Annotated in this window: 51 protein-coding genes and 6 pseudogenes (1 of these 57 only partly in view); 34 read left to right on the forward strand and 23 right to left on the reverse strand. The window is 69.7% G+C overall.

Annotated elements, in window-relative coordinates:
• Positions 1-60: 60 nt before the first annotated feature.
• Entirely contained in the window at positions 61-942 is an 882-nt protein-coding gene (locus tag ACFXKG_RS29165) for a universal stress protein (protein WP_384845419.1), read from the reverse strand.
• A 184-nt stretch (positions 943-1126) separates the two neighbouring features.
• Positions 1127-2656: an AAA family ATPase gene (locus ACFXKG_RS29170; protein WP_384845421.1), complete on the reverse strand. Its 1530-nt coding sequence runs from the start codon at positions 2654-2656 to the stop codon at positions 1127-1129.
• Between the two features lie 241 nt (positions 2657-2897).
• Between ACFXKG_RS29170 and ACFXKG_RS29175 the strand changes: the two genes are divergently transcribed.
• On the forward strand, positions 2898-3596 hold the full coding sequence (locus ACFXKG_RS29175) for a helix-turn-helix domain-containing protein (RefSeq protein WP_384845423.1): 699 nt from the start codon (positions 2898-2900) through the stop codon (positions 3594-3596).
• 210 nt (positions 3597-3806) lie between these two features.
• Here ACFXKG_RS29175 and ACFXKG_RS29180 read toward each other — a convergent pair whose 3' ends face one another.
• Positions 3807-4670: a 3-hydroxybutyryl-CoA dehydrogenase gene (locus tag ACFXKG_RS29180; RefSeq protein WP_384845425.1), complete on the reverse strand. Its 864-nt coding sequence runs from the start codon at positions 4668-4670 to the stop codon at positions 3807-3809.
• Between the two features lie 172 nt (positions 4671-4842).
• On the reverse strand, positions 4843-5574 hold the full coding sequence (locus ACFXKG_RS29185) for a TetR family transcriptional regulator (protein WP_384845427.1): 732 nt from the start codon (positions 5572-5574) through the stop codon (positions 4843-4845).
• A gap of 251 nt (positions 5575-5825) precedes the next feature.
• On the opposite strand from ACFXKG_RS29185, the pseudogene ACFXKG_RS29190 reads away from it, so the two are divergent.
• Together ACFXKG_RS29190 and ACFXKG_RS29195 are read left to right on the forward strand one after the other, a co-directional pair.
• Positions 5826-6732, forward strand: a pseudogene (locus ACFXKG_RS29190) (electron transfer flavoprotein subunit alpha/FixB family protein); the annotation flags it as partial.
• 112 nt (positions 6733-6844) lie between these two features.
• On the forward strand, positions 6845-7090 hold the full coding sequence (locus ACFXKG_RS29195) for a hypothetical protein (RefSeq protein WP_384845429.1): 246 nt from the start codon (positions 6845-6847) through the stop codon (positions 7088-7090).
• 346 nt (positions 7091-7436) lie between these two features.
• Here ACFXKG_RS29195 and ACFXKG_RS29200 read toward each other — a convergent pair whose 3' ends face one another.
• Positions 7437-8069, reverse strand: a complete 633-nt coding sequence (locus ACFXKG_RS29200; RefSeq protein ID WP_384845431.1) for a TetR/AcrR family transcriptional regulator — start codon at positions 8067-8069, stop codon at positions 7437-7439.
• Positions 8070-8164: 95 nt separating this feature from the next.
• Here ACFXKG_RS29200 and ACFXKG_RS29205 point away from each other — a divergent pair, with 95 nt between their 5' ends.
• Positions 8165-8527 (forward strand): SDR family NAD(P)-dependent oxidoreductase, encoded by a 363-nt coding sequence (locus tag ACFXKG_RS29205; RefSeq protein ID WP_384845433.1) that lies wholly within the window; start codon positions 8165-8167, stop codon positions 8525-8527.
• On the forward strand, positions 8524-9366 hold the full coding sequence (locus ACFXKG_RS29210) for an SDR family oxidoreductase (RefSeq protein ID WP_384845435.1): 843 nt from the start codon (positions 8524-8526) through the stop codon (positions 9364-9366). The genes ACFXKG_RS29205 and ACFXKG_RS29210 overlap by 4 nt, the downstream gene beginning before the upstream one ends.
• A gap of 106 nt (positions 9367-9472) precedes the next feature.
• Here ACFXKG_RS29210 and ACFXKG_RS29215 read toward each other — a convergent pair whose 3' ends face one another.
• Together ACFXKG_RS29215 and ACFXKG_RS29220 are read right to left on the reverse strand one after the other, a co-directional pair.
• Positions 9473-10060, reverse strand: a complete 588-nt coding sequence (locus ACFXKG_RS29215) for an HD domain-containing protein (protein WP_384845437.1) — start codon at positions 10058-10060, stop codon at positions 9473-9475.
• Positions 10061-10155: 95 nt separating this feature from the next.
• Positions 10156-11073 carry a helix-turn-helix domain-containing protein gene (locus tag ACFXKG_RS29220; protein WP_384845439.1) on the reverse strand — a complete coding sequence of 306 codons (918 nt, stop codon included), beginning with the start codon at positions 11071-11073 and terminating at the stop codon, positions 10156-10158.
• Positions 11074-11213: 140 nt separating this feature from the next.
• On the opposite strand from ACFXKG_RS29220, the gene ACFXKG_RS29225 reads away from it, so the two are divergent.
• Positions 11214-11432 carry a hypothetical protein gene (locus ACFXKG_RS29225; protein ID WP_384845441.1) on the forward strand — a complete coding sequence of 73 codons (219 nt, stop codon included), beginning with the start codon at positions 11214-11216 and terminating at the stop codon, positions 11430-11432.
• 44 nt (positions 11433-11476) lie between these two features.
• On the forward strand, positions 11477-12127 hold the full coding sequence (locus tag ACFXKG_RS29230) for an NAD(P)-dependent oxidoreductase (RefSeq protein WP_384845443.1): 651 nt from the start codon (positions 11477-11479) through the stop codon (positions 12125-12127).
• Positions 12128-12239: 112 nt separating this feature from the next.
• Here the strand turns inward: ACFXKG_RS29230 and ACFXKG_RS29235 are convergent, their stop codons facing one another.
• From ACFXKG_RS29235 to ACFXKG_RS29250, 4 genes are all read right to left on the reverse strand, one after another.
• Positions 12240-13913 carry an FAD-dependent oxidoreductase gene (locus tag ACFXKG_RS29235; RefSeq protein ID WP_384845445.1) on the reverse strand — a complete coding sequence of 558 codons (1674 nt, stop codon included), beginning with the start codon at positions 13911-13913 and terminating at the stop codon, positions 12240-12242.
• 134 nt (positions 13914-14047) lie between these two features.
• Complete coding sequence (locus ACFXKG_RS29240) at positions 14048-14923, reverse strand: NmrA family NAD(P)-binding protein (protein WP_384845447.1); 876 nt, start codon at positions 14921-14923, stop codon at positions 14048-14050.
• A gap of 202 nt (positions 14924-15125) precedes the next feature.
• Positions 15126-15728: a carbonic anhydrase gene (locus tag ACFXKG_RS29245; RefSeq protein WP_384845449.1), complete on the reverse strand. Its 603-nt coding sequence runs from the start codon at positions 15726-15728 to the stop codon at positions 15126-15128.
• Between the two features lie 94 nt (positions 15729-15822).
• Positions 15823-16488 carry an HD domain-containing protein gene (locus ACFXKG_RS29250; RefSeq protein WP_384845451.1) on the reverse strand — a complete coding sequence of 222 codons (666 nt, stop codon included), beginning with the start codon at positions 16486-16488 and terminating at the stop codon, positions 15823-15825.
• Between the two features lie 73 nt (positions 16489-16561).
• Here ACFXKG_RS29250 and ACFXKG_RS29255 point away from each other — a divergent pair, with 73 nt between their 5' ends.
• Complete coding sequence (locus ACFXKG_RS29255; protein ID WP_384845453.1) at positions 16562-17518, forward strand: GlxA family transcriptional regulator; 957 nt, start codon at positions 16562-16564, stop codon at positions 17516-17518.
• 31 nt (positions 17519-17549) lie between these two features.
• Here ACFXKG_RS29255 and ACFXKG_RS29260 read toward each other — a convergent pair whose 3' ends face one another.
• Together ACFXKG_RS29260 and ACFXKG_RS29265 are read right to left on the reverse strand one after the other, a co-directional pair.
• Entirely contained in the window at positions 17550-18395 is an 846-nt protein-coding gene (locus ACFXKG_RS29260) for an alpha/beta hydrolase (RefSeq protein ID WP_384845455.1), read from the reverse strand.
• 142 nt (positions 18396-18537) lie between these two features.
• Positions 18538-19683 (reverse strand): DUF5937 family protein, encoded by a 1146-nt coding sequence (locus ACFXKG_RS29265; protein WP_384845457.1) that lies wholly within the window; start codon positions 19681-19683, stop codon positions 18538-18540.
• Between the two features lie 391 nt (positions 19684-20074).
• Here ACFXKG_RS29265 and ACFXKG_RS29270 point away from each other — a divergent pair, with 391 nt between their 5' ends.
• Genes ACFXKG_RS29270 through ACFXKG_RS29280 form a run of 3 tightly spaced genes read left to right on the forward strand, consistent with a single transcriptional unit; the run spans position 20075 to position 23167 of the window.
• On the forward strand, positions 20075-21088 hold the full coding sequence (locus ACFXKG_RS29270; protein ID WP_384845459.1) for a Bug family tripartite tricarboxylate transporter substrate binding protein: 1014 nt from the start codon (positions 20075-20077) through the stop codon (positions 21086-21088).
• Positions 21085-21624: a tripartite tricarboxylate transporter TctB family protein gene (locus ACFXKG_RS29275; RefSeq protein ID WP_384845461.1), complete on the forward strand. Its 540-nt coding sequence runs from the start codon at positions 21085-21087 to the stop codon at positions 21622-21624. The genes ACFXKG_RS29270 and ACFXKG_RS29275 overlap by 4 nt, the downstream gene beginning before the upstream one ends.
• Before the next feature lies 1 nt (position 21625).
• Positions 21626-23167, forward strand: a complete 1542-nt coding sequence (locus ACFXKG_RS29280; protein WP_384845463.1) for a tripartite tricarboxylate transporter permease — start codon at positions 21626-21628, stop codon at positions 23165-23167.
• On the opposite strand, the gene ACFXKG_RS29285 is transcribed toward ACFXKG_RS29280, so the two are convergent.
• A complete protein-coding gene (locus ACFXKG_RS29285) occupies positions 23160-24563 on the reverse strand; it encodes a 2-oxoadipate dioxygenase/decarboxylase family protein (protein ID WP_384845465.1) in 1404 nt (467 codons plus the stop codon). The genes ACFXKG_RS29280 and ACFXKG_RS29285 overlap by 8 nt on opposite strands.
• A 176-nt stretch (positions 24564-24739) precedes the next feature.
• Between ACFXKG_RS29285 and ACFXKG_RS29290 the strand changes: the two genes are divergently transcribed.
• A complete protein-coding gene (locus ACFXKG_RS29290) occupies positions 24740-26215 on the forward strand; it encodes a glycoside hydrolase family 76 protein (RefSeq protein ID WP_384845467.1) in 1476 nt (491 codons plus the stop codon).
• Positions 26216-26299: 84 nt separating this feature from the next.
• On the opposite strand, the gene ACFXKG_RS29295 is transcribed toward ACFXKG_RS29290, so the two are convergent.
• Positions 26300-26998, reverse strand: coding sequence for a TetR/AcrR family transcriptional regulator (locus tag ACFXKG_RS29295; protein WP_384845469.1), 699 nt, complete (start codon positions 26996-26998; stop codon positions 26300-26302).
• Positions 26999-27143: 145 nt separating this feature from the next.
• Here ACFXKG_RS29295 and ACFXKG_RS29300 point away from each other — a divergent pair, with 145 nt between their 5' ends.
• The 4 genes and pseudogenes from ACFXKG_RS29300 to ACFXKG_RS29315 all read left to right on the forward strand — a co-directional run.
• Positions 27144-27821, forward strand: coding sequence for an SDR family NAD(P)-dependent oxidoreductase (locus ACFXKG_RS29300; protein ID WP_384845471.1), 678 nt, complete (start codon positions 27144-27146; stop codon positions 27819-27821).
• Between the two features lie 47 nt (positions 27822-27868).
• Positions 27869-28024 (forward strand): hypothetical protein, encoded by a 156-nt coding sequence (locus ACFXKG_RS29305; RefSeq protein WP_384845473.1) that lies wholly within the window; start codon positions 27869-27871, stop codon positions 28022-28024.
• A 209-nt stretch (positions 28025-28233) separates the two neighbouring features.
• The gene (locus ACFXKG_RS29310) at positions 28234-28890 is read left to right on the forward strand and encodes a hypothetical protein (protein WP_384845475.1); all 657 of its coding nucleotides are present in this window, start codon (positions 28234-28236) and stop codon (positions 28888-28890) included.
• A 530-nt stretch (positions 28891-29420) separates the two neighbouring features.
• A pseudogene (locus ACFXKG_RS29315) lies at positions 29421-29597 on the forward strand (catechol 1,2-dioxygenase); the annotation flags it as partial.
• 168 nt (positions 29598-29765) lie between these two features.
• Here the strand turns inward: ACFXKG_RS29315 and ACFXKG_RS29320 are convergent.
• A pseudogene (locus tag ACFXKG_RS29320) lies at positions 29766-30661 on the reverse strand (helix-turn-helix domain-containing protein).
• Between the two features lie 234 nt (positions 30662-30895).
• Here ACFXKG_RS29320 and ACFXKG_RS29325 point away from each other — a divergent pair.
• From ACFXKG_RS29325 to ACFXKG_RS29340, 4 genes and pseudogenes are all read left to right on the forward strand, one after another.
• The gene (locus ACFXKG_RS29325; RefSeq protein ID WP_384845477.1) at positions 30896-31561 is read left to right on the forward strand and encodes an SDR family NAD(P)-dependent oxidoreductase; all 666 of its coding nucleotides are present in this window, start codon (positions 30896-30898) and stop codon (positions 31559-31561) included.
• Between the two features lie 11 nt (positions 31562-31572).
• Entirely contained in the window at positions 31573-31821 is a 249-nt protein-coding gene (locus ACFXKG_RS29330; RefSeq protein ID WP_384845479.1) for a hypothetical protein, read from the forward strand.
• A pseudogene (locus ACFXKG_RS29335) lies at positions 31818-31964 on the forward strand (cyclophilin-like fold protein); the annotation flags it as partial. The gene ACFXKG_RS29330 and the pseudogene ACFXKG_RS29335, both read left to right, overlap by 4 nt.
• Positions 31965-32187: 223 nt before the next feature.
• Positions 32188-32898 (forward strand): MFS transporter, encoded by a 711-nt coding sequence (locus ACFXKG_RS29340; RefSeq protein WP_384845481.1) that lies wholly within the window; start codon positions 32188-32190, stop codon positions 32896-32898.
• Between the two features lie 48 nt (positions 32899-32946).
• On the opposite strand, the gene dgoD is transcribed toward ACFXKG_RS29340, so the two are convergent.
• The 6 genes from dgoD to ACFXKG_RS29370 all read right to left on the reverse strand — a co-directional run bounded on the left by dgoD (position 32947) and on the right by ACFXKG_RS29370 (position 38796).
• Positions 32947-34098: a galactonate dehydratase gene (gene dgoD, locus ACFXKG_RS29345; protein WP_384845483.1), complete on the reverse strand. Its 1152-nt coding sequence runs from the start codon at positions 34096-34098 to the stop codon at positions 32947-32949.
• On the reverse strand, positions 34095-34727 hold the full coding sequence (locus tag ACFXKG_RS29350; RefSeq protein ID WP_384845485.1) for a bifunctional 4-hydroxy-2-oxoglutarate aldolase/2-dehydro-3-deoxy-phosphogluconate aldolase: 633 nt from the start codon (positions 34725-34727) through the stop codon (positions 34095-34097). Before ACFXKG_RS29350 ends, dgoD begins: the two co-directional genes overlap by 4 nt.
• Before the next feature lie 23 nt (positions 34728-34750).
• Positions 34751-35494 (reverse strand): IclR family transcriptional regulator, encoded by a 744-nt coding sequence (locus ACFXKG_RS29355; protein WP_384845487.1) that lies wholly within the window; start codon positions 35492-35494, stop codon positions 34751-34753.
• A complete protein-coding gene (locus ACFXKG_RS29360) occupies positions 35491-36435 on the reverse strand; it encodes a sugar kinase (RefSeq protein WP_384845489.1) in 945 nt (314 codons plus the stop codon). Before ACFXKG_RS29360 ends, ACFXKG_RS29355 begins: the two co-directional genes overlap by 4 nt.
• 5 nt (positions 36436-36440) lie before the next feature.
• Complete coding sequence (locus tag ACFXKG_RS29365) at positions 36441-37823, reverse strand: MFS transporter (RefSeq protein WP_384845491.1); 1383 nt, start codon at positions 37821-37823, stop codon at positions 36441-36443.
• Positions 37824-38085: 262 nt separating this feature from the next.
• On the reverse strand, positions 38086-38796 hold the full coding sequence (locus ACFXKG_RS29370; protein ID WP_384845532.1) for a FadR/GntR family transcriptional regulator: 711 nt from the start codon (positions 38794-38796) through the stop codon (positions 38086-38088).
• 95 nt (positions 38797-38891) lie between these two features.
• On the opposite strand from ACFXKG_RS29370, the gene ACFXKG_RS29375 reads away from it, so the two are divergent.
• Positions 38892-40931, forward strand: coding sequence for a beta-galactosidase (locus ACFXKG_RS29375; protein ID WP_384845493.1), 2040 nt, complete (start codon positions 38892-38894; stop codon positions 40929-40931).
• Between the two features lie 360 nt (positions 40932-41291).
• Here ACFXKG_RS29375 and ACFXKG_RS29380 read toward each other — a convergent pair whose 3' ends face one another.
• Complete coding sequence (locus ACFXKG_RS29380; RefSeq protein ID WP_384845495.1) at positions 41292-42266, reverse strand: LacI family DNA-binding transcriptional regulator; 975 nt, start codon at positions 42264-42266, stop codon at positions 41292-41294.
• 351 nt (positions 42267-42617) lie between these two features.
• Between ACFXKG_RS29380 and ACFXKG_RS29385 the strand changes: the two genes are divergently transcribed.
• From ACFXKG_RS29385 to ACFXKG_RS29445, 13 genes and pseudogenes are all read left to right on the forward strand, one after another.
• Entirely contained in the window at positions 42618-43673 is a 1056-nt protein-coding gene (locus tag ACFXKG_RS29385; RefSeq protein ID WP_384845497.1) for a Gfo/Idh/MocA family oxidoreductase, read from the forward strand.
• Positions 43670-44497, forward strand: coding sequence for a TIM barrel protein (locus tag ACFXKG_RS29390; protein ID WP_384845499.1), 828 nt, complete (start codon positions 43670-43672; stop codon positions 44495-44497). Before ACFXKG_RS29385 ends, ACFXKG_RS29390 begins: the two co-directional genes overlap by 4 nt.
• A 531-nt stretch (positions 44498-45028) precedes the next feature.
• Positions 45029-47335, forward strand: a complete 2307-nt coding sequence (locus ACFXKG_RS29395; protein WP_384845501.1) for a heavy metal translocating P-type ATPase — start codon at positions 45029-45031, stop codon at positions 47333-47335.
• Entirely contained in the window at positions 47332-47868 is a 537-nt protein-coding gene (locus tag ACFXKG_RS29400; protein ID WP_384845503.1) for a copper chaperone PCu(A)C, read from the forward strand. The genes ACFXKG_RS29395 and ACFXKG_RS29400 overlap by 4 nt, the downstream gene beginning before the upstream one ends.
• Positions 47869-48522: 654 nt before the next feature.
• On the forward strand, positions 48523-49173 hold the full coding sequence (locus ACFXKG_RS29405) for a hypothetical protein (RefSeq protein ID WP_384845534.1): 651 nt from the start codon (positions 48523-48525) through the stop codon (positions 49171-49173).
• A gap of 138 nt (positions 49174-49311) precedes the next feature.
• Positions 49312-49905 carry a sigma-70 family RNA polymerase sigma factor gene (locus ACFXKG_RS29410; RefSeq protein ID WP_384845505.1) on the forward strand — a complete coding sequence of 198 codons (594 nt, stop codon included), beginning with the start codon at positions 49312-49314 and terminating at the stop codon, positions 49903-49905.
• Positions 49906-50094: 189 nt separating this feature from the next.
• A complete protein-coding gene (locus tag ACFXKG_RS29415; RefSeq protein ID WP_384845507.1) occupies positions 50095-50847 on the forward strand; it encodes an aspartyl/asparaginyl beta-hydroxylase domain-containing protein in 753 nt (250 codons plus the stop codon).
• Between the two features lie 67 nt (positions 50848-50914).
• The gene (locus ACFXKG_RS29420) at positions 50915-52321 is read left to right on the forward strand and encodes an MFS transporter (protein ID WP_384845509.1); all 1407 of its coding nucleotides are present in this window, start codon (positions 50915-50917) and stop codon (positions 52319-52321) included.
• 107 nt (positions 52322-52428) lie between these two features.
• Positions 52429-53053, forward strand: a pseudogene (locus ACFXKG_RS29425) (3-oxoacyl-[acyl-carrier-protein] synthase III C-terminal domain-containing protein).
• A gap of 23 nt (positions 53054-53076) precedes the next feature.
• Positions 53077-53286, forward strand: a pseudogene (locus tag ACFXKG_RS29430) (acyl carrier protein); the annotation flags it as partial.
• A gap of 64 nt (positions 53287-53350) precedes the next feature.
• Positions 53351-54241: a TauD/TfdA dioxygenase family protein gene (locus ACFXKG_RS29435; protein WP_384845511.1), complete on the forward strand. Its 891-nt coding sequence runs from the start codon at positions 53351-53353 to the stop codon at positions 54239-54241.
• Complete coding sequence (locus ACFXKG_RS29440) at positions 54238-54783, forward strand: FcoT family thioesterase (RefSeq protein ID WP_384845513.1); 546 nt, start codon at positions 54238-54240, stop codon at positions 54781-54783. The genes ACFXKG_RS29435 and ACFXKG_RS29440 overlap by 4 nt, the downstream gene beginning before the upstream one ends.
• A 102-nt stretch (positions 54784-54885) precedes the next feature.
• On the forward strand, positions 54886-55906 hold the 5' portion of the coding sequence (locus tag ACFXKG_RS29445) for a fatty acid--CoA ligase (RefSeq protein WP_384845515.1). Its footprint extends 560 nt past the window's final position; 1021 of the gene's 1581 nt are visible here — the first part of the coding sequence; its start codon is at positions 54886-54888; its stop codon lies off the right edge, out of view.

The raw sequence follows: 55906 nt of genomic DNA on the forward strand, positions 1-55906 counted from the left end.
GTTTCGTGCTCGTCGTTTCGTGCTCGTCGTTTCGTGCTCGTCATGTGATGTCAGGCGACGTCAGGCGCGCGGGATCACCGCGACCGGGCAGGGCGCGTGGTGCAGGACGGCGTGTGTGACCCGCCCCAGTGGGGAGCCGATACGGTGTGCGGGCCTGCGGGCACCCATCACCAGCAGGTCCGCCGCGGCATCGGCGGCCGCCTCGACCAGGGCCCCGGCGACCGAGGTGGCCCGGACGGTCTCCACCATGACCTCCAGGTCCGGGAACTCCTTCAGGACCGGTTCGACCATGTGCGACGTGGCCTCGCCCTCCGCCTCGGCCATACCGCTGAGATCGTCGACCATCGTCGCCATGGAACCCACGTTCTGGAGGAACAACCAGACGCTGACCACTCGGAGCGAGGCATGACGCAGCCGCGCGGTCCGCGCGGCGAACGTCAGGGCGTCCCGGTCGCCGTCGTCCCGGACCGCGACCGCCACGACCCCACCCGTGTCTTCCGTGACGTGGCGCACCACGATCACCGGGCCTTTCGCCCGCGCGGCGGTACGCAGTCCGACCGAACCCATGAGCAGGGCGGTGAACCCGCCCAGCCCCCGGGAGCCCACCACCACGGTGCCGTCCTCCCCCGCCGCCTCCAGCAGGCTCTCCGCCGGCTCGTCACGGCTCAGGACGGTGGAGACGGGAAGGTCCGCGTACTCACGCGCCACCCGCGCCGCCGCGGCGTCGAGCGTCTCCCGAGCCTTGCCGAGGACGGTGTGGGTGTCGTCGGAGTGTTCGACGCCGATCGCGTGAACGATGGTCAGTGGCCTCCTCCGTGAGGCCGCCTCGCCGGCGGCCCAGAGCACCGCCGTGGTGGCGTGGTCGGATCCGTCGGTGCCGGCCACCACCGGCCCGAGTGCTCGCGTACCGAACGTGCCGTTGTCGCTTGTGCTGCCGTCCATGGCCGACCTCCTCCTGGTCCGGTGCTCTTCCGGTCCGATGCCCGCCGAGGAGCACGAGGAGCGGTCTCCTCTCCGTGGCCCTTCCCACGCTGTCAAGGCAGGTGCGGACGCGGCGAGGGCCAACGGGGGTGCTTCGGGGGCCGAAGGGGCCCAGGAGCCGGGGCGGGGCCGGTGTGCGGACCGCTCAGTCGGGCGCCATGTACGGCCGCCGGAAGACGCTCGTCCGTTCGGCGCCGTCGGGCCGTACCGCCGCGACCGCCCGCCCGACCGCGGCGTCCAGGGGCCCGCTGGTGTCCAGCGTGACGGCCTCCGGCCACGGTTCCGCCGCCGCCTCCATGGCCTCGCCCACATCGGGGCCGGCGTCGGACGGGCCCGGCGGGCGGGCCGCGAGCCGGTGCGCGGCGACCTCACGCGGGACCTCGCAGCGCAGTGGAACAAGCTCGGCACCGTGGCGCCGGGCCGCCTCGGCCGCGGCCCTCCGCCACTCCCCCGCGTTCCAGGTCGCGTCGAGCACGACGGATTCCCCGGCGGAGAGCAGTGCCGAGGCACGGTCGATCAGCTCGCCGTACGTACGCCGCGTCCACTCAGGGGTGTAGACGCCCCTCTCGTACTCGGCGGGCGCGGGCCGCTCCGGCGGGAGGCCCGCCAGTTCCTTGCGCAGCCGGTCGCTGCTCAGAAGGGTGAGGCCGAGCCGGTCGGCGAGCGCCCCGGCCAGGGTCGACTTGCCGCTGGCGGGCAGGCCGCCGACCAGGACGAGCCGTACCGCCGAGGTCCGCAGGTGGCGCACCGTGATGTCGGCGAACCGTTCCGCCTCCGACCGCGCGGTGGGCACGCCCTGCACTTCTCTGAACAAGGAGACCTTGGCGCGGACGAAAGCGCGGTAGGCGACGTAGTGGTGACGCAGGGACGGTGGCGCGTGGTCACCCGAGTACTCGCTGTACCGGGCGAGGAAGTACGCGGCGGCCTGCGGCGCCCCCAGCCGTTCCAGGTCCATGGTGAGGAAGGCGGCGTCGTCGAGACCGTCGACGTAGCGCAGTGTGTCGTCGAACTCCAGGCAGTCCAGGACACGGGGACCGTCGTCGAGACAGAAGATGTCCTCGGCCTGCAGGTCGCCGTGGCCGTCGACCACCCGCTCCTCACGGACACGAGTGTCGAAGACGTCCTTCCGGCCGGCCAGATAGCGGCGTACGAGATGCGCTATCTCACCGATGTGCGACAGGGGAGGCCGCCCGTCCAGGGCATGGATCTGTTCGAAGCTCGCCTCCCAGCGGGCGAGCAGGGCATCCCGGGTTCCCTCGTGGGAGATCACGGCGCTCCGCGGGGAATCGGCGTGGCATGCGGCGAGCACCCGGGCGGTCCGCCGCAGCGCCTCATCGACCGGTGCGCCGACGGCGACCAGATGCGCGAGTCCGCGCTCGGCCGGCATCCGGCGCATCACCACCACCGGCTCGGGCGGGCCGCCCCACGGCAGGCTGACCTCGGCGACTCCGTCGTACACGTCGGGGGCGAAGCGCCGGTTGAGCACGACCTCCCGCTCACACGCCGCGCGCCGGGCACGGGGGCTGCGGAAATCGAGGAAGCCGAGGTCGACGGGTTTCTTCACCTTGTAGGCGTGGTGTCCGACGAACACCACGACCGCGGTGTGTGTCTCGGCCACCGCGGCGGTCCGCGAGATGTCCGCGCCGCTCGGCCATTCTCCGGAATTCGATGACATCACCGGCTCCTCCGTACAGCGACCGGCCCCACGCCGAGGCCGGGGTCCCAGCCTCTACATGGTGCGCGGCCACGGCCCCGGTCGTGTAGGGCCGAGTAGTCCTTCCACGGACCCGTGGGGCCGGTCAGCCCTGTGCGGGGAACCGTCCGGCCCACGCGCCGGACCCGGTCCGGCGCACAGTGTGGCAGTGACAAGTGACAGCAGGGGGCTCGTTCCCGAACCCGAAGGATGTGCGTTCACCATGCCGGATCACAGGCGAGGGGAATCGCGCGGGCGGACCGTCCACGCATCCCGCAGCGACCTGGGCAGGCGTGTCACGGCTCGCCGGGAACAGCTGGGACTGAGCCGGGAGGAGGTGGCCGCGCGAGCGGGATCCGTTCCCGGCTACATCGAGTTCGTCGAGGAACGGCAGTCGACCCCGGGCATCGGATTCCTGCTGCGGCTCGCCGACGCCCTGGAGACCACGGTCGACACACTGACCGGAAGCACGACGGAACTGCCCCCGGGCACGGGGCCGGCCGCCTACCATCCGGCGCTGACGACTCTCAGCACCGAGGAATGCCGTGAGCTGCTGTCCACCCACGGGGTCGGCAGAGTGGCGGTCTCCACGTGGGACGGCCCGGCCGTCGTTCCCGTCAACTACGTCGTCGCCGGCGACGACGTCGCGTACCGCACCGCTCCCGGAACAGCGGCGGCCGAGGCCGTCGGCCAGGAGGTCGCCTTCGAGACCGATCACATCGACGACGCGATGAGCAGGGGCTGGAGCGTCAACGTCGTCGGGACCGCGCGGGCCGTCACCGGTGACAACGACGTGCGGCGTCTGGACCGGCACGCACACACCACGCCGTGGGCGGGCAGCGGGCGCCGGCTGTGGGTGTCGATCGCCCCCACCCGCACGACGGGGCGCCGTATCGACATCCAGTCTTCGGCGGGCGGTTGACCCCGACGGGACGTGCCCGGGCGATCCGGACTTCACCGGTACCGCTCGGACGCCCGGGCGGCGGATGTCACGGCCGCTGTGGAGGCGGGAGGCAACCTGATCGAGATCGTCCTCTCCGACGGGTAACCGGGACGGCAGGGTCGACGGGGGCGAACAGCGGTGACGGACGGCACCGGTGACCGCGCGGAACCCGCGATCCGCGTCGAGCGGTCACTCGTCGTAGCGGTGGAAGCCCCGGCCCGTCTTCCGGCCCAGCGTGCCCGCGGCGACCATACGGCGCAGCAGCGGGGGCGGGGCGTGCAGCGGCTCCTTGAACTCCTCGTACATCGACTCCGCGACGGACTGCGCGGTGTCCAGGCCGATGAGGTCGAGCAGCCGCAAGGGCCCCATGGGGTGGGCGCAGCCGAGGACCATGCCCGCGTCGATGTCCTCGGCGGAGGCGAAGCCGGACTCGAGCATCCGGACGGCGGACATCAGGTAGGGAACCAGAAGGGCGTTGACGACGAATCCGGACCGGTCCTGGGCCCGGATCGCGGTCTTGCCCAACCGTGTGGTGACGAACTCGGTGACGTGGTCGACGACATGGCCGGAGGTGAGCTGTGTGGGAACGATTTCGACGAGCTTCTGCACCGGGACCGGGTTGAAGAAGTGCATGCCGATGACACGGTCCGGCCGGTCGGTGCACGCCGCGAGATCCATGACGGGGATGGAGGAGGTGTTGGACGCGATGATCGCGTCCGGGGACCGGAGCACCTTACCGAGCGTCGCGAGGGTGGCGGTCTTCACCTCGAATCGTTCGGCCACGGCCTCTATGACCAGGTGGCGGTCGGCGAAGTCCCCCAGATCGGCGGAGAAGGTCAGCCGTGACAGCGCCGCGTCCCGGTCCTCCTCGGACAGCTTGCCGCTGCGGACGCCACGGTCGAGGGAGGCGACGACGCGACGACGGCCGGCCATCGCCGCCTCGGGGCTGACCTCGCCGACGAGGACGTCGAGACCCGCGCGAGCGCAGATCTCGGCGATTCCGGAACCCATCAGCCCGCAGCCGACGACCCCTACTGTGACGATCTCACCCATGCGAAAAGCCTCTTCTCACCGAGGTAACGGCTGGACCGGTCGACGCCGTCCGGGCCCGCCGCTCAGCGCCGCGGAGGAACGACGAACAGGCATCCTGGCCAGAGTATGGCACCAAGTGCCACAGGTAAAGGAACTGAGTTCCCTCCAGGAAGGGGGCGACATGGGGCGTGATTCAGGCTTCGTCGAGGGTGGCCTCGACGCCCCGGACCACGCGCCACATCGGCGTTCCGCGTTTCGCGATGAGCACCACCACGTCGTCCGTCGCGCCCTCCCCCTCTCCGGGAGCCTCCGCCCCCGAGCCCCAGGTGCTCCGCACATACTCCAGGGCGTGGTCCACGCGGGCCGTGACATCCCCCTGACCGCCGGAGCGAAGCCAGGAACGGAGCGCGTTGTTGTGGGCCGCGACGACGGCGGCGGCGATCACGTCCGCCCGCAGGGTTCCGCCGGACCAGCCGGTGAACCTCCGGCGCAGGTAGTCGGCGAGGGCGCGTTCATATCGCCAGACCACGGACAACTCATGGTGACGAAGCCCGGGCACGCTCCTGGTCAGCCGGTAACGCTGCACGGAGAAAGACGGATTGGCCGCGTACATCCGCATGACCAGGCGCGCGGCGTCACAGACACGCGCCACCGGCTCCTCCTCGCCGCTGCCGTGGCGCAGGAAGTCCGTCATCTCCGCGAGGCATCCCTCATGGTCGGGGAAGACCACGTCCTCCTTCGACGGGAAGTAGCGGAAGAAGGACCGCCGTCCCACCCCGGCGAGCTTGACGATGTCGTCGACCGTGGTCTGCTCGAACCCGCGCTCCCGGAACAGCTCGAACGCCGCATCGACAAGGGCGCCCCTCATCGAGGGCTTCGCAGCGCCGTCGCCGGATCCCGGACCGTGTCCCTGTACCGCGTTCATACCGGGAACCTAACACCGGAGGAAGCCCGGCCACGGCCTGATCACGGCGTCGGCGCCTCCTGCGCGGGCGGGGCACGCAGATCTCGACCCATGACACTGAGTGTGCATACTCTAGGGTACTGAGTACCTCGATCGAGTCGGATATCGAGGGCACTCTCCAGGTCCAGCGGACCACAAGGGCACGCGATCCGCCGCGAGTTGCCCGCGTCGGGCCGCGTACGCCAAGGACACTCCCCGCCTCGGCGAGTGATCGCCGCGAAGGGACGCCAGTGAGCTTGCGCATCGTTCTCGGTCCGGGTGCCGCGGCCGCCGCCCCGGTGCTGGCCGAGCACGGCGCGGTGAAGGTACTCACCGCGGACGCGCCGGAGTTCGCCGACTACCTCGTGGTCCCCCACGTCGACGCGCTCCAGGCCGCGTACGACGCGGTCTCCCCCCGTCGCCGTCCTCGTGTCCTCCTCCGCGGAGGGCAAGGAGATCGCCGCGCGGCTGGCGGTACGGACCGGCTCCGGCATCATCACCGACGCCGTCGACCTCCACCTCGGCGACGACGGGCCGGTCGCGACCCAGTCCGTGTTCGCCGGTGCCTTCACGACCACGTCACGGGTCCGCAAGGGCGCTCCGCTCATCACGGTCAAGCCCAACGCGGTCCCGGTCGAACGGGCTTCGGCGGCCGGCGTGGTCGAGTGGCTCACGGTGACCTTCTCCGAACAGGCCACCGGCACGAAGATCACCGCCCGCACCCGCCGCGAGCCGAGCGGGCGTCCCGAGCTGACCGAGGCAGCGATCGTGGTCTCCGGCGGCCGCGGCGTGGGCGGAGCGGAGCACTTCCCCGTCATCGAATCCCTGGCCGACGCCTTGGGCGCGGCGGTCGGTGCCTCCCGCGCGGCGGTGGACGCGGGCTGGTACCCGCACACCGCGCAGGTCGGCCAGACCGGCAGAACCGTCTCCCCGCAGCTGTACATCGCCGCGGGCATCTCCGGCGCGATCCAGCACCGGGCCGGCATGCAGACATCGAAGACCATCGTGGCCGTCAACAAGGACGCCGAGGCACCGATCTTCGACCTGGTCGATTACGGCGTGGTCGGCGACCTCTTCGAGGTCGTCCCCCGGCTCACCGAAGAGATCACCACCCGCCGCACCGGAGATCCTCGCCTTTGATCAAGCCCTCCGCGCCGACGGGCGCGAGGCAGGACGGTGGCGAGAAGCACCGGCCACCCCGGGACAGGAAAGGGCCGGGCGGCCCCTCGTCAGGCGGTGGCCGGGGTGACCGGTGCTTCTCGGCACCGCCGTCCTCGCCCTGCTCGTCGCCCTCGACGGTGACGGCACCACCAGCTACATGATCATCTGTTCCGCGTTCCTGCCCATCTACCGGCACCTGGGCATGAACCCCCTCATCGTCGCCACCATCGCGACGATGGCACTGGGCACCCTCTCCGGCACCACCCCCTGGGGCGGCGCCGCCACTCGCGGCATCAGCGTCCTGCACCTGAACGCACCGAGTGCTTCGTCCACATGATCGGCCCGATGGTGCTGACCTCGCCGGCCATCATCACCGTCGCCTACTGGCTCGGCCTGTGCGAACGCCACAAGATCGACGCCGAGAAGCTCGCCGCGTACAAACTGGAGATCGCCGATCCCCTGGTGCTGTTCATGGTCGCGTTCGTCATCGCCCTGCTCGTCAACATCCGCGGCATCGGCGACCAGCAGGAACTCATCAAGCGGCAGACGGCCAACGCCGTCCCCGTGATGATCCTCGTCCTCGCCGCCGGCGTCGGCCGACGCCGTCATCACCGGAGCCATCTCCGTCACCTGAAACCGGCCGCGGACCACCCCTGTGGAGCGGGCGGTGCCGGCTCAGCCGCTCAGCCGCTCGGCCGAGTCGGGCCCGTGGCCGGTGGCCAGCTTCGCAGGGCCATGTCGGCCACCTGCTGGAGGTCGTCGCGCGTGGCGCCGCCGACGGCTTGGACGGCAATGCCGTTTGCCACGGTCATGAGGTAACGGGCGAGCAGTTCGGGGTCGGTTCCGGGCGGCAGATCGCCTTCCTCGACGGCTTGCCGGAGCCGGTCGCGGAGGAGGGAGGTGTGCTCGTTGCGCCAGGCGATGAGGTCGTCGCGGGCGTTGCGCCCCGGCTCGCCGGCGGCGAGGGACCCTTGGACGCCGAGGCATCCGGTGGGGCCGCCGGGGCGGGTGGTGGCCCGGACGGAGCCGTTCAGGAACGCGGTGGCCACCTGGCGGGCGGTCGGCTCCCGCAAGGCGCGCGCTCCGTACGAGGCGGGGCCCTCCGTGTAGCGCTCCAGGGCCTTGCGGAACAGGTCCTCCTTGTTACCGAAGGCCGCGTACATGCTGGTCCGGGTGATGCCCATGGCGTTGGTCAGGTCGGTGAGGCTGGCTCCGTCGTAACCCCGTTCCCAGAAGACCCGCATGGCGCGTTCAAGGGCCTGGTCGGTGTCGAAGCCTCTTGGTCGGCCGATCGGCGCCTTCTGTCGTGTCTCCATGCAAGGGATCGTACCTCTTTTGTACTGGCTGGTGCGGAAGGCGCTACAGCCCCCTTCGGTATCGATCGGTACATATATTTGTGGAGGTCATGCGCATGGGACAGCTTGAGGGGATGACCGCAGTCGTCACCGGCGGCAGCACCGGGATCGGCCTGGCGACCGCGAGGCGACTTGCGGCCGAGGGCGCGCACGTGTTCATCACCGGCCGGCGCGAAACCGAGCTACGGAAGGCCGTCGCCACCATCGGCAACGCCACCGCGGTGTCCGGTGACGTCAGCGTCGCGGCCGACGTGGACCGCCTGTACCAGCGCGTGCGGGAGCACGGGCAGGGCCTGGACGTGCTGTTCGCCAACGCGGGCATCAATCACATCGCGAGGTTGGACGAACTCACCGAGGACATCCATGACGCGGTCTTCGACAGAAGGCCCTCCCGCTGCTCAACGACGGTGCCTCGGTGATCCTCACCGCCTCCACCGCCGCCGAAGGCGGCGGGGCGGGTATGAGCGCCTACGGAGCGTCGAAGGCGGCCGTGCGGGCTTACGCCCGCGCCTGGGCCGACGAGCTCGGCAGCCGGGGCGTCCGGGTCAACGCGATCCCGCCGGGCCCGGTGGACACCCCGATGTGGGACGCGGCTTTCGGCGATCGCGCCAGGGAGAAGATGGAGGCCCTCGCGGCCGGCGCGGCCCTGCTCCTGCAGGGCCTGACCGCGCACCACTTCGCCACCGTCTCCCACCCGGTACGGCCGGGAGACGTCGCGCTCGTGCACGCCGCCGCCGGCGGGGTCGGGATGATGCTCACCCAGATCGTCAAGGCCCGTGGCGGCACCGTGATCGGCCTGGTGTCACGACCGGAGAAGGCCGGATACGCCACCGACGCGGGCGCCGACCACGTCCTGGTCTCCTCCGGTGACGCGTTCGTCGAACCGGTGCGCGAGCTGACCGGCGGCGAAGGTGTGCACGTGGTCTTCGACGGTGCGGGCGCGACCACGTTCGCCGCTTCGCTCCAAGTACTGCGCACGCACGGCACGATGGTGTTCTACGGGCCGCTGATCGGTGACGTACCGACCATCGCGCTGAACGACATCCCCCGCAGCACCCGCCTCACCTACCCCGTGACCGGGGACCATGTCCGTACCCCCGAGGAACTCGCGGCGCGCGCGGCCGAGTTGTTCGCGCTCGTCGAAAGGGGCGAGCCGGTCGTCCGGATCGGCGGCCGCTATCCGCTGGCGGAGGCGGCAAGGGCCCACGCGGACATCGAGTCGCGTACGACCACCGGGAAACTGCTGCTCATCCCGTGACGGACGACCGGTGACACCACCCGCGCGATCGGCCGGGCCGGAGTGTCGGCCACGCTCCGACCCGGCTGCCACCTCCCGCCGCACCGCGGCTAAGCGCGCTCGGAGGTCACTCTCCGGCCTGCTGCCGACGCAGCAACTCGGCCGCGATCGAGTACGGAGGTGCCGCGGCCCGGGAGCGGACGGCGTGCTCGACGATCGCGTTCTGGACGAAGTGGTCGTCGGCGGGTCGGGGGTATGTGGCGTAGATCGGCCGGAGCACCGCGGCATTGAGGTCGGTGAAGTAGCCGGCGTCGGTGAAGACACCTTTGTGGGTCAGGTAGGTCAGCAGTCCGCGCCGGTCGGCGATACCCAGGGAGGAGTGCAGGGCGATCGCTTCCCATACCCGGTCGACGTCCGCCGCCGCGACGCCGTGCTCGGTCAGCACGGATGCCGCCAGATCGGCGCCTTCCACTTCGAACCGGGCTTGGCCGGCCGCGAGGGTGCCCAGTCCCAGATCGTGCAGCACGCAGGCGGCGAAGAGCAGATCCTCGTTGTACGCCGCGTCGTTCAGGCAGCCTTCCCGCTCGGCCAGCAGACGGGCGAACAGGAAGCTGCGGATGCTGTGGTCGGCGATCGGTGTGCTCTCCGACTTCTGTACGAGGGCGAGGCTCGCGTCGGCAAGCGGACCCGTGGGCAGGGCGAATATGTCGTTCATGCCCCGACCGTACGAGGACGGTGCGTGAACGAGAAGTGGCCCGAGTGCCGCGCATCGCCAGGATCGGGTCATGGCATCGACGCAGGCAGGCGGCTTCAACTGGCGGGCCGGGCCGGGCGGTACCGGCCGCGGAAGGCGGCCGGTGTGGTGCCGGTGCGCTGGACGAAGTATTTGACGAAGTTGCTGGTGTCGAGGAAGCCGAGGCGGACCCCGATGTTCGCGACGGGTTCGTCGCCGTGGGCGAGGAGGCGTTCGGCCTCCAGTACGACGCGACGGTCGATGAACCCCTTGGCGCCGACGCCTGCCGCGGCGTACGCGGCCCGGGTCAGGGTGCGCGGCGCGTATCCGAGGACGCGTGCGTAGTGTCCGACGTCGCGGGCCCGGGTGAAGTCGGTTTCGACGGCGGCACGGAAGCGCTGGAAGGTTTTCGTGTGCTCGGCGGGCAGGGTGCCGACGGGTGCGGTCCCGTGGGTCAGGCGCAGCAGGAGCACGGCGAGCAGCCGCTGGAGGATGGCAGCACGGGTGGGGGGCGGCATGTGGGTGGTGCCGTATTCGTGGGCGAGGTGGTCGAGGGCGCGGTGCAGGGCGGGGGCGTCCTCGCCGGTGATCTGCCACAGGGTGCGTCCGAAGGGGTCGTCGAGGCGGACGTCGGTGGCGGTGACGGGGTCGAGGACGTCGGGCCGGAACAGCACCAGGGTGCCGGTCGCCGCGCCGAGGTCGCCGAAGCGCTGTACCTGGCCGGGGCGGACCCACAGCCAGGTGCTGTCGGTGACGGCGTAGTCGGCGAAGTCGACCATGTGCCGGAGCAGCCCCTGTTCCACCGTGAGAAGCAGGTGGAAGTCCGGGCGCTGTGCGCGGCCGGCTCCCTCGGCGTCCCGTGCGCCGACCGCTCCGCCGAGGCGGTGCATGCGGCGGCGCAGTTCGGCGATCGGCATCACCTCGACCCCGACCGTGCCGGGCGCGGGCGGGACGTACGGGATCTCCGGGATCGCTTCGTGTCCGTTTTTCACCACGCCGAGACCTCACCGTGCCTGGGCGGAACCTTTCGCGGCTTCTACGTTTGAAGTCGGTGGGGAGCATATGCGGCGGCAAGGACGTCGCAGCTCCCGGCCCCTACCGATGACTGACTTCTACCCGTGTCAGGAGGCCCCGTATGACCGACCTCACCCGTCTGACGAACGCGTTCGACGCCTGCTGCGGCTGGTGCTGCGGCTCGGGGCCGGCGCTGCGGGAGTTCGCCGACCGCAACGCGGACCGTATCGAGCCGCGGGTGTTGTCCGGCGGCCTCTTCTCCGGCCCGCGTGCCCTGCCCGTGGCGGCGTACCCGCGCATCCCGGCCGCCGACCGGCGCATCGCCACCGCTACCGCCTGAACGCCCACCGAACCACCACCACAGATCACGAAGGAAACACCGTCATGACGAACATCGCTGTCTTCGGAGCCAACGGCACCATCGGCTCCGCCATCGTCCGCGAGGCCCTCGACCGTGGCCACACCGTCACCGCCGTCGTCCGTGACCGCGCCAAGGTCACCGAACGCCACGCGAATCTCACCGTCACCACCGGCGACATCCTCGACAGCCGGTCGGTCGCCGCTGCGGCGAAGGGCCAGGACGTCGTCGTCAGCGCTGTCGGCGGCGGTGACGGCCCCGGTCACATCGCCACCATCAAGCCCGCCGCCGTCGCCCTCGTCGAAGGACTGCGGCCCCTCCGCGGGCAGGGACCCCGCCTGGTCACCGTCGGCGGCGCCGGCTCTCTGCGCACTCCCGACGGCAAGCAGGTGTGGGACGCCCCGGGCCTGCCCGACTTCCTGCTGCAGATCATGCACGCCCACGGCGACGCCCTCGACTACTACCGGACCGTCACGGACGTCGACTGGACCAACATCAGCCCCGCGGCCATGATCGAGCCCGGCGCGCGCACCGGCGGCTACCGCACCTCACTCGACGACCTCGTCGCCGACGACGACGGCAACAGCACCATCTCCGTGGAGGACTACGCGGTCGCCCTCCTCGACGAGATCGAGCGGCCGGGCCACCGCCGGCAGCGCTTCGCCGTCGGCTACTGACCGACAGGCGCAGCGGAGTGCCGAGCGCGGGGGGCTCGGCACCCCGCTGCTCGGCGACCGACCGTGGCACAACAGTGCTGCGCGTCGGCGGCCGGGCACGGCCGGTGGAACGCTACAACCGCGCACCGACCACCTGATGGACCGAGGATATGGCGCTCGCCCCTTCCCCGACCGCGGCGGCGACGCGCTTGGTGGACCCGTACCGCACGTCCCCGACCGCGAAGATGCCCGGCATGCTGGTCTCAAAGGGGAGTGGATCGCGCCCGAGAATCTTCCACTGCGGCCCCAGATCCTCGTCAGGGATGTGGCTTCCCGTGTATATGAATCCTTTCCCGTCGGTAGAACAGCAGCCGTTCAGCCAGCCGGAAGCCGGGTACGCACCGATAAAACAGAACAGCCCGTGGCACGGCACAACGGCTTCTTCGTCAGTCGAGGAGTTCGTCAGCCGTATCGCTTCAAGAGAAGTCCCGCCCTGAAGCCCTGTGACTTCCGTCGACGTATGCACCGAAATCCGAGGGTGGACAGAGATTCTATTCACCAGATAGGAGGACATGCGAGCGGAAAGATCTTCCCCACGGACCACCAGATTCACCATGCACCCTCGACCCGCCAGGAAAACAGCAGCCTGGCCGGCCGAGTTGGCACCGCCCACGACGGCCACTTCCTTTCGGGCACATGAGCGCGCCTCCATCTCGGTCGCCGCATAGTAGATGCCGGCATGCTCGAACTCCTTCCACCGGTCGACGGGGAGCGACCTGTACCGCGCCCCCGTGGCGATAATGGCGGCCCTGGTGGGAATCTCCGTACCGTCGGAGAGGAGAACGGTGAGCCGATCGGCTCCTGTCCCGAGAGCTACGACCGTGCTGGGGCTGTAGATATTGGCGCCGAATTTCAGCACCTGCACCGATGCGAGCCGGGTCAGCTCCGCCCCGCTGAGTCCGTGGGGAAATCCGAGGTAGTTTTCGATGCGCGAGCTGGCCGCCGCCTGGCCGCCGGGGCCGACCGCGTCCAGCATGACGGTCGCGAGTCCTTCGGAGGAACCGTTGACGGTGGCCGCCAGCCCCGCGGGGCCACCTCCGACGACCACGAGATCCACATCCGGGCTCCGCCCCTTGCGATAAGAGAGGCCAAGGCTTCTGGCGAGTTCGGCCGGAGTGGCCCTCAGCAATTTCTCGCCGGGCAGAAGCACAGCCGGCAGGTCGTCGACGGAGAGCGCCGACACATCCATCAGAAATTTCGCCTCAGGGGTGTCGATGTCCAGCCAGGAGTGAGGCAGTTCGAGGCGTGCGACGTATGTGCGCAGCGACATCGAATCCGCAGAGAAGGAGCTTCCGATAATTTCGATGGTCTGGGCTGCCGCATATTTCAGGATGTGACGCCGAGCCCTGAAAGCCGTCAATATGATGTCCGCGATGTCCGCCTCGGTCGCCATGAGGCGGCGAAAATTCTCCGTGGAGAGTCGGTAGATTCGACTGTTCCGAACGGCCCGCGCGGACAGATACACAGTCTGCCCCGTCAGCAGACCGAGTTCACCCAGGAACGCACCCGGGCCGAAGGTCGCGATCACCTCTTCGGGCGCGTCGGCCGTCGCCTCGCGCACCACCTCCACCTCGCCGTCGGCGATGACGACAAGGTCGTATGTCTCGTCGCCGATGCGGTGTATCACGTGACCGACGGTGACGTCTTCGACCACTCCAAGGTCGAACAAATAATCCAGCTGTCGCCGGCTGAGGGTCGGGTATGCCAGGTCCTCGGAGATTCCGGGACCTGTTTCTGCACTGCTCATCGTGTCCCCCGGTAACCGTCCGGTTCGGGAACCCGGTCGCGTACCCCATGCACCAGCGTATGACCCGAGGCCCTCACGCGCCCGTCCGAGTAGCCCCCTTGCCTGATGTGGACGGTGGACCGCGGGGCGGTCGTTCAGGCGGTGGGCAGTTCGAAGGCCGCGCGGTTCTGGGCGATGAAGCCCTCGACATCGAGGGGGTCGCTGCCGCCGATCGTCTTCACCAGGTCGTTGGTGCCGGCGAAGACTCCGTTGCGGTAGTCGACGGCCACGGCGAGCAGGTGCTGGATCAGGTGGTCCGGCGCGCCGCGCCCGCGCAGGATGGCGGCGAATTCGTCGAGGTCGATGGGCACGTAGGTGACGTCACGACCCAGCGCCCGCGACATCTTCTCGGCGATCTCGTAGTGGTTGAGCTCCTCGGCTCCGTACAGCGGGTAGATCTGGCCGGCGTGCGGGGCGGGGTCCTCCAGGATGGCCGCGATCACCTTCGCCTGGTCGCTTTCGGCGATGGGGGCGTGGCGTCCGTCGGCGAACGGCAGGCGCAGTTCGCCGGTTCCGTCGGCCCAGGTGTCGATCAGCCACTGGGCGAAGAAGGTCGGGCGGATGTGGGTGACGGGGACCGGGAAGTGGTCCAGGACGCGTTCGGCGACCCAGTGCTGGCGCGCCGCGTTGCTGGCGGTTCTACGGCGGGCGGAGACCTGCGACATGTTCACGATCGCCTGGACCCCGTTCTCCTCCGCCGCCTGGGCCACGTTCGCGGTGGCGTCCATCAGGCCGGGGCGGATCGGATAGGTGAAGTACAGGGCGTCGATCCCCTTGGTCGCCAGGGCAAGGGAGTCCAGGTCGAGGACGTCGCCTTCCACGACGTCCGCGCCGAGGGCGGCGAGCCGCTCGGCGCGGGCGTCGCGGCGGCGCACGAGTGCGCGGACGCGGTGCCCGCGCTGGAGCACGAGTTCGGCGGTGTGGCCACCGGTCTTGCCGGTCGCCCCGATCACGAGCAGGTTGCGTTCCATGATGGTGGCTCCGTTCCAGGTGAGCTTCGTTCGCGGTGAGCTTCGTTCCGGGTGAGCTCCGTTCGGTGAGAGGGAGCTGGCGGGAACTCCACTGTCACTCCATCGCGTGGGCGTCGCACGAGATGAGTGAGAGGCGGTGCGACGCCCGGTCCAGCGGGAGGCTGTGGCCGCGGGCCCGACGCGCGGGCCCGCGGCCCCGTGATCAGGCTGTGCCGACCACCTCGGCCGGGACGTCGCGAACGACCTCGGTCAGCTCGCCGGAACCGATGTCGTAGAAGAGGCCGTAAATCTCGATGTGTTTCGGGGTGCCCGGGCTGTTGCGAATCAGGCTTACGTCGTAATTGAGTGACTTTTCGTAGTCGGCGATGGAGATGCCGTCCCAGTCGTACAACGACGAGATGTCGGTGTGATGCTCATGCTTCCACGCAGCGGTGATTCCCTCCGCCGTGAAGGAAGTGGCGCCGCAGAAGGAGTGGTGTACGACGGCCACCCGCTCGATTCCGAAGAGGTGCTGGGAGACCGTGATCGAGCGAAGAGCGTCCGTCGCGCGTCCACCCCCGACGATGAGGGGGAACACCGTCGCCGTAGAACCTGCCTTCCTGCCTGCCTCGTCGAGAACAAGGTCACCCGGGTAGACCTCGTCACCGAAGTGATCGGCGACGGCTTGCGCGGCGTCGGCCGCGCGGGGGTCGAAGCAGTAGACGGCGATCGTCCTGACGGGAATCGAACTGGTGATGATCTCCCGAGCCGCCGCTTCGTTGTAGCCCGGCTGCCCTCGGAAAGTGAACTCGGCAAAATTTGACATGTTTGACTCCGATCTCGCGGAACAGTCCCGGCTTTTCCTGTAGAAGCCCGGGACACTCGACATATGAGTGGGTGCCTCGGTGAGGGCTTCTCGCCTACTCTCCCCACGGTCCCTTGGCTATGCCGCGCTCCATGGTGGTGACTCCGTCCGCTTCCCGCTCACGCGCCAGATGGAAGGCGAGGGCATAGGGGGGCGCGGCGGTCTCGGAGCGGGCTCCGTGCGCGAGGACTTCGTCGGCGAAATGGCGGACCCACCCGAGCCGTGGGTAGGCGGCATGGATCTGCCGCTGTTCCTTGGCCACCAGGTCGAAATGTTTGCCGAAGTCGATCCAGACGCCTTCGTACGTGAGGTAGGTCAGCAGTCCCATTCGTTCGGGGATCTGAGGAGTGCTGTGCAGGGCGATCGCCTCCCAGACCCGGTCGACGTCCCGGGCCGGAACTCCGAGATCGGTCAGTACCGCAGCGGCGAGATCAGCGCCTTCCATCTCGAACCGGAGCCGGCCGGGTGCGTCGGGGCCTGTTCCCAGGTCGTGCATCACATGGGCGGCGAAGAGGAGTTCCTCGTCGTAGTCCGCGTCGTTCAGAACGCCTTTGTGGGCGGCGAACAGACGGGCCCAATAGAAACCACGAATGCTGTGGTTGAGCACGGACGGGTGCACCGCGGCACGTGCCGCGGCGAGGCTTGCCTCGACCAGCGGCCCAGCGGGAAGAACGAGTACCTCGTTCTGGGGCCCTTCCGGGAGGGCGGGGGTTTTGGCCATGACTCGACCCTAGGAGAGCGGCTCCCCCGTCAAAAGTGGCACGGATGCCATACAGCGCTACAATCGTGCCACTATGACCAACAGACACTCCGTCGCGGTGCTCGTACTGCCCGGTGCGCTCCCGCTCGAGTTCGGTACCGCGACGCAGATCTTCGCGATGGACCCCCACTACGACCTGACCGTGTGCGGTGACACCGACACCGGCCTGGTGCCAGGGTGTGGCTTCGCGATCACCGTCGCGGCCGGCCTCGAAGCACTCGACGACGCCGGCACCGTGATCATTCCGGGTTACGACGACATCGACGCGGCCCTGTCGACCGAGCTTCTGGCCGCACTGCGAGCGGCTCACGCCCGAGGCGCCCGGCTCGTCTCCATCTGCACCGCGGCCTTCGCCCTCGCCGCGGCCGGGCTGCTCGACGGGCGCCCCGCGACCACCCACTGGCGGCACTCCGAGCAGTTGCGTCAGCGCTACCCACACGTCGATGTCCTGCCGAATCAGCTCTACGTCGACGACGGCGACATCCTCACGTCCGCCGGCGTGACCGCGGGAATCGACTTGTGCCTGCACCTGATCCGCACCGACCGCGGCGCCGCCGCGGCGAATACCCACGCACGCGATCTCGTCGCGCCGCCACGGCGACGGGGAGGCCAAGCACAGTTCATCGACCGCTTCCGCCCCGAAGCGAGCGGAGAGGAACTCGCGCCGCTGCGGGAGTGGATGCTCGACAGCCTCGCGGAGCCCCTGACCATCGGCCGCCTGGCGGAACGCGCCAACATGTCACGGCGGACACTGATCCGGCGCTTCCGCGAGGAGACCGGCACCCCGCCCATGACCTGGCTCACCGACGCACGCATCGACCGAGCACGCGAACTGCTGGAGGCGACCACCGTGCCCATCGAGCAGATCGGCCGCCTGACCGGTCTCGGCGCTCCCGCTTCCCTGCGGGCCACATTCCATCGGCACCTCGGCACCTCCCCTCAGGAGTACCGGACCCTGTTCCGTCACCAGGACGAGACCGCGGACGCGTGACCGTCGGAACGCCGGTGCGGGACGCCCGGTTTCAGGATCCCGACGACGGTGTACGGGCGGACAGCACACCGGCGGCGAACGCGCGGACCGCGTCCAGTACGCCCATGCCGTGGTGCGCGACGCCCGGCACGATGTCGAGGGTGACGCCGATCCCCAGCGCGGTGTAGTTGTCGCGCAGGGCCGTGATCCGCTCGACGCGGGTCCGGCCCACGGCGTCGGCGCCGTCCATCCAGTTGGAGTCGCCCGGGTTGTTGATCTCCCAGGTCTCGGTGTCCTCGGAGCCGACCACCATGTGCACCGGCACCTTGCGGATCTCCTCCAGCCGTACCGGCGTGCCGAAACGCTCCTCGAAGCCCGCCGTGCCCAGCCACCACTCGCGCTCCGGGTCGATCAGGGTGACACGGCCGGGCGCGCCGATCGACACACCGCTGAGCCGCTCCGGGTGGAGGTACAGGAAGCGGTGCGCGAACTGTCCGCCGCCCGAGAAGCCGTGCAGTGTGAACCGGTCGGTGTCGATCGTGAAGCGCGTCCCCGCCTCCTCGACGATGGCCAGCAACTCCTCGTCGTAGCGGATGCCGCCGTACTCGATGAACTTGAAATTGTGCAGGTCGTCCGGGTCCCCGATGCCCGCGGGGAACAGCGGGGCGAGCACCACGCAGCCGTACCGTTCGGAGAAGTCCGCCATAGCGTCCCGGTACTGGACGGCGGTACGGCCGGTGCCGTGCTGCATCACCAGCAGCGGGAGCGGGGTGTCGGTGGTCTCGTGCACGGAGGGCACGTGCAAGCAGTAGGAGAACCGCTGGTCGTGCTGTGAGGCGAAGACGGTGGTGGAGCCGGTGCGGTAGAACGCCTTGGTGCTCTTGATGCGCGGTGTCACATTTCCTCCTGCGGTGCCCCGCCGCCTGACACGGGGTGGTGTCCGCCACGATCACGCCGGAGCGGGCGTCCGCTCAAGGTGATTGCCGCGCGTGCGTCAATGGTGGAGGAGCGCTGCCGCGCCGGGCGGTGCGCGGTGGGCGTCAGCGGTGCAGGGCGCCGAGCAGGTCGACGCCGAGGGTCCGGACCGCCTCCTCGTCCAGCTGGTAATGCACCCGGGCGCCCTGCCGGTGCGTGTGCACCATGCCGGCCTCCCGGAGCCTGCGCAGGTGCCGGGACATCTGCGGCGGCGTCATGTCGAACTGGTGGGCCAGTTCGGTGGTCGTCACGGACTGCCGCAGGAGCGCGCGGCACAGCCGGACGCGGATGGGATCGTCCAGCGCCCGGACCCTGCGGAGCACCTCGTCCATGCCGGGCGGTTCCCCGTCCCCCTCGCCGCGCACCGGGTACTGCACCACCACCGGATATCCGGGGTAGTGCTTGATGGCCAGATGAGGGTTGGTGTGGAGCGAGGGCACCAACAGGCACTGCGCGTCCGTCAGGCTCACCCGCGCGTTGTACAGCTTCTCGAAGACGACCCGCGGCGGGTCGTCCTCAAGGCGCGCGGTGGGGAAGTCCGCCAGGATCCGGCCTCCGCGGAGCCGGCGCTCGTGGGTGCGTACGCGCACGTCCGACGTGAGCACACCGCGCAGCCGGATCCACTCCGCCTCGAAGAGCTCCTCGGCCGCGGCGGACAGGAAGGCCGTGAGGTCGGCCCGGAACGCGGCGGGGTCGGCGAGCAGCCGCACCCCCAGCGCGAACCGGCGTTCGGACAGTTGCCGCAGTCGGCCGAGGAAGTCCTCCGGGGACCAGGAGCGACTACGGAGGTGCCGCGCGCTCCCGGAACCGGAGCGCGGTCCAAGGCGTGGTCCGAAGTGCGGCGCCCTGTCGGGCTCTTCCGGCTGGTGGCTGTTCTTTCCGATCAGCGCCTGCTCGGTCATCGCCGTGAACACCCCTTCGGCCAACCCTCCGATGTCGGCCAGCTCCTCCTCCAGGGTGCGTTCCGGCCCCGGTGCGAGGGGAAGCAGATAGCGGGCCCGGAACGCCCCCCACAGCGGTGCCCACTGCGCGGCCCGCGCCAGCAGCCCCTCGTCCGCGCCCTGCCGCACCGCGCCGACCCAGCGGCGGCTGGCCGGGTGATGCCGAGGTCCGTCCAGCGCGTGCAGGCAGGCGCACAACTCGGCTATCGGGGACAGCCGGGTGCTGATGCGCTCCTCCGGGGAGCTTCCCAGGTCGATCACTACGGGCATGGGTCGACCGTCGGTGATTGACGCCTTCCTGTCAATCGTCTTGTGGTCACGACGCACGGGGCGCAAGCTCCGGACTCATCTCCCCGCCACGTCACATCTCCCCCCGCTTTCCGGCCGCCCGGCCCCACGGTCCCCGCGCTCGATTCCGTGATCCTACGATTCCCCCGTCCCGCGCCCGCCATTGAGATCCCACGCCCCCTGAACCTGCGACCCCTGAACCCACGCCCCGTGAACCCGCGACTCTCTGAACCCGCGCCCTCTTGGTCCCGCGCCCCCTGAACCTGCGACTTCCTGCTCCCGCGACTTCCTGACCCTGCGGTTTCCTGACCCTGCGACTCCCCTGATCCTGCGACTCCCCTGATCCTGCGACTCCCTGCGACGGAGCGTTCCCATGCCCCCTTTCCTCCGGAACGGTCCGCGCGTCGCTCTGACCGTCACCTTGTTGGCCACGGTGAGCAGCGCGTGCACCATCGGCTCCCCCGACGACTCGACCGCGGCCGCCGGCTATCCCTCCCGTGGCCTTTCGATCCTCGCCCCCGGCAGTGTCGGCGGCGGCTGGGACGCGCGGGCCCGCGGCATCGGCGCCGCGCTCACCGACTGCGAGATCATCGACAAGGAGGTCACGGTCACCAACAAGCCCGGCGCGGGCGGAGCCATCGGACTCGCCCGGATGGTCGGCCGCGGCGGCGATCCCTACCAGCTGATGACCATGGACACGGTCACGATGTCCGGGGGCGCGGTCCAGAACGACTCCCCTGTCCGGCTCTCCTCCCTCACCCCGATCGCCGGGCTGACCATCAGTCCCAGTGCGATCGTGGTGCCCGTCAACTCCCCGTTCCGCGACCTGAAGTCCGTGCTGGCGGCGATGAAGCGGAACCCGAAGGGCATGTCCTGGGTGGGCGGTTCGCTGGGCGGCCCCGATCACATCACGGTCGCCTCGCTCGCCAAGGCCGAGAACATCCCCACCGGCGAGATCACGTACGTACCGACCGGCGGTGGCGGCGAGGTGCTCAACCTGCTGCTCAGCGGGGCCTCCAAGGCCGGCATGTCGACACTGACGGAGATCCGGCCGCAGATCGAGGCCGGCAAGCTCCGGGTCCTCGCGATCAGTGGCAAGGAGTCCCCGAAGGGGATGGACGCCCCTACCCTGACGCAGCTCGGGTACGGCGAGGCCAGCACCGAAAGCATCGGCGGTGTGATGGCCCCGCCCGGACTCAGCGACGACGAACAGCAGGCCGTCGTACGGATGGTGGACCGGATGCGGCGCACGTCGTGCTGGAAGCAGACCTTGGAGCAGAACGACTGGAAGGCGGTGTGGCTGCCGGGCGACACGTTCGGGGCCGTCATCGACCGGCAGCAGAAACAGGTCACACAGGTGCTGAAGGAAGTGGGGCTGACCTCATGAGCACACAGCAGGAGGCGTCCCCCGAGCTCCCCGAGGTCCCCGAGGCCCCCGAGGCCCCCGGGACGTTCTGGGGCCCGCGTGTCGCGGCGCTGCTCTTTCTCGCGGCGGGAGTGATCGTGCTGGGCTGGGCGTTCGCCGTCCCCGAGCGGGCCACCGACCAGGATGTGGGCCCCCGGGCCTTCCCCCTGCTGGTCGGCGCCGGGCTGTGCGTATCGGCCGCGATCTCCGTGACGCAGGCCTTCCGCGGCGCCGACCGGGAACAGAACGAGCAGGCCCAGGAGGAGGCCCGGCTCACCGACTGGCGTCCGGTCGCCGTCCTGCTCGCGCTGCTGGTCGGCTACCTCTTCGCGCTCAGCCCCCTCGGCTACTGGCAGTCCACGGCGGTGCTGTTCACCCTGGTCGCCCGCGTCCTGGGCAGCGCCAAGCCGTTGCGCGACGCGCTGGTGGGGCTCGTGCTGGCGCTGGCCGTGTACTTCCTCTTCGACCGTCTGCTGGGCATCCATCTGCCGCCCGGCATCATCCGATTGGCGTTCTGACATGGATGTGCTCACCAACCTCGGAGACGGGTTCGCCAGCGCGTTCAGCCCGATGCATCTGCTGCTGGCCTTCGTCGGCTGCACGCTCGGCTCGCTCGTCGGCGTACTCCCCGGCCTCGGACCCGCCACCACCGTCGCGCTGCTGCTCCCGCTGACGTACGTCTTCGACCCGGTCGGCGCGCTGGTGCTGTTCGCCGGGATCTACTACGGAGGGATGTACGGCGGCTCGACCACCGCCATCCTGCTGAACGTCCCCGGCGAGACCGCCTCGGTGCCCACCACCCTCGAAGGCCATCCCATGGCCCGCTCCGGCCGGGCCGGCGCCGCGCTGGCGACCGCCGCCATCGGCTCCTTCGTGGCCGGCACGGTCTCCACGGTCGCGATCACCTTCATCGGTCCGGCCATGTCGCGGGTCGCCGAGCGCGTCCAGCCCGCCGAGTACTTCGCCGTGATGGTCCTCGCCTTCGCCACCGTCACCGCGGTCGTCGCCGACGCCCCGGCCCGCGGGCTGTGCAGCCTCTTCCTGGGGCTCGCGATCGGACTCGTCGGCATCGACAGTCTGACCGGCCAGGTCCGCTACGCCTTCGGTGTGCCGGAACTGTACGACGGCGTCCAGGTGGTGGCCGTCGCCGTCGGGCTCTTCGCGATCGGCGAGGGCCTGTACACCGCCGCCCGCATACGACGCGCGCCCCAGGAGGAGATGCTCCCCGTGGGCGGCCGCATAGGCATGAGCCGCGAGGACTGGCGGCGCTCCTGGAAGCCCTGGCTGCGCGGTACGGCCATCGGCCTGCCCATCGGCTCGCTGCCCGCGGGCGGCGCGGAGATCCCCACCTTCCTCAGCTACAACCTGGAGCGCCGGCTCTCCCGCCACAAGAAGCAGTTCGGCAAAGGCGCGATCGAGGGTGTGGCGGGCCCCGAGGCCGCCAACAACGCGGCGTTCTCCGGTGTGCTGATGCCGCTGCTCACCCTCGGCATCCCCACCTCGGCGACGGCCAGTGTGCTGCTGATCGCCTTCCAGATGTACGACGTCCAGCCCGGGCCGCAGTTGTTCCAGACGCAGTCCGCGCTGGTGTGGACACTGATCGCCAGTCTCTACATCGGCAATGTGATGCTGCTCGTGCTCAACCTCCCGTTGATCCCGCTGTGGGTGAAGCTGCTGAGACTGCCCCGGCCGCTGCTCACCGCGGGCATCATCGTCTTCGCCACGCTGGGCGTGTACGGGCTGTCGCAGAACGCCGTCGACCTCGGCATCGCCGTGGTCTTCGGCATCCTGGGTTTCCTCATGCGCCGCACCGGCTACCCCGTGGCCCCGCTGATCCTCGGCGCGGTCCTCGGCCCCATGACCGAAACCCAGTTCCGCCGCGCACTCACCTTCAGCGAGGGTGACTGGACGGTGTTCTTCACCCGCCCCCTGTCCGCGGCCATCCTGTTCCTGGCCCTGGCGGCTCTGGTCGGCCCGGTGGCCGTACGTGCCCTGCGCGGCCGGCCTGGTCGTAAGGAAGGCGCGTCCGACCACCGGCCGGAGCCGACCTCGGTCACGTAGCCCGTGGCTCTCCCGCGCCGTCGAGTTCCAGGACATGGGCGGCCTGTGCGAGCGAGTCGTTCTGCTGTTGCTCGTAAAGGGCGAACGGGTCGAGGACCTGGCGGCCGATGGCACCGGACAGCCACTCGCTGTCGTAGTCGGTGCCCGCGTGCTGGTCGTTCCGTACACCGTCGCCGGTGAGGTTGGACTGGAAGATACCGGCCGCGGAGCGGGGCAGAAAGTCCTCGTAGACGATGGGGTCGGCCCGCAGCCAGCCCTGCTCCACCAACGCGCCGACGCCGGCGGGCGGCCGGCTTCCGTCCCGCGGCCGGCCGGGCGTCACGTGGTAGGTGAAGTAGGCCAACCGCCGGGCGGCGAGCTGCCGTTCGGTGGAGGGCACGTGTTCCGTCCACAGGGCGCGGGCGAGTTCGCCCCGGTCGGCCGTGGGATGGGCCGCCGCCTGCTGGTCGACGAGGGTGAGCAGCCGGTCGTAGAGGGCACGGCCTTCGCGGGTGAGGGCGATGCCGCGCGCCTCGACCTCACCGAACCGCACCCGCAGCGCCCCGGTGAACACACTGCCGTCCGGGGCACGCTGGGCCCGGGGCTCGGCGAGAGCGCGGAAGGACGTCTGGCGCAGCAGCAGGTCGGGACCGTCCCAGCGCGGCGGTCCCTGGATGGTGTCGATCATCTCGATGCCGCGTTCCTTCATGCGCCGGTAGAGCTCGTCGATGTCCAGGACGCGCGGGGTGAGATGGTTGACATGGGTGCTGCGGACGCCGCCGATGTCCGCGGCGACGGCGGAGACCCGCTCCAGGGTCTCGTACCAGGCCTTGTCGACCGGCTCCGAGGACAGCTCGAAGGCCCGCACGGCCAGGTGGAGAAAGCGCTCGGCCTCCGCCTCGGGCAGTTCCCCTTCGGCTTCGGCCCGGTCGGAGAGAGCGAGCAGCTCCGGCGGGAACAGCTCACGGCCGGCGAGGAAGGTCTCCAGGCCGGCGCGCAGACGGGCATCGAAGAACCGCGGGTCGTCGGGGGTGAGCATGGAGGTGAAGACGCGGAACGGGTTCCGCGCCAGCTCGTCACGGGCGATGGGGCGAAAGGCGGTGGAGACGACCGGGACCGCCCCGACAGGGGCCTCGCGCAGGTCGTAGAAGCCGACCGGGTGCATGCCCAGGGCTCCGAAGACCCGCGCGACCTGCCGCATTTCCCGTGGAGTGCCGACGCGGATCGCGCCATGCCGCTCGGCGGTCACGCGGCTGATGGACCCCAGCCGCTCGGCTCCGGCACCCTGGGCGCGCAGCACCTCCTCGTTGACCTCGCGGGAGACATCGACAAGCGTGGTGTAGGCGGGGACCTCCCGCCCGTACATCTCGGAGAGCCGCGCGGCGAACGCGGCACGCAACTGCCACTGGCTGGTCATCGAGAACGCTGCCTTCCCGTTGGTGGGCGTTACCCCCAAGGCTTCCCTCTTGGAGCAACGTACAAGAGGTGGCGCGACCGGGGACGGAGGACTTCCGCGACGCATTGACGCGGGCACATCATTGCCCTACGTTCTGGGAGCTCTCTCAGCCACCCCCGCCGATCCCGGAGCCGCCCATGTGGACAACGTTGTCGGTCCGGCTGCGTCATCTCGTGGCGCCGCTCGCCGTGGCACTCCTCGCCGCTCTGACCCCACAAGCCGTAGCCCCGGCCGCGGCCGCGGCCGCCGCTCCGGCCGCGGCCATCTGCAACAAGTACTGCGACGCCCGCGACCCCGCGCTCTCGCCGCAGGACCGTACCCCCGTCTCCACCACGCTCTTCTCCCGCTCGATCGTCCTCCACTTCGACGACCAGGACGCGATGGGCTGGGCCTCGACGGACAACGGCAGCCCCGGCGACGAGGTCTGGCTCGACCGGTCCTTCGACGGCGGGCGCACCTGGAGCTCCGGCAGCCGCCTCGGCGCCACCACGGTGCCCGCCGGACAGCGCGGCCGGCGCACCCTCATGTACAACGTGGACGACTGGAACACCAACGGGGTCGGCGCCCTGCGCGCCTGCGGCAAGGCCGGCGACCGTACGGACATCGCCTGCACACCCTGGGCGCGTACGACCTGGAACGCGTGGGACCGCCGGACCGCCGCGGCCACGGCGCAGATGCAGTTCTACAACAACGGCACCGGACTGTTCGACACCACCGGCTGGTGGAACTCGGCCAACGCGCTCACCGCGGTCATCGACAACATCCGCGTCTCGGGAATGCCCAGCTACAGCTACGCCATCGCCAACACCTACAACCGCCAACTGAACGCGCACGGGGGCCAGTTCCGTAACGACTACATCGACGACACCGGGTGGTGGGGGCTGGCCTGGATCGCCGCGTACGACGCGACCGGTGACAGCCGCTATCTGAACACCGCACGCGCGGACGCCGATCACATGGCCTCCTACTGGGACGGTGTCTGCGGCGGCGGTGTGTGGTGGAGCACCGCGAAGACCTACAAGAACGCCATCGCCAACTCCCTCTACATCCAGCTCAACGCGGCACTGCACAACCGCGTCCCCGGCGACACCGTCCACCTGGGCCGGGCCCGCGCCGGCTGGTCGTGGTTCCAGGGGACCGGGATGGTCAACAGTTCGCGCCTGGTGAACGACGGCATCGATCTGTCCACCTGCCGCAACAACGGCGCCGCCGTCTGGTCGTACAACCAGGGTGTGCTGCTCGGCGCGCTCACGGAGCTGAACCGGGCCACCCAGGACGCCGCACTCCTCACCACGGCGCGGCAGATCGCCGACGCGGCCACCACCTCCTCGTCCCTGAACACCGGCGGCATCCTGCGCGACCCGTGCGAGGGCGGTGACTGCGGGGCCGACGGCCCGTCCTTCAAGGGCGCGCACGTACGCGGGCTCGGCAAGCTCAACACGGCGCTCGCCGACCACCCCTACACGGCGTATCTGTCCCGGCAGGCAGAGGCCGCGTACACCCGTGACCGCAATCCGCTCGGCCAGTACGGGCTCCGCTGGAACGGCCCGCTCGACACGACGGACGCGGCACGCCAGCACAGCGCGCTCGACCTGCTGAACGCGGCGCCCTGACCGCCCGACTCCGCACACGGACCCCGGGTCCGCCTCGCACGAACCGGCAGGAGTGCGCCCTGACGGTCGGTCACAGGTCCAGGGTCAGCCGGTCGCGTCCGGATCCGGCCCCGTGAGGCCCGTCAGGCTGGTGCGGAGCGTGGCCTTGTGGATGGCGTCATGCTCGGGCGAGGGAGGCAGGGGGCCGCGGGCCGGGGCCTCAAGGGACTGGATGAACAAGGCGACGATGCGCCGCCAGGCGTCGGGGGCGGCGTCGCCGCAGGCGTTCACGACGCCGAGGTTGGCCATGTGGATCAGCATCAGGTCCGAGGGGTCGAAGTCCTCCCGCAGGCGACCCGCGGCCTTGGCCCGGCCGATGAGCCGCACCATGCCCTCGTACGCTTCGGTACGGCGTTCCTCCATGGCCTTGGCGGTGGGGAAGGTCATGGTCAGCACGTCGGCGAAACCCTGGTCCGCGGCCTGCATCCCGCACGCGGTCTCGATGTAGCCGGTGAAGCCGTGCCAGGGATCGGGGTCTTCGAGGGCGACGGCGACCGCGTCGGCGTAGGCGTCCATACGGTCGGCGAAGACGGCGGCGACCAGCTCCTCCTTGGTGGGGAAGCGGCGGAACATGGTGGCGATACCGACGCCTGCCTCGCGGGCCACGGACGCCATGGACGCGCCGAGGCCGTCACGGGCGAACACCCTGCGCGCGGCAGCGATGATCCGCCCTCGGTTGCGCTCGGCGTCACTGCGCAGAGGCTGAGCGGCGGCGCCGTCGGAGTGCTGGGAGCCAGGAGTCATACCGGCCAGTTTAGCAATCGGATTGCCCTATCCATTTTTGGTGCTACGGTGGCCGAAGCGAGCCGGATAGACCTATCCGGTTCTTGATTCGGATAGACCTATCCGAATCCTCGCTTCCTTCATCGAGATGTACGAAAGGATCGCTGTGACCAGCATCGCCATTGTCGGAGCCGGCCCCCAGATGGGTCTGGCCATCGCCCGCACCTTCGGCTCTCAGGGCTTCGACGTCGCCCTGATCTCCCGCAACCGCGAGAACCTCGACGGTCTCGTCGGCAAGCTCAGCGCCGAGGGCATCACCGCTGCCGGGTTCCCCGGGGACGTCCTCGACCGGGACTCGCTCACCCGGGCGCTCCGGGACGCCGCCGCCAGGTTCGGCCGCATCGACGTCCTGGAGTACTCACCCCTCGCCGTCGAATCCACCGTGCTGGCCACGCCGGCCGAGGGCGACCCCGCCCACATCCAGGACCAGATCGAGTTCCAGCTGTACGGGGCGATCGCCGCCACCAAGGCCGTGCTGCCCGCGATGCGCGAGGCCGGTGCGGGCACCCTGCTCTACACCACCGGCGCAGGCTCCCTCGACCCGCTGCCGATGGTCGGCAACGTCAACGCCGCCGCCGCGGCGCTGCGCAACTGGGTGGTCAACCTGCACAAAGAACTGGCCGACACCGGCATCCAGGCCGCCCACATCGCCATCGACGTGGCGCTCGGTGGCACTTCCATCGACCCCACGCTGAAGGCGGCCACGGCCGAGAACGTCGCCCCCGTCTACTGGGACCTGCACACCACCAAGCGCGACCAGGCCGAGATCGTCTTCAAGGGCTGAGATCGCGTGGCTCATCCGTCGAAGCGTTCAGGAACGCTCTGATCCGTATGCGTGATGGAGAAGACCTGACCGTCGAGGACCTCAACGCGACCACCGAGCTGCTGCGGATGATGCAGGAGACGAACGGCACCTCGCCGGCGGCAGCGGCCATGCCTCTGTTCAAGGAGGTCTTCCAGGGACACGCCGGCCGTCGCCGTCGGTGAGCTCGTGGCCGCGCGCAGACCGGCCGGATCCGCGACCGTTGCGACCGCCTCGGCAGGGGCCCCAAAGATTGGCGTGTTCACGGCGATACGAGCGGGGTGTCAGCGTCCATACTGCGGTCTGGACCAGCCGGGCGTACCGGTCGGTCGGCACACGACAGCGGCGCGGCGGGCCCAGCCGTCGCGTCCACGGATTTCGAGGAGACTCTCGTATGAGTGGATTACGGATGACCGGACGTCTCAGATCACTGGCCCGCGTCTTGGCCGCAGGCGTCTTCGTGATCGCCGGTCTTTCCAGTACGGCGGCGTACGCGACGGAAACGGCCCCGCTCAGCGCCGAGCCGCAGATCGGCATCCAGTTCAACGCCGACGGCGACGCGGGCCAGTGCGGCGGGCGGACCGGGGAGCAGTGGGCCGCCTCGCCGGAATGGACGCAGGCCATCCGCTTCGACACCGACAGCCGTCCCGGCGGCTGCCAACTGGCGTTCGGCGTCTACGACCCGGACCGCACTCTCGCGGGCTCCTCCATCAGCTACTCACTCCGGCCCAGCGCCGGCGGTGTAGCCAGTCAGTGCGGCGGAAACCAGGACATTTACCCAATGCCGATCCTGCCGATCCCGGTGTTCGGGCAGGCCGTCAGGGTCGACACCGACGGCCAGCCGGGCTGGTGCAACCTCACCTTCACCGTGACGGGCAACATCGTCCTCGACGTCCAGTTCTACCCGGACGGCGACGCGGGCCAGTGCCCGGACGCTCTGCCCGCGGGCCAGTTCCGCTCGGCCTTCGTCGGCACCCCGGTCACGGTGAAGATCGACGCCGACGGCCGCTCCGGCGGCTGCCAGTTCCTGCTGCGCCTGCGGCACTTCTAGCGCCCTCGTACACCCGGTTCCGTACCGCGTCCGCGGTGCGGCGCCCCTCCGGGACCCGGCGCCGGCGAACCAGGACAGCATGCGGTTGATCGCCTTGTCGGCGTCCCGGCGGTAGAACTCTCCGGCAGAGAAAGCCGGTACGTGGTGCCCTTCGGGCCGAGGTCGCGCGTGACGGGGGCGACGGAGGCGTGGTGGGGCACCACGTGCCGGTGCGGTGCAACAGCGTCACCAAGAACCGGTCCCGGGCCCGCGACAGGATCTCAAGCGCGTGTTGGCGGTGAGGGCGTCCCAGTCGGCGTACAGGGTGCGCATGGCAGGCCCGGTGAACTGGACCCGGGGGTAGTCGCGCCCGCTCTCCGGGATCGGGGAGAAGTCGATGACCAGCGCGGCGGCCACTGGCGGCGGTCGCCAACCTGCTGTTCAGCGAGGTCTTCCAAGGCGGCCAGGACGGCTGCACCCCTTCCGCGGGCGTCGACAGCGCCACGTTCATCCCTGGCTCCGTGCATATGGGAAACCCCGGCGTGCTGCCGATGCGGTCGGACGAACCCGGCACCCCACTGATCGTCTCCGGCCGCATACTGGACGGCCACGGTCAGCCGTTCGAGGGCGCCAAGCTGGACATCTACCAGGCAGCAGACGACGGCAACCACTCCGGGCTGTACGACGACGGAGTGTCACAGGACAACCTGCCCGGCCACCTGATCACCGACACCGACGGTCGCTACACGTTCACCACCATCGTCCCCGTCGCCTACGCCGACCCCAGCATCAGGGCAGTCGACGGAGTCGCCGAGAGGGTCTCGGCCCTCGGCCGCAGTCTCCTCGGCCAGGGCTGTGACCAGAAGACCACCGGTACGGCCGTGCGTTCCGTCCCGTCAGCCGCCGCCGAGGCGCTGTTCGGGGGCGGCGTCGTCCCGGGAGGCGGTCCAGGAGGCGAGCAGGCGCAGGGCCGCTTCGGAGGGAGAGCCTGGTTCGGCGGTGTGGATGAGGAGGGTGAGGCCGGGTTCGTCGTCCACCGATGTGCCGTGCCGCGCCGGGCGAGGGTGAGCCCACCCACGACCGGGTGGTGGAAGCGTTTGACGCCGGTGTCGTGGCGACGCACGTCGTGGGCGCCCCAGCGCGTGCGGAAGGCGTCGCTGCGGGTGGACAGCTCGCCGACCAGGTCGATCAGTCCCTTGTCGTGCGGGTTGCGGCCGGCTTCGGTGCGCAGGATGGCGACGGCGACGTCCGAGGCGAGATCCCCGTCGGGATGGAACCGCCGGGAGGCGGGGTCCAGGAAGTTGAAGCGTGCGAGGTTCGCCCGGTTGTGACGATCGGCGTAGACGTCGTGGTAGAAGGCGCGGGCGAGCGGGTTGACGGCGAGCAGGTCCATGCGGCCGTTACGAACGAAGGCGGGGCCGGCGGTGACGGCGTCCAAGGTCCACTGCAGGCTGCGGTGCGGCGTCCACAGCCGGGCAGCGCGACGCCGCGGCCTGATCAAGGCATCGGAGCCGTCCGCGGCCTGAGCCAGATGGAGGAAGTGCGCACGCTCCGCGTCGTCGAGTTGCAGGGCCCGCGCAACGGCGTCGAGGACCGTCGGCGAGACACCGGCGAGATTACCTCGTTCCAGTTTGGCGTAGTACTCCACGCTCATGTCGGCCAGAGCCGCGACCTCACTTCTGCGCAGTCCGGGAACGCGGCGCCGGCTACCGGCGGGCAGCCCGGCCTGCTCGGGCCTGATCTTGGCGCGCCGCGAGGTGAGGAACTCGCGGACCTCTTCACGATTGTCCACACCTCGACGGTACGTCCCGCGTGCCGCGGAAGGGATGTACGGGCGGTACACCCCTCGGTGGTGACTGGCCGGCCGGGCGGAACAACGGTTACCTGAAGGGCGTGGTACTCCTCCCGGCCGCCACAACGGCAAGGGCAACGCGTTCCCTGCCGATGCGGGCGGCGCCGGGCACGGTCCTGTCCGCCATCAAGACCCGCCTCCCCCATGACCACACACTTCGCGAAGGACTCCCCCATGACCACGTTCGCCCTCATCGGGGCCGGCCCCGGCCTGGGGCTGGCCACCGCCCGCCGCTTCGGAGCCGCCGGCCACAGCATCGCGCTCCTCTCCCGCAGCGCCGAACATCTGGACCTCCTGACGGCCGACCTGGACCGCGACGCCATCCCGGCCCGCGGCTTCGCCGCCGACGTCCTGGACGCCGCCTCTCTCGTCACGGCCCTGGCGGCGGCCTCCGAAGCCCTCGGGCCCATCGAGATCCTGCAGTACAGCCCGGTGCCCCGCGCCGATTTCATGAAGCCGGTCCTGGACACCAGCGCATCCGACCTCGACGACCCGCTGGCCTTCTCCGTCAAGGCACCCCTCACCTGCGTGAACGCCGTCCTTCCCGGGATGCGGGCGCTCGGTGGAGGCACACTGCTCTTCGTCAACGGCGGCAGTGCCGTCCGCCCGCACCCTGACCGGGCCGGCACCTCGATCGCGTTCGCCGCCGAGAGCGCTTACGCACGCATGCTCCACGACAGGCTCGCCCCGGACAACGTCTACGCCGCCCAGCTGATCATCCCGGGAGCGATCCGCCCCGACGCCGAGCACAGCAGCCCCGGCGCCCTCGCCCGGCGCCTCTACACCATCCACACCGAGCGCACCGGATTCCGGCACTACGCCGAACCCCTTCCCGACTGACCACCCACCGGATGTCCCTCAAGAACTTCGCAGCCCAGCGTGGCTCGGCCCGTGTCGCCCCGGCAGCCGCTCTGCTGCCGGCCGTGACCGCTTGCTCGGACGGCTCACCGGACACCACACCGTCCTCCGCGGCTTCCTCCTCCGCCTCCGCGGCCCAGGAGGAGGCCGCGGCGGCCACCACACCATCCGCTTCCGAGAGGAACACCACCGACATGGGCATCCGGGTCACACTCGACGGCCGCCCGTCGACGCCCCCCTGAACGACAGCCCCGCCGCCCGTGACTTCGCCGAACTCCTCCCGCTCACACTGGACCTGGAGGATTTCCACGGGACGGAGCGGATCGCCGGCCTGCCGCGCACGCTGGACACCTCGGACGCTCCCGAGCCGGCCACGCCCCAGGCCGGCGACCTGACCTACTACGCGCCCTGGGGCAATCCGGCCCTCTTCTACCGCGACGGCGAGGCCCCCACGCGGACCTGCTCATCCTCGGCCGCATCGACGCCGGCACCGAACGCCTCTCCGGGGCCGGCCGCATCACCATCGAAGCCGACTCCTGAGCCGCCCCCCCCGTTTCCACCGGTACACCGGTCCACCGCTCTTCCCGCTCAAAGAGAGAAGTACACCCATGTCCTCGCCGTCCGGGCCCACCCACGGCAAGCTCCCCTTCGTCGTCCGGGTCCTCGCCGCCGGTACGTTCCTGATGGGGACCACCGAGTTCGTGATCGCCGGCCTGCTCCCGGAGATGGCCGGCGACTTCGGTGTGAGCGTCTCCCACGCCGGACTGCTGATCACCGCTTTCGCGATCGGCATGATCGTCGGTGGGCCGGTCATGGCCATGGCCACCCTGCGCCTGCCCCGGCGCCACACCGTGGTCCTGGCTCTGACCGTCTTCGGCGCCGGCGCGCTCGGCGGCACGGCCATCGGCGGACGCCTGGGCGACCGCCACCCCATGGCCACGACCCTCACCGCCGCGGCGGCCACCGCCGTCACCCCGTGTCTGCTGATCCCGCTGTCGGACAGGCCGGTCACCGCCGTCGCTCTGGTCTTTCTCGTCGCGCTGACCGGGTTCACCGTCAACCCGCTCGTCACCTCGCTCGCCGTCCGCTTCGCCGGTGACGCGCCCACCCTCACCTCCGCGCTGACGACCTCCGCCTACAACACCGGCATCGCCGCCGGATCGGCCATCGCCGGCCGGGCTCTGGACTCCTCCCTGGGCCTGACCGGACCCGCCCTGGTCGGCGCCAACTTCGCCGCCCTGACGCTGCTCCCGCTCACCGCTCTCGCCGTCGGCCGCGCACCCCGCCCAGGGCGGACCGTCGCCCTGCAGGCACGTTGATGGTTCACCGGCTCCGGAGAAGCCTGCCGGCCCGCCATCCATCCGGCCCTACCACTCGGTCAGTGAACCGTCGGCGTTGCGCCACACGGGATTGCGCCAACGCTGGCCCACCTCGGCGGCCTTGCGTACGGCGGTCTCGTCGATCTCGATACCCAGCCCCGGCGCGGTCGGCCGGCTGATGTGGCTGTCGGCGAAGTCGAAGACGCTCCTGTCGACCAGGTAGTCGAGCAGATCGGAGCCTCCCCCTGTGTTGTAGTGGATGCCCAGACTGGTCTCCTGGATCAGCGCGTTGGGGCTCGCGAAGTCGATCTGGAGGCTGGCGGCGAACGCGATCGGGCCGAGCGGGCAGTGCGGGGCGAGCGCCACACCGTACGCCTCCGCCATCGCGGCGATCCGGCGGACCTCCGAGATACCACCGGCGTGGGACAGGTCCGGCTGCGCGACCGCGATCCCCGATCCGAGCAGATCACGGAAGTCCCAGCGCGAGTACAGCCGCTCCCCCGTGGCGATCGGCACGGTCGTGGATGAGCAGATCCGCCCGAAGTCCGGGGTCAGCTCGGGCACGATCGGCTCTTCGACGAACAGCGGGTGCAGGGGCTCCAACAAGCGCAACGCCTCGCGGGCGACCGCGGGCGAGACCCGCCCGTGGAAGTCGACGGCGATGTCGGCCGAGTCACCGATGGCCTCGCGTACGGCGGCGACGCGCCCCACCAGCAGGTCGAGTTCCGCCTTGGACTCCAGCGCCCGTGCCTTGCCGGTCCCGTTCATCTTGACCGCGTCGAAGCCCTGCTCCATACGCTGCAGAGCGTGCTCGGCGACCCCGTCGGGTTCGTCACCGGCGATCCACGAGTAGGTGCGCACCCGGTCACGTACCGCGCCGCCGAGCAGTTCGTACACCGGCACACCGAGCGCCTTGCCCTTGATGTCCCACAGCGCCTGGTCGATCCCGGCCACCGCGCTGGAGAGGATGGGGCCGCCCCGGTAGAAGCCGCCCTTCGTCATCACCTGCCAGTGGTCCTCGATACGGAAGGGGTCCTGGCCGATGAGGTAGTCGGAGAGTTCCTCGACGGCCGCGGCGACCGTCGCCGTACGCCCTTCGACGACGGGCTCGCCCCATCCGGTGATGCCCTCGTCGGTGCGTATGGCCAGGAACAGCCAGCGGGGCGCTACGGAGAAGGTCTCCAGTGCCACGATCTTCATTGATCCGCCTTTTCTGTGATCGAGGTGATGAGTGCGGGCAGTTGTGCGAACTGGTCGGGGTCGGCCAGCGCCGACCCGAGTGACACTGCCGCGGCCCCGGCGGCGAGGAATTCCCCGGTGTTGGAGAGGTTCATGCCACCGGTCGCGACGAAGCGTGCCTCGGGGAACGGGCCGTGCATCGACGCGATCCAGCCCGCACCGAGGTCGGACGCGGGGAACGCCTTGAGCCAGGTGAGCCCGAGCGCCTCGGCCTGCTGGATCTCGGACGCGGTCGCGACGCCCGGCAGGTGTGGCAGGCCCGCGGCGAGTGACGCCTCGGCGACTTCGCGGGAGAAGCCGGGAGCCACGGTGAAGCCCGCGCCCGCCGCCACCGCTCGCTCGACCCGCTCGACGGTGGTCACCGTGCCGGCGCCCACCACGGCTCCGCGCTCCGCTCCGGCCTCCACCGCGGCACGCAGCGCGGCCACCGCGGTCTCGCTCTGTACGGGCACCTCGACGAGCCGGATGCCTACGTCCCAGGCCCGTCGGCTCACCTCCACCGTGCGTGCGATGTCGAAGCCGCGCAGGATGGCCATCAGTGGCAGTGTGTCGAATGCGTCCTGGAACAACTGTCCGGATGCGGTGTTCATGGGGTTCGTTGGGTTCGTTGGGTTCATTGGGTCCACCCGAGTGTGCGTGAGACGGTCTGTGCGGTGTGTCTGATGGCCGGCAGATGTGTGTGCAGGACGGTGAGGTCGGTCTGGGCTTTCAGCGCCGTCACCGAGATGGCCGTGCGTACGGTTCCGGTGCCGTCCCGGACGGGGACGGCCACACAGTTGACGAACGACTCGTACTCCCCGTCGTCCTCGGCCCAGCCGCGTGCCCTGACCTCGCGCAGCCGGGCGGCGAACGCGTCGGCGGTGGTCACCGTGGTGTCGGTGAACCGCTCGTAGACGTAACCGTCCAGCAGCGCAACGCGCTCAGGCTCGGGCAGGAACGCCAGGATCGCCTTGCCGACACCGGAGCTGTGCAGCACGACCGGCTTTCCGATCTCCGAGTACAGCCGTACGGTGCCCTGCGGTTCGACCTTGTCGACATAGATCAACCGCCCGTTCTCGACGGTGGCGATGTGCACCGTGAGCCGGAGCCTGCGGCCGAGCTCGGCGAGGAACGGGTGCGCGCTCGCGCGCAGGTCGAACTGTTCCAGGGCGGCTGCCGCCAGGCCGGCCAGGCGGTATCCGACGGCGAAGCTGCCGTCTTCCCGTTTGCGGGCGAGACCGCCCTTACAGAGGTCCTGGAGCAGGCGCAGTGCGGTGGTCCGGTGCACGCCGAACCGTTCGGCGACCGCGGCCGGGTGCTGTGGGCCTCTGCTGAGCATCTCCAGGATCTGGATGGCCCGCTCGACCGTCTGGCTCACCGGGTCGTTCCGTCCGGGCCGGGTGCCGGACGACGCAGGGACGTGGCGTCGGCGTGGTCCTCGACCGAGCTCAGCGCGAACGCGGCGACGCGGTGCCCCAGGCGCAGCCTCTCGGCCGGTGTGTCGTGCCGCAGCCACGCCGACAGGTAGCCCGCCGCGAACGCGTCGCCCGCGCCGACCGGCTCGACCACGTCGACCGGCTCGGCGGGGACGAAGGTGCCCGGGTCCGTGCCCGACTCGAACACCACGGCGCCGACGTCCGCGTTCTTCACCACCACGCTCACCGAAGGACCGATCAGGTCCCGTACGTCCTCGGCCGTCGTGGTGCCCCATACTTCCGCCGCCTCGTCGAGCCCGACGAACACGACGTCGGCCTGCCGGGCCAGGGCGAGCAGCGGCGCACAGGCGTCCTCGGTACTCCATAGCGCAGGACGGTAGTTCACGTCGAACGAGCGGAGAACCCCGGCCGCGCGCGCACGGTCGAACAGGGCCGTGGCGGTACGGGCGCAGCCGGCCGACAGCGCGGCGGTGATTCCCGACAGGTGGACCAGACGCGCCGGGGCGATCGGGAGTGTGTCCAGGTACGCGGGGGTGAGCAGCGAGGCCGCGGACCCTTGCCGGTAATAGTGCACCCGGGTGCCGTTCTCGCGGGAGGGGTCCTTGAAGTAGACAGCCGTCGGAGCGGACGGATCGCGCTCGACGTGGCGCACGTCCACCCCGGGCCGGGCGACCGCCATGAGCACCCGGTCGCCGAGGGGGTCGCTGCCCACGCGGCTCGCCCATGCCACCCGGTGGCCCAGATCGGCAAGGTACTGTGCGACGTTCGACTCGGCCCCCGCGACCGAGAGGGTCGCCTCCCGGGCCGTGGCGAGCGGCTCCCCGTGCCGGGGCGCCACCAGAACCATGGCCTCGCCCAGGCACAGGACTTCGTGATCCGACACTTCTTCTACACCTCTGCGTATTCGACGTCGATCGGAGTGCTGCCGTCACTGGCCCCGGACTTGATCGCCTTGCGGCGCAGCGCGCGGGGCGCGGTCTCCGGCAGCAGCAGCACCGAAACGGCGGTGATGATCCCCGAGAGCGCCATGTAGCCGACGAGCAGCCATGGGCTGTCTCCTCCGGCATGGACCAGGAGGGTGGCGATGAACGGCGCGGTGCCGGAGAACAGCACGGCCGTGGTTTCGCGGGCGAGCACGAGGCCGCTGAACCGCACTTCGGTCGGCAGCAGTTCGGAGTAGAAGGAGCCCGCGGGGCCGAAGATCATCGAATTGAGCATCACCGCGAACGCGAGGCTGACGGCCAGGGAGATCACCGGCAGCGACTTCGTCCCGACGAGCAGCCAGAACGGCGCCGCGAACAGGGCTGTCGCGATGGCGCCACCTATCATCAGCGGCCGTCGCCCGACGCGGTCGGAGAGCCAGCCGCCGATCGGCACGCCGAAGACCGACACGGCCGCGGCGATGGTGATCGCGATGACCGCCACATTCGCGGGCAGCCCCAACTGCTGTGTGGTGTACGCCGGGAGGTAGCCCTGGATGGAGTACGACGCGACAGCCGTCGCACAGCCCGCGCCGATCATCAGCAGAATGGTCCTGCCATGGCCGCGGACGGCGGCGGCCAGCGGCGCCTTCTCCTTCTTGCCCTCCGCGACAGCGTCCTTGAACGTCTCGCTCTCGTCGGCCATGTGCCGCAGGACGAAGCCGGCGATCACCACGATGATCGAGGCGAGGTACGGAATGCGCCAGCCCCAGCTGAGGAACTTCTCCTCGTCCATCGACGAGACGATCGCCATCGCACCGGACGCGCACACCACTCCGAGGAATTCCCCACCGCCGGGCAGCGCGGCGTAGAACCCGCGCTGGGTGGGCTTGGCGCTCTCGGTGGTCCATACGTACGCGCCGCCGAGCTCCGCGCCGACGCCCAGCCCCTGGAGGATGCGGCAGATCACCAGCAGGACGGGTGCCCACACGCCGATCTGCTCATACGTCGGCAGCAGCCCGATGGCGAGCGTGCCCACCCCCATCAGCACCAGGGTGATCTGGAGGACGGGCTTACGGCCCCACCGGTCGCCCAGGTGGGCAAGGATCAGCCCACCGATCGGGCGGGCGGCGAAACCCACCGCGAACGTGGCGAACGACGCCAGCGTCGCCACGTACTCCGACTCACCGGAGAAGAAGATCTTGTTGAAGACCAGCGCCGCGGACGTGCTGAAGAGGAAGAAGTCATACCACTCCAGTACGGATCCCACGACGGCCGCCAGGGCGTTGCGCTTACGGGAGGCCGCCTGGGGATCGGCGTCGGGTGCCGGGTTTGGTCGGAGGTCTGCCATGTGTGCTCCTTTGCACAGGGCGGGGCGTTGTCGCTCGTACGGCGCTACGGCGCCGCGAGTGCCTCTGCCGCCCAGGTGTTTCGGTCACACTAACCTCGCCCAAAGCACACTACGCACAGCCTGTGCGCATAGTGCACACCTATTTTCCGACACACTGTCAGTCGATAATTCCGCTGCCGGACCGCCTCAAGCCGAGTCGGCCCGGCCACGGAAGATTGATCCGGACTCGACTGAACCGGCCGTCCGGACAGGGCAGTTGCCGTCACGGCGTCGGCAGGAACGTTCGCACGGCCGCCAGGTCCTGGGACGCCTGCACATGGAGCGACCTGACGGCGGTCACCGCGGCATCGGGGTCGCCCGCCTCGACCGCTCGCAGCAGTTCCCGGTGCACCGGGATGGAGTCGGAGAAGCGCTGGGCGCCGTGCACGATCCGGTCGCGTATGCGCAGACCGGCCTCGATGACGACCTCCATCCGGCTCAGGAGTTCGTTGTGCGCGGCGTCCAGCAGAGCGCGATGGAAGGCCAGGTCCGCCTCCACCATCGCGTCCATGTCCGACCCTGCCGCGGCCATCGCGTCGAGGGCCAGCCGCATCGCGTCGAGGTCGGATTCGGTGCGCCGGACCGCGGCGAGCCGGGCTCCGGCAGGCTCCACTATGGCGCGAACCTCGGCGAGGTCCTCCAGGAAGCCGTCGGTCGGAGCACTGCTGCCCTGCCAGCGCAGCAGGTCACTGTCGAGCAGATTCCAGTCGACGCGGGGACGGATCGTCGTGCCGCGCTTCTGCCGTGATTCGATCAGCCCCTTGGAGGCCAGCACCCGCAGCGCCTCGCGCACCACCGTCTTGCTGACACCCAGTTCCGCTTCGAGCCCGACCGGGTCGATCACGGAGCCGGGTGGGTAGTCGCCGCGGATGATGCGCCGCCCCAGTTCCTCCACCGCCTGACCGTGCAGCCCCTTGCCTGGCAGGGTCACCACGTCCTCCTTGTCCGGTACCGCGGCCACTCTAGCTCTTTCAATTAATAATGCATATATCTTGACGGGCCTGTGGTCGGGCTCCAAAACTGACCGGCATGCGACCTTCAGATGCGGTAGCGACCGATGCCCGGCGGCGCCTGCGCCCGGCCGGAATCGCCTTCGGCGGCGACTACAACCCTGAGCAGTGGCCCGAGGAGGTGTGGGCCGAGGATGTCGCGCTGATGAAGGAGGCGGGCGTCTCCATGGTGACGGCGGGGATCTTCTCGTGGGCCAGGGTGGAGCCGAGGCCGAGCGAGTTCGACTTCGCCTGGTTCGACCGGGTCATGGACAACCTCGCCGGGGCCGGTGTGGCCGTATGCCTGGCCACCATGACGGCGTCCCCGCCGCCGTGGCTGTCCCGGCTGCACCCCGAGATCCTTCCCGAGACCGCCGACGGCCGCCGGATGTGGCCGGGCGGGAGGCAGCACTACTGCCCCTCCAGCCGTGTCTACCGGGAGCACGCCACGCGCCTGGTCGAGCGACTGGCCGACCGGTACGCCGACCACCCCGCGCTGGAGATGTGGCACATCGGGAACGAGTACGGCTGCCACACCCCGATGTGCTGGTGCGACGAGTCGGCCGCCGACTTCCGGCGCTGGCTGTCCGAGCGGTACGGCGACATCGGGACGCTCAACGAGGCCTGGTCGACGGCCTTCTGGGCACAGCGTTACGACAGCTTCGGTGAGGTGCTGCCGCCACGGCTCGCGCCCACCTTCCCCAACCCCGCCCAGCAGTTGGACTTCGCCCGGTTCTCCGACGACGCACTCCTTCAGTGCTGTCTGGCGGAGAAGGAGGTGCTGAGGCGCGTCACCCCGGACGTTCCCGTGACGACGAACTTCATCGGTGTGTACAAGCACGTCGACACCTTCGGCTGGGCCGCCCACGAGGATGTCGCCTCCGTCGACTTCTACCAGGACCCCTACGACCAGGACACACACATCTCGGCGGGGTTCGTCTTCGATGTCACCCGGTCCGCTCGCGAGGGCCGGCCGTGGATGCTGATGGAGCAGGCCCCCAGCGCGGTGAACTGGCGTGACCGCAACGGGCCCAAGCCGCCGGGGCGGATGCGGTTGTGGAGCTGGCAGGCGGTCGCCCAGGGCGCGGACGCGGTCCTGTACTTCCAGTGGCGCCAGTCCCGAGGGGGTGCCGAGAAGTACCACTCGGCGATGGTCCCGCACGGCGGCACCGACACCCGTATCTTCCGCGAAGTGCGCTCCCTGGGCCGCGAGTTCGCCTCCGTGCCGCAGATCGCCGGTACACGGTCCACGGCCGAGGCGGCCCTGGTGCTGGACTGGAACAGCTGGTGGGCCCTGGAGCTGGACTCGCACCCGTCCACCGCACTGGACCAGATGAAGATCGCCCTCGCCCACTACCGGCCGCTGTTCGAAGCCGGGATCACCTGCGACGTCGTACCGCCCGACCGAGACCTTTCCGGCTACCGTCTCGTCGTCGCGCCCAACCTGTACCTGCTCAAGGAGGCGGACGCCGAACGCCTCACCGCGTTCGTGCGCCTCGGCGGCCATCTGCTCGTGTCGTTCTTCTCCGGCATCGTCGACGACTGCGACCGAGTGCACCTCGGCGGATACCCCGCGCCGCTGCGCGAAGTACTGGGCCTGCGCATCGAGGAGTTCTGGCCGCTGGCGGAAAGGGAGACGCTCGACGTCCGGCACGCGGACGGCACGGTCAGCCGCGCCGACCTGTGGTCGGAGGCCGTCGTACCCGAAGGGGCCGAGACCGTGGCCGAGTTCGGCTCCGGGCCGTTGACCGGGCAGCCGGCCGTCACCCGCCACTCCTTCGGCTCGGGAACCGCATGGTACATCGCCACGCGGCTCACACCGGAGGCCATGCGGGCCCTGACCGACGAGGTGTGCCGTACCGCGGGCGTCGGCCCCGTACTCACCGGGCTTCCCGAGCACGTCCAGGCAACCGTCCGCGCGGGCGACGGCGGACAGTTCGTCTTCCTGCTGAACCACGGGCAGGAACCGGCCGAGATCACACTGCCGGAACCGATGACCGACGTGCTGGCCCAGGGCGCGGCCCCCTCACACCGCATCACACTGCCGGGGGCGGGAGTGGCCGTACTGAGCACGCGGTGAATCCCGGCTGCGCCGTACCGGGAAAGCCGTGGAACAAAGGGGCACACATGGATGTCTCAGCACCGTCGCGAAGGGGTGTCCCGCGGTGGGGCGCGGGGACGGCCGCCTCTCCGACCGCGCTCCCGGCTCCCACCGCCTGCGGCCGGGACCGTCGGAGCCGCCCGCACCACCAGGCAGGCACCCACGCGCCCCGGCCAGAAGGTCAGGCTGGTCTTCTGGATGTGGTTGTCCGCGTGCTTCCAGCGGCGTGAAGAGATGCCGATAGAGAACTAGTACGTTCTAGCACCATCAGGGCCTGAGCCGGAGAGAATCTCCGGCGGAGCGGCAGACGGATGCGGAGGGGCGCTGCGGGGAACCGGCTCAGGAACGGGCCGGACCGGTGGTGGTGCGCTTCACCAGGCGGGGAGTGAGCACGACCTCTTCCGGCTGCCGGCCCGCGATGAGAGCGAGCGCGCCGATGACGGCGGCCTCCGCGAGCTCGCCGGCGTTCTGCGAGATCGTGGTCATCTGCACATGCGGGAGCTTGGCGAGGCGCGAGTCGTCGTAGCCGACCACGGAGATCTCTCCGGGTACGTCACACCCCTGACGTGCGAGGACATCCAGGACACCACTGGCGCAGCGATCGTTGAACGCGATCACGGCGGTGGGCCGAACCGGGCGGTCGAGGAGGTAGCGCATGCCCTCCGCGCCGGCGGTCTCGGTGAGCCCGCCGGCCAGGACATCGGCCGAGTCCTGCAGTCCGTGCTCCGCCATGACCTGGAGGAACCCGAGGCGACGGTCGGAACTCCCCGGGGCGCCCGCGCCGTCGATGTGGGCGATCCTTCGGTGCCCGAGCGCGACGAGGTGGTCGACCGCGAGCCGGATGCCCGCGGTGTCGTCACCGCGTACGACGCCGATGCCGGGGAGGTGGGTGTGCCGGGCGACCAGCAGCGTCGGCAGTCGGCGGACGAGCCTGGCCAGTTCCTCGTCCGCCAGCTCGCTGCCGAGGAGGATCGCCGCCTCGCACCGTTCCCGGAGCAGTGCGTCGACCGCGGTGGTCTCGCTGCGGCTGGGCGCCACCGCGCTGATCACCGCCTCGTAGCCGTGCTGACCCGCTACGGCGTAGATCTGCTCCACGAGGTCGCCGTGGAAGGGCTGCTGAAGCTCGAAGGTCACCCCGAGCACGCGTGAGCTGGACTGGCGGAGCTTCCGGGCGCGCTGGTCCGGTACGTAACCCAGTTCGTCCGCGATCCGCAGGACACGCCGGCGGGTGGCTTCGCTGGCGCCCGGCACGCCCCGCATGACGATCGAGACGAGTGCGGTGGAGGTTCCGGCGGCGCGGGCCACGTCGGCCATCGTCGGCCGGTCGCCGCCTGAGCCGCCGCCGCCTTTTCGCTCGGCGGTTACGCGATCGCCATCGGCGCCTTTACCGTCCGCACGCTTGCCACCTGTGCTTTGTCGCTTGGTGTGACCATCAGCGCGCCCGCCGCCGGAACCGCGCCCACGCGCGGTGCCTCCGGCGCCGTCCGGCGCTTCCCCGGGCTTCCGCACCGATGCCTCGACCGCCTCTCCCGCCTGGTCACACCGCCTCAGGTCGCCGCCCGGAGCGCTTCGGCCGAGCATATCGACCCCTTGACCAATCTCTGCGAGCGCTTTACGTTCTCCCGGACTAGAACGTGCTAGTTCGGGAGAACGTGGGAGTCCACCATGACCGCACCCGTTGCACCGTCCGCGTCCGCCGTCTCCGACCCCCTACGACTGGCCACGATCGGCGCCGGCCGGATCGGGTCCCATCACGCGGAAATCATCGCCCGCCACATACCGGGAGCCGCTCTTTCAGCCGTCGTCGACCCCATCGCCGGTGCCGCGGAACGCCTCGCGGCCGAGCTCGGTGTCCCGCACGCCACCACCGACCCCGACGAGGTCCTCGGCCGGGCCGACATCGACGGCGTACTGATCACCGCCCCGGCCCGCTGCCACACGGACCTGGTCGTGGCGGCGGCCGCGGCCGGCAAGCACATCTTCGTGGAGAAGCCGATGGCGGTGACGCCGGCGGACGCGGACCGTGCGATCGGCGCCGCGGACGAAGCCGGTGTCGTGCTCCAGGTGGGTTTCAACCGCCGCTTCGCACCCGGTTTCGCCGCCGCCCGCGCCGCGATCGTCGAGGGACGGGCCGGCACCCCGCATCTGCTGCGCTCCCTCACCCGTGACCCCGGCCCGTTCACCGCCGACCCGGCCCGCATCCCACGGTGGACGATCTTCCTGGAAACCCTCATCCACGACTTCGACACCGTGTGCTGGCTCAACCCCGGTGCCACCCCGGTCAGCGTTCACGCCACCGCCGACGCTCTGATCCGGCCGGACGCCAAGGCCACCGGACACCTCGACACCGCCGTTGTCACGATCCGTTTCGACAACGGCGCCATCGCCACCACCGAGGCGTCCTTCTCCGCGTCGTACGGGTACGACGTACGGGCCGAGGTCTTCGGCTCGGCGGGGATGGTGACCGCCGGCGACGCCCGCAGCACCGACATGACCTTCTACGGCGCCGACGGCATCCACGTCGACACCGCCCGGCGCGACACCGAACTGCTGCGCGCCGCCTACACCGCCGAGCTCACGGCCTTCACCGCCGCGATCCGCCACCGGACCCCGGCCCCGGTGACCGGTCACGACGCCCGCCGTGCCCTCGCCGTCGCGCTGGCCGCCATCCGCAGTGTGGAGACCGCGCGCCCCGTCGACCTTGCCGAGGTGACCACGTGACCACTGCCCCAGCCTCGACGGACAGTCCCTTCACCTTGGCCGCCAGTGCCGAAATGCTCTATCTGGACCGGCCGTTCACCGAACGCGTCGGCCGCATCGCCGAACGCGGCTTCCAGGTCGAGATCTGGGACTGGTCCGGCAAGGACATCGCCGGTCTGGCAGCGACCGGCGCCACATTCTCCTCCATGACCGGCTACCTGGAGGGCAACCTCACCGACCCCGACGGCATCGACGCCCTGCTCGCCACCGCCCGCAAGTCCCTCGTCGTGGCCGCGCAGATGGACTGCCCGCGCCTGAACCTGCACGGCACCGGCCTGGACGGCAAGGGACTCCCCGTACGCCCCGTCGAGACGGTCACTCCCGCGATGTGGCTGACCGCCGTCGACACTCTTCGGCGCATCGCGGCCCTCGGCGAGGAAGCAGACCGCGTCTTCACCCTGGAGAACCTCAACGTCGCCGTCGACCACCCGGGCACCCCCTTCGCCCGCGCGGCCGACACCCTCGCCCTCGTACGCGCCGTCGACAGCCCGCACCTGCGGATGAACCTGGACCTCTACCACGCCCAGATCGGCGAGGGAAACCTCGTCGAACTGACCCGGCAGGCACTGCCGTACGTCGGCGAGATCCAGGTCGCGGACGTCCCCGGCCGTTGCGAGCCCGGCACCGGAGAGATCCACTACCCGGCCGTCGCTCGCGCCCTCCACGGGGCCGGCTACACCGGCGTCATCGCCCTCGAAGGCTGGGCCCGGCAGGACTCCGACGCGGCCCTGGACGCCTTTCGCGCGGCCTTTACGACGCACCAGGACGAAGGTGCCCCGGCGTGATGCCCCTCGACGTACTCACCATCGGCCGTGTCTGGGGTGGACGTGTCTCCACTCCGGACCGGGACCGACCCACCCGTTTCACAGGATGTCGGATTGCGGACCGCTCCAGTTCCCGTGCGGCACCGGGAGAATCGTCACGTGCGGGAAGGCCGCGCAGACAGGTATTCGAGGACCCCCGCCGTGTCAGCATGGTGCGCGCGAGCCTCACGAACGACCCCCGTCAGACCTTCCTGACTCCCCCACTCGCCCCGTGTGACCGCGGGCCTCCATCTCTGGAGTGGTGATGGCAGATCAACAGCAGCTTCGTTCCCGTACCTCCTCCGTGCCGGGGCGGTGGGTGCCGCCGCCGGCGCTCACCGGGTTTCTGGTGCTGCTCGTCGCGGTGTTCGGTGTCTCGTACGGGATCGGATCGGCCGTCGGACCGGTCGCCCCCGGTATGCATTCCGGCGCAGTCCCCGACGCTGGGACCGGTACCGGTACCGGTCAGCGGGACGGTGGCGGAATGGATGACATGCACCCGGATGGTGGGCGATGACGGTGGACCCGGCGGGGCCCCTGGTGACCACCGATCTGATCGTGGGCGGTATGACCTGCGCCGCGTGTGTCAGCAGGGTGGAGAAGCGGCTGGCCAAGCTTGAGGGAGTGACCGCCACGGTCAATCTCGCCACCGGGCGGGCCAGGGTGTCCCACCCCTCCGACCTGGCCGGGGAGGATCTCGTCGCGGCGGTCGAGCGCGCCGGGTACACGGCCGAACTGCCGTCGCCGCCCGAGTCCGCCGAGGAGCCGCGGCCCGCGGAACCGGATACGGTCGACGGTCGCGCGAAGCGGGAGGAACGCGACCGTCTGCTGATCACCGCGCTTCTCTCGGTGCCGGTGCTCGTACTGTCGATGGTGCCCGCTTTTCAGTTCCGTAACTGGCAGTGGCTGTGCTTCATGCTCGCCGCGCCGGTGGCGGTCTGGGGTGCCTGGCCCTTTCACCGGCGCGCGCTGCTCGGCCTGCGGCACTCGACGGCGACCATGGACACCCTGGTCTCCCTCGGTGTCGCCGCCTCTTTCTCCTGGTCCACGTACGCCCTCTTCCTCGGCGGGGCGGGTGAACCCGGGATGCGGATGCCGTTCACCCTGCTTCCGTCCGCCGGCGGGGAGGTCGCGCATGTCTATCTGGAGGCGGCGGTCGCCGTACCACTGTTCGTGCTGACGGGCCGCTTCCTGGAAGCCCGCGCCAAGCGCGGCACCGGCGAGGCTCTGCGTTCGCTGGCCGGGCTGGCGGCCAAGGAAGTGACCATCCGTGAGAACAAGAAGGAACGGCTCATCCCCATCGCGCAGTTGCGGGTGGGGCAGGAATTCATCGTCCGCCCGGGGGAACGGGTCGCCACCGACGGGGTGGTGATGAGCGGCAGTTCCGCGCTGGACCTGTCTCTCGTCACCGGGGAGAGCGAGCCCGTCGAGACCGGTCCCGGCAAGCCGGTGATCGGCGCCGCCGTCAACGTGGGCGGTCTCCTGCGCGTACGGGCGACCGCCATCGGTGCGGACACCCAGCTCGCGCGGATCACCCGCCTCGTCACCGAGGCACAGGCCGGGAAGGCCAGGGCCCAGCGGCTGGCCGACACCGTGGCGGGCTTCTTCGTACCGGTCGTCCTGAGCCTCGCCGTCACCGTCCTCGGCTTCTGGCTCGGCGCCGGCGCGGACCCCCAGGCGGCCGTCACGGCGTGCGTCGCGATCCTGGTCGTCGCCTGCCCCTGCGCCCTGGGCCTGGCCACCCCCACCGCCCTGCTGGCGGCCACCGGCCGCGGCGCCCAACTCGGCGTCCTGGTCAACGGCCCCCAGGCACTGGAGACACTCCGCCATGTCGACACCATCGTCCTGGACAAGACCGGAACGCTGACCACCGGTCACATGACCGTCACCAAGGTCACGCCGATACCGGACGGCATCGGCCACGACGCCGTGCTACGGCTGGCCGGCGCGGTGGAAATGGGCTCGGAACACCCGCTGGGCCGCGCGATCACCGCGTACGCGCAGCGGGCGCGCCCCGAACAGCCGCTGCCCGAGGTGACCACATTCCGGTCCACCGCGGGCTTCGGGGTCGCCGGCCACGTCGACGGTCACCGGGTCGAGGTATGCACTCCCGGAAGTGACCTGCCCGAAACGCTGGCACAGGCGCTCACCGAGTCCGAGGCCGCGGCGCAGACCGCTGTCCTGGTACGGGTGGACGGAGCCGACGTGGCCCTCATCGCCATCGGGGACGTCCTGCGGCCCGGCAGCTACCGGGCCGTGGAGCGGCTGCGGCGCCTGGGAGTGGAGCCGGTACTGGCGACCGGTGACCGCGAAGCCACCGCCCGGGCCGTCGCCGCCGAACTCGGCATCACCGATGTACATGCCCACTGCACGCCCGAGGACAAGACGCGGCTGGTGCGACGGTTGAAGGACGAGGACCGCCGGGTCGCGGTCATCGGTGACGGCGTGAACGACGCCGCCGCCCTGGCCGGTGCCGATCTGGGGATCGCCATGGGCAGTGGTACGGACGCGGCCATCGGGGCCGCCGATGTGACGCTGGTACGTGGTGACATCGAGGCGGTCGCCGACGCGGTCCGGCTCGCCCGGCGCACACTGGGAACGATCCGTATCAACCTCCTGTGGGCCTTCGGCTACAACGTCGTCACGGTGCCGCTGGCCGCCGTGGGCTGGCTCAATCCGATGGTGGCCGCCGCCGCGATGTCGGTGAGTTCCCTGCTGGTGGTCGGCAACAGCCTGCGGCTACGGGCCTGGCAGCCCTCCCCACCGCGACGCACTTCGCGCAAGGGGAAGCCCGGCACCCGAGGAGTGATGGAGCGATGACGAACCCCACCGCACAGCCCGCCGCCACGGGGTGGCGGCCGACGCGGGGCCGCCTGCGCGAGGCCCTCCTCGCCTCGGCCGCCCCGGTGATCGCCAGTGTGGTGGCCCTGGGGGCTCTGACGACCTGGACCAACTCCGGGGCCGCGGGGGGAGGGCCGCGGATCGGGATCAGCGACTCGCGCATCTTCCTGCAGTACGGCGGCGGCGAGTACACCTCGGCCTACTTCCGCATATCCAACAGTGGTGAAGCCGATGACGAACTGGTCTCCGTCACCTCCCCGGAGCTGGCAGAGGCCATGCTCAGCAGGGACCGGAGCAACGGCGACGGGGCAGCCTCCATGACCATGGTCGACTCGGCCACCGTCCCGCGGGGTCGCACGCTGGCCATGTCCCCGTACGGCCTGAACGTGATGGTGAAGACGAAGACGAAAACGCACTGGCGGCTCGGCGACACCGTCCCGTTCGTGCTGCACTTCCGTCATAGTGGTCCCCGGAAAACCCAGGCCGTCGTGATCCAGCCCAGCAGCGACTGACGCCGCCGTGAGGACACGGCACGCACAGGACGGGAGCCGGAGAAAGCCCCGGTTTCCCGAACCCGCGGCACCGCCCGGATGCCACACGAGTGTCACCGCTTCCCCGTACCGCAGGCCGTATCGGCCCACGCCATGGCTAATAGGTCCTGCCACGACGCGGGATCGGCCGACGCGGCTGCGCTGTGCCGTTGCCGCGTGAGTACGGGGCGTTCGCGGGGCGCGCGGGCTCCGCATGAACCCCGAAGAGGCGCCCGGACAGCAGGTCATGCCGTCCGGGCGCAGGGTGTCCGTACCGCCACGATGAGTACGTCCGTCGATCTCCTGCGCCCTGTGGCACGGGACACATGGCGCGCCGGGGAACTACTTCCTCAACCGGTCCGACGACTGTAGGGAACGTCGGCCGAAGTGTGCCGGAACGCCGTTGCACGAGGAGTGACGAGATGTCGACGGAAGGCCGCGCGGCGGAGGCGCGTCCGGAGTGCCTCATCTGTTGGGAGACACAGAACGAACCTCACGAGGAGTCGGCTTGAGTGCCCATCCGGTTCCTGGCGGATGCCGTGTTCCAGATCACCCGACCCGCGTTGAGTGCGGGGCCAGGTCTCGGCGCGTAACTCGTCGTGAGACTCAAGTTCCTGATGCAAGGTTGAGCCCGTGATGACCGCAGGGTGGTGTTTACGCATCGTACGAGCCGCGATGTTCGCGGCCGTCTGTGTGCTGCTTGCCGCCCTGGGCCATGCGATGATGTCCGGCTCCTCGGTGCCCTGGTGGGCGATGACCGCCGCGGCTCTGGTGACCGGCGGTGCGGGCTGGTGCCTTGCCGGACGTGAGCGGGGGCTGCCACTGATCGTGTCCGTGGTGGTCGTCACCCAAGGGGCGCTCCACTCCGCGTTCTCTCTGGCGCAGTCGACCGTTCGGCAGCCGGCCCCGGGCTCGATGGAGCACGGCGCGGGGTCCATGCACATGGACTCCGCGGACATGTGGCGGATGAGTGCCGGCCACGTGACTCCTGCGGGGCACGACATGGACGGCGGTATGTCGTCGTCCGGAATGCTTGTCGCCCACCTAGTGGCGGCGCTGCTGTGCGGGGTGTGGCTCGCGTACGGCGAGCGCGCCGCTTTCCGTGTCCTACGGGCCCTGGCATGGCGCCTGACCGCGCCGGTCCGGCTGCTGCTCGCCCTGGCCACACCTTTGCATCGCCCGCGTGTCCGCGTACGCCGCGGGTTCTCGGACCGGGCACCACGACTGCTCGTTCTCGTTCACGCGATCACTTCCCGGGGACCACCGGAGGAGGCGGCTGTCGTCTGACGACAGCATTCCTCCCGAAGCGCCTCTGTGTGTGCTTCGGGTGTCGGCCGTGCCTTCCACACGGCCGTACCTCTCACCGGACCACAGCACTCTCGTGTCAGGTCCGGATCACGGATAACCGGAGAAGGACACTTTGCGATGACTTCTGCCCTGCCCGTTTCACGCAAGGACATGATGTCGGCCGACGAGTCGGCAACGGCCTGGGCGCTGGCCGCCGGCGGTGGAGACCCGGAGGCTTTCGAGCACTTCGTCCGCGCACTGCACCGAGACGTGCTTCGCTACGTCGCCCACCTTTCCGCAGACCCCCAGGCCGCCGACGACCTGACCCAGGAGACCTTCCTGCGGGCGCTCGGCAGCCTGCACCGTTTCGAGGGGCGCTCCTCGGCCCGGACGTGGCTGCTGTCCATCGCACGCCGCGCGGTGATCGACAGCTTCCGATACGCCGCCGCCCGACCGCGCCCCAGCGACAACCCGAACTGGCAGATGGCGGTGGAGATCGCTCAACCGCGTGACGTACCCGGCTTCGATGACGGCATCGCGCTCCTCGATCTGCTGGAGGCACTGCCGGACGACCGTCGTGAGGCGTTCGTTCTCACCCAGATGCTGGAACTGACCTACGCGGAGGCAGCCGAGGTCAGCGGCTGCCCCATCGGCACGGTCCGCTCCCGCGTGGCCCGTGCCCGGATCACTCTCCTCGGCCTGCTCGCCGAGGCAGAGACACCGGCCGCGTGAGCACAAAGGCAGCCGGTGCCGGTCAGAGGCGCGCGACGTCGGCCACCTTCGACTTCCTTTCCTTCAGGGGAAGTTCAGTTCTCCCCGGATGGGCGGGAACTCAACGCCGCCGACCATCGACTACTTGTTCGACACCGCAGCGAGATGCCCTTCCCCGGATTTGGCCTCGGTCCAGAACAGGAGACCTGAGTGACACCTGAGATAGAAAGAATTTTCGCGGCGATCAGAAGCGAGTCGGGACCGGAATCGATCACACGCGTCGAGCAGATGCTCAAGCCGGGAAGGAAGGACCGCCATCCACTCCAGAAGGCCGCGAAATGGATTATGCCCGGACTCTCCCGGAGGCCCTGGCACGAGCCGTACGAGTACGCCGAGATGAATCCCGTGGTGAAGGCCCTGGAAAGCAATCATGCGGCGATCAAGGAAGAGCTCACGACGGCATGGTCGACGCGCCGGGAAAAGTTCTCGGACTATGAACATTATTTGACACGCCAAGAGGACTGGCAGGCCCTTTACCTGTTCCGCAGGGGAAGACTCGTCGAGAGTTCGGCGCATACGACACCGACCGCATACAGGGTACTGAAAGAGTTTGCCGTCGATACGGAGAAGATCTGCCCACTCCTGGAAAGTCATTTTTCGACACTGTTGCCAGGTGCCGCTGTCGCTCCGCACTGTGATCTCTGGAACTTCAGCATCAACCTGCACCTTGCCGTGGACATACCCGACGGGTGCAGTATCACGGTCGCCGAAGAGACGCGCTCATGGGAAGAGGGAAAGTGTCTGCTCTTCGATTACTCCTTCGAGCATGAGGCGCGCAATGACGGAAGCCGTCCACGTGCCTGCCTGCTCGTAGATCTCTGGCATCCGGAGACCACCCTCCCCGAACGGAAGGCACTGGTCGCTCTCATCACCGAAATACGCACACTGATGGGCGATAAATGAGAACGGCACCTTCTCCCCTCTGGATATCGAGAGTTGTCCAAGATATGGATCCCGAGAGGGGGTCCCGATGGTAATCACGGAGAAGTTGTCACCCGCTCCGTCCCGACAGCGGCTCGGACTGCCCCTGTTCGTTCTGGCGGCGGCCCAACTGGTCATCTCGCTCGACTACAGCATCGTGTATGTGGCACTCCCCATCATCGGGACGGAAGTGGGCTTCTCCGACCAGAACCTGCAGTGGGTGGTGAGCGCCTACGTCGTGGTCAACGGAGGCTTTCTGCTGCTGGGCGGGCGGGCGACGGATCTGCTCGGGCGGCGCCGGATGTTCGTGCTGGGGGCGTCGCTGTACGCGGGATCGTCGCTGATCGGCGGCTTGTCGGAGTCGGCGGGAGTCCTGGTCGCGGTCCGGGCCGTCCAGGGCATCGGTGGTTCGCTGCTGTTCCCCGCGACGCTGTCTCTGATCAACACGGTCCACACCGAGGGGCCCAGCCGAAACCGGGCGCTTGCCGTGTGGGGAGCCGCGGGGGCCGGCGGCCTGTGCTTCGGGTCGTTGCTCGGTGGAGTGCTGGTGGAAGCCTTCGGCTGGCCGTCGGTGTTCTTCGTCAACGTCCCGCTGGCAGGGAGCATCGCGCTGGCAGGGAGCCTGCTCTTCCCCGCCGACGGTGCCCGGTCCGGTTCGCGCCAGGTCGACCTGACGGGTGCGCTGACCGCCACGGGTGGCATCACCCTCATGGTGTTCGTCCTGGTGCACGCGCCCGAGGCGGGATGGGGCAGTTGGTCCGTACGCGGAGGCGCGGTGCTGTCGCTGACGCTGCTGTCCCTCTTCGCCGTCGTCGAGATCCGGTCCCGTGATCCGCTGGTGCCGGCCCGGCTGTTCGCGCACCGCGGGCTGGTCATGGCGATGGGGGTGACCGCTCTCTTCAGCGCGACGTTCAGTTCGGTGCCGTACTTCCTGACCCTCTACTTCCAGTCGGTGCACGGCTACAGCGCCTTCGGCACCGGCCTTGCCTTTCTCGTGCCCGCCGTGGTGGTCGCCGCCGGGACGCAGGCGGGCGAACGGGCGGTGTCGGCCTTCGGGGTGCGCCGGATGCTGACGGGCGGGATGGTGCTGGGAGCCGCCGGGGCCGGCGCGCTCGGACTCGCGCTCACGGACGACGGTTCGTATCTGATGCTGCTTCCGGGGATCGTGCTCCTGGGCCTCGGCCAGGGTGCCGCGTGGACGGGCATGTGGATCGCCGCGTCCTCCGGGATCGCCCCGGGCGACCAGGGCATCGCATCCGGAATGGCGTCGACGACGCTCCAGGTGGGAGGCGCGGTGGGGCTGGCCGTGCTGATCGCCGCCGCGCAGGTGGGCGGTCATGACGGGTCCACCGCCGGCCTTCTCGACGGAATCCGTACCGCCCTGTTCATGATCGCGGGTGGCATCTGCGGCGGTGTGCTGATGACGCTGGGCCCTCGAAGGTCGACCGCCCCCTAGACCGCCGGTGCTCATCTCGTCGAGTCCCGTGGCCCCTGGCGGCCTGTAAAGCCGTCCGCTCACCCAGACGCCCGTCGCCCGTCGCCCGTCATACGAGGAGAATCGGTGTGTCCAATGCCGCGAGACCCACCTCCGCCCCTGCCGCCGTATTGTGCGGGTTCGCCGGCTGGGTGACGCCCCGCGTGGTGACCGACGACGATCTCTCCCGGCGGCTCGACACGGACGACGCGTGGATACGCACCCGGACGTTCGTGTACGGGCCGGCGACCGCCGCCGGCCTGATCGCGCACGGAGTGGCTGAACGCGTCCTGCTCATCGGCGCCGACGCCTACTCGACGATCGTCGATCCCCGGGACCGGGCCAACGCGATCATGTTCGGGGACGGTGCCGGAGCCGTCGTCCCGCGCGCCGGACACCCCGACGAACCCGGAGTCGTCGGCCACTTCGTGCCCCGCCGGGCCAATCTGCGGATCCTCCGGTCGGTGGCCGAAGACCTGGGACTCCCGCGGGAGCGCTGTGTGTCCCGTGTCGAGTCGGTCGGCAACACCGGTGCCGCGTCCAATTCCGCTCGCCCCGGCCGACGCCGCCTCCCGGCCGGCGGTGGCCGCCGGCGACGGTGTCCTGCTCACCACCTTCGGGGGCGGCCTCACCTGGGGGTCCCGCCTCCTGACCTGGCCCACGATCCCCACCCCGAGCCCTGTGTACGACCAAGGAGACGAAACCGCGCCATGAGCACCACGTACGAGCAGTTGGCCGCGATCCTCGCGAAGCTGCACGACGCACCGCCCGAACGGATCACCCCCCAGGCGACCTTCGCCGAGCTGGATGTCGACTCGCTGACGATGGTCGAGATCAGTATCCGCATCGAACGCGACCTCGGCGTCGCCATCGCCGACAACGAGCTCCCTCCGGACCTCACACTCGGCGCCACCGCGACGCTGATCGACACCCACCGGGCCGCGTAGCCCACTCACCGGCCGCCCCGGCCCCTCTCACCGCCGCCCCATCCCTCACAGAAGGCAGGAACACGTGAAGATCACGGAGCAGCCCGGCCAAGCGATCGGCGCGACCGTCGAGGAGTTCGACCATGCAGACGCGTCGGCAGCGGACATCGAGGCGCTCAAGCAGGCCGTCTACACCCAGAAGATCGCCGTCCTCAAAGGACAGGAACTCTCACCTCGGCAGTTCCTCGAACTCGGCAAACGGCTGGGACGTCCGGAGGTCTATTACGAGCCGATGTACAAGCACCCCGAGGTGGAAGAGATATTCGTCTCCTCCAACGTTCCCGAAGGCGGCCGGCAGATAGGCGTACCGAAGACAGGAAAGTTCTGGCATGCCGACTACCAGTTCATGCCCGACCCGTTCGGTCTCACCCTGATCTACCCGCAGGTCGTACCGGAGAAAAATCGCGGCACATACTTCATCGACATGGGCAGAGCCTACGAAAAGCTCCCCGAGGAACTGAGGAACGAGATCGGCGGCACGTACTGCAGGCACTCCGTGCGCAAGTATTTCAAGATCCGTCCGCACGACGTCTACCGCCCCATCTCGGAAATTCTGGACGAGATCGAACAGAAGACGCCGCCCGTTGTCCAGCCGACCACCTTCACCCACCCCATGACCGGGGAGAAAGTCCTGTACATCAGCGAGGGCTTCACGGTCGGCATCGAGGACGAGACCGGTAACCCGCTCGACGACGACCTGCTGCGTCGCCTCTTCGAAGCCACCGGCCAGCTCGACGAAACATTCACCCACGACAACATCCACCTGCAGACCTTCGAGAAGGGCGACCTGCTGGTCTGGGACAACCGCAGCCTCGTCCACCGGGCCCGGCACACCACCACCCCCGAGCCGACGGTCTCCTACCGGGTCACCGTTCACGACGAGATGAAGCTCTACGACGCGGGCGCCGCCGCATGACCGCTCACGCCGCCCGGGCCGAACCGCTGCCGCAGCGGACCTACGCCACCGACGAGGACCTGCTCGCGCGGGTACTCGCGCCCTACAAGGCACACTGCAAGTACGTGCGCACCGCAGCTGTCACCTCACGGTCCGGCACCGCGTCCGCCCAGTGCGAATTCGCCATTCCCGAGTCGTGCTACATCGACGACACCGGCCACCTCAATTCCGTCGAGGTCAACATCTGTTACAACCAGATGATGTATTACCTGGCGGCCAAGTCCGTGAAAGAGGGACTGCTGACCGGGTTCGAGACCTGGACGCTGGAAGACTTCTGGAAGCGACAGCTTCCCGACATTCTCATAGCCCGCTTCTCCAGTAACTTCCGGCGCCCCGTCAACCCCCGCTCATTCTCGGGAGAGATGGAATTCCTGTCCGTCTCCCGGCACACCGCGGACGGTAGCAGTCCGTTTCTCTTCGCCGAGACCTCTTTCCGTTACCGGGACGCCGGCGGTGGGCGCTGCGACGGCCGGGCGACACTCGCCTTCGTCAACATCCCTTGATAAAGCTCCGTTTCGCAACAAGAGAGGCGAGGCTCCGCGTTGGAACGATTTTCAGCGACAGAGGCATCAGCAGCGACAGGGGCATCAAGCAGGACGTCTGCGGTGACACCGGCGCAGAAGCAGAAGAAGCTGCACCACCCGCAGTTGCGGACCCTCGTTCAGTCCGTGCGATTCCACGCGGAGCAGCGGCCGCGGACACCCGCGGTGCTCTGTGAGGGACGCACCCTGACCTATGAGCAACTGCACCGGGAGAGCAACCGGATCGCCCATGCCCTCCAGGCCGCCGGGCTCACCGCGGGTGCGAGGGTCGCGTACCTGGGGAAGGAGTCCGAGCACTACTACGAGATCCTCTTCGGCTGTGCGAAGAGCGGGACCGTTCTGGTGCCGGTCAACTGGCGGCTCACCGCCCCCGAGGTGAGTCACATCCTCCAGGATTCCGGCACGGAACTGCTCTTCCTGGAGGAGGAATTCGCACCGGTCGTCGAGCGTCTGCCGACCGCACCGCCGAAAACGGTGGTGCGGCTGGGAGTGCCGGAAGGATTCGCTTCCTGGAAGGCGTCCCGGCCCGACACCGACCTGCCGTCACAGGCCACCCCCGACACCCCCGTCGCCCAGCTCTACACGAGCGGAACCACCGGACTGCCCAAGGGAGTCGTCCTCGCCCACCGCAGCTTCTTCGCGATCCGCGATGCCCTGGCGGGCGAGAGGCTGGACTGGATCGACTGGCGGGCCGGCGACATCGCCCTGATCGGCATACCCGGCTTCCACATAGGTGGCCTGTGGTGGGCCACCCAGAACTTCAACGCCGGAGTGACCGTGGTGGCCATGCGCGCCTTCGCCGCCCGCGATGCCGTCGACCTCATTCGCGGTCTCGGTGTCACCACTGCCTGCGTGGTCCCCGCCATGCTCCGCATGATGCTGGCCGAACCCGGCCTGAGTTCACGGGACTTCGTCACCCTGCGCAAGACGGTGTACGGCGGGTCGCCGATCTCGGAGGCGCTGCTTGAGCAGAGCCTGACCGTCTTCGACTGCGAGTTCGCGCAGATCTACGGGCTGACCGAGACCGGTAACACCGCCGTCTGCCTCCCGTCGGACGATCACCTCCCGGGCGGCCCGCGCATGC

Origin of the sequence: Streptomyces sp. NPDC059255 (assembly GCF_042752355.1) — a bacterium.
Taxonomy (GTDB): Bacteria; Actinomycetota; Actinomycetes; order Streptomycetales; family Streptomycetaceae; genus Streptomyces.

Excerpts from the sequence above, each read along its gene's own strand:
- ACFXKG_RS29265 (WP_384845457.1), bottom strand. The coding sequence starts at position 19,683 with ATGCCCGTAGTGATCGACCTGGGAAGCTCCCCGGAGGAGCGCATCAGC.
- ACFXKG_RS29410 (WP_384845505.1), top strand. The coding sequence starts at position 49,312 with ATGACTTCTGCCCTGCCCGTTTCACGCAAGGACATGATGTCGGCCGAC.
- ACFXKG_RS29325 (WP_384845477.1), top strand. The coding sequence starts at position 30,896 with ATGACCACGTTCGCCCTCATCGGGGCCGGCCCCGGCCTGGGGCTGGCC.
- ACFXKG_RS29380 (WP_384845495.1), bottom strand. The coding sequence starts at position 42,266 with ATGGCCGACGTGGCCCGCGCCGCCGGAACCTCCACCGCACTCGTCTCG.
- ACFXKG_RS29235 (WP_384845445.1), bottom strand. The coding sequence starts at position 13,913 with ATGAGCAGTGCAGAAACAGGTCCCGGAATCTCCGAGGACCTGGCATAC.
- ACFXKG_RS29250 (WP_384845451.1), bottom strand. The coding sequence starts at position 16,488 with ATGGCCAAAACCCCCGCCCTCCCGGAAGGGCCCCAGAACGAGGTACTC.
- ACFXKG_RS29295 (WP_384845469.1), bottom strand. The coding sequence starts at position 26,998 with ATGACTCCTGGCTCCCAGCACTCCGACGGCGCCGCCGCTCAGCCTCTG.
- ACFXKG_RS29440 (WP_384845513.1), top strand. The coding sequence starts at position 54,238 with ATGACCGCTCACGCCGCCCGGGCCGAACCGCTGCCGCAGCGGACCTAC.
- ACFXKG_RS29405 (WP_384845534.1), top strand. The coding sequence starts at position 48,523 with ATGACCGCAGGGTGGTGTTTACGCATCGTACGAGCCGCGATGTTCGCG.
- ACFXKG_RS29170 (WP_384845421.1), bottom strand. The coding sequence starts at position 2,656 with ATGTCATCGAATTCCGGAGAATGGCCGAGCGGCGCGGACATCTCGCGG.
- ACFXKG_RS29340 (WP_384845481.1), top strand. The coding sequence starts at position 32,188 with ATGTCCTCGCCGTCCGGGCCCACCCACGGCAAGCTCCCCTTCGTCGTC.
- ACFXKG_RS29375 (WP_384845493.1), top strand. The coding sequence starts at position 38,892 with ATGCGACCTTCAGATGCGGTAGCGACCGATGCCCGGCGGCGCCTGCGC.
- ACFXKG_RS29310 (WP_384845475.1), top strand. The coding sequence starts at position 28,234 with ATGAGTGGATTACGGATGACCGGACGTCTCAGATCACTGGCCCGCGTC.
- ACFXKG_RS29365 (WP_384845491.1), bottom strand. The coding sequence starts at position 37,823 with ATGGCAGACCTCCGACCAAACCCGGCACCCGACGCCGATCCCCAGGCG.
- ACFXKG_RS29270 (WP_384845459.1), top strand. The coding sequence starts at position 20,075 with ATGCCCCCTTTCCTCCGGAACGGTCCGCGCGTCGCTCTGACCGTCACC.
- ACFXKG_RS29205 (WP_384845433.1), top strand. The coding sequence starts at position 8,165 with ATGGGACAGCTTGAGGGGATGACCGCAGTCGTCACCGGCGGCAGCACC.
- ACFXKG_RS29165 (WP_384845419.1), bottom strand. The coding sequence starts at position 942 with ATGGACGGCAGCACAAGCGACAACGGCACGTTCGGTACGCGAGCACTC.
- ACFXKG_RS29385 (WP_384845497.1), top strand. The coding sequence starts at position 42,618 with ATGACCGCACCCGTTGCACCGTCCGCGTCCGCCGTCTCCGACCCCCTA.
- ACFXKG_RS29245 (WP_384845449.1), bottom strand. The coding sequence starts at position 15,728 with ATGTCAAATTTTGCCGAGTTCACTTTCCGAGGGCAGCCGGGCTACAAC.
- ACFXKG_RS29330 (WP_384845479.1), top strand. The coding sequence starts at position 31,573 with ATGTCCCTCAAGAACTTCGCAGCCCAGCGTGGCTCGGCCCGTGTCGCC.
- ACFXKG_RS29185 (WP_384845427.1), bottom strand. The coding sequence starts at position 5,574 with ATGAACGCGGTACAGGGACACGGTCCGGGATCCGGCGACGGCGCTGCG.
- dgoD (WP_384845483.1), bottom strand. The coding sequence starts at position 34,098 with ATGAAGATCGTGGCACTGGAGACCTTCTCCGTAGCGCCCCGCTGGCTG.
- ACFXKG_RS29215 (WP_384845437.1), bottom strand. The coding sequence starts at position 10,060 with ATGAACGACATATTCGCCCTGCCCACGGGTCCGCTTGCCGACGCGAGC.
- ACFXKG_RS29350 (WP_384845485.1), bottom strand. The coding sequence starts at position 34,727 with ATGAACACCGCATCCGGACAGTTGTTCCAGGACGCATTCGACACACTG.
- ACFXKG_RS29280 (WP_384845463.1), top strand. The coding sequence starts at position 21,626 with ATGGATGTGCTCACCAACCTCGGAGACGGGTTCGCCAGCGCGTTCAGC.
- ACFXKG_RS29175 (WP_384845423.1), top strand. The coding sequence starts at position 2,898 with ATGCCGGATCACAGGCGAGGGGAATCGCGCGGGCGGACCGTCCACGCA.
- ACFXKG_RS29420 (WP_384845509.1), top strand. The coding sequence starts at position 50,915 with ATGGTAATCACGGAGAAGTTGTCACCCGCTCCGTCCCGACAGCGGCTC.
- ACFXKG_RS29305 (WP_384845473.1), top strand. The coding sequence starts at position 27,869 with ATGCGTGATGGAGAAGACCTGACCGTCGAGGACCTCAACGCGACCACC.
- ACFXKG_RS29275 (WP_384845461.1), top strand. The coding sequence starts at position 21,085 with ATGAGCACACAGCAGGAGGCGTCCCCCGAGCTCCCCGAGGTCCCCGAG.
- ACFXKG_RS29400 (WP_384845503.1), top strand. The coding sequence starts at position 47,332 with ATGACGAACCCCACCGCACAGCCCGCCGCCACGGGGTGGCGGCCGACG.
- ACFXKG_RS29180 (WP_384845425.1), bottom strand. The coding sequence starts at position 4,670 with ATGGGTGAGATCGTCACAGTAGGGGTCGTCGGCTGCGGGCTGATGGGT.
- ACFXKG_RS29290 (WP_384845467.1), top strand. The coding sequence starts at position 24,740 with ATGTGGACAACGTTGTCGGTCCGGCTGCGTCATCTCGTGGCGCCGCTC.
- ACFXKG_RS29200 (WP_384845431.1), bottom strand. The coding sequence starts at position 8,069 with ATGGAGACACGACAGAAGGCGCCGATCGGCCGACCAAGAGGCTTCGAC.
- ACFXKG_RS29230 (WP_384845443.1), top strand. The coding sequence starts at position 11,477 with ATGACGAACATCGCTGTCTTCGGAGCCAACGGCACCATCGGCTCCGCC.
- ACFXKG_RS29255 (WP_384845453.1), top strand. The coding sequence starts at position 16,562 with ATGACCAACAGACACTCCGTCGCGGTGCTCGTACTGCCCGGTGCGCTC.
- ACFXKG_RS29285 (WP_384845465.1), bottom strand. The coding sequence starts at position 24,563 with ATGACCAGCCAGTGGCAGTTGCGTGCCGCGTTCGCCGCGCGGCTCTCC.
- ACFXKG_RS29240 (WP_384845447.1), bottom strand. The coding sequence starts at position 14,923 with ATGGAACGCAACCTGCTCGTGATCGGGGCGACCGGCAAGACCGGTGGC.
- ACFXKG_RS29395 (WP_384845501.1), top strand. The coding sequence starts at position 45,029 with ATGACGGTGGACCCGGCGGGGCCCCTGGTGACCACCGATCTGATCGTG.
- ACFXKG_RS29225 (WP_384845441.1), top strand. The coding sequence starts at position 11,214 with ATGACCGACCTCACCCGTCTGACGAACGCGTTCGACGCCTGCTGCGGC.